The 55,478-nt window shown below is 72.5% G+C and carries 50 protein-coding genes, 1 pseudogene and 1 riboswitch (1 of these 52 cut by a window edge); of the genes and pseudogenes, 24 read left to right on the top strand and 27 right to left on the bottom strand.

Features of this window, described 5'->3' with window-relative positions; genetic code table 11:
* Together P1V51_00285 and P1V51_00280 are read right to left on the bottom strand one after the other, a co-directional pair.
* Positions 1-813 carry the 5' portion of a permease gene (locus P1V51_00285; GenBank protein MDF1561447.1) on the bottom strand. Its footprint begins 333 nt before the window's first position, so only the first 813 of its 1,146 coding nucleotides appear in the window; the start codon lies at positions 811-813; the stop codon falls past the left edge of the window.
* Positions 814-916: 103 nt separating this feature from the next.
* Positions 917-1,213, bottom strand: a complete 297-nt coding sequence (locus P1V51_00280) for a metalloregulator ArsR/SmtB family transcription factor (GenBank protein MDF1561446.1) — start codon at positions 1,211-1,213, stop codon at positions 917-919.
* A gap of 116 nt (positions 1,214-1,329) precedes the next feature.
* Between P1V51_00280 and P1V51_00275 the strand changes: the two genes are divergently transcribed.
* The 6 genes from P1V51_00275 to P1V51_00250 all read left to right on the top strand — a co-directional run bounded on the left by P1V51_00275 (position 1,330) and on the right by P1V51_00250 (position 7,060).
* The gene (locus P1V51_00275; protein MDF1561445.1) at positions 1,330-1,623 is read left to right on the top strand and encodes a hypothetical protein; all 294 of its coding nucleotides are present in this window, start codon (positions 1,330-1,332) and stop codon (positions 1,621-1,623) included.
* A 78-nt stretch (positions 1,624-1,701) separates the two neighbouring features.
* Positions 1,702-2,202, top strand: a complete 501-nt coding sequence (locus P1V51_00270; protein ID MDF1561444.1) for a TIGR04222 domain-containing membrane protein — start codon at positions 1,702-1,704, stop codon at positions 2,200-2,202.
* Positions 2,202-3,281 (top strand): radical SAM protein, encoded by a 1,080-nt coding sequence (locus P1V51_00265; protein ID MDF1561443.1) that lies wholly within the window; start codon positions 2,202-2,204, stop codon positions 3,279-3,281. Before P1V51_00270 ends, P1V51_00265 begins: the two co-directional genes overlap by 1 nt.
* Before the next feature lie 69 nt (positions 3,282-3,350).
* Positions 3,351-3,929: an ECF-type sigma factor gene (locus P1V51_00260; GenBank protein MDF1561442.1), complete on the top strand. Its 579-nt coding sequence runs from the start codon at positions 3,351-3,353 to the stop codon at positions 3,927-3,929.
* Between the two features lie 795 nt (positions 3,930-4,724).
* The gene (locus P1V51_00255) at positions 4,725-6,014 is read left to right on the top strand and encodes a hypothetical protein (GenBank protein ID MDF1561441.1); all 1,290 of its coding nucleotides are present in this window, start codon (positions 4,725-4,727) and stop codon (positions 6,012-6,014) included.
* Between the two features lie 68 nt (positions 6,015-6,082).
* Complete coding sequence (locus P1V51_00250) at positions 6,083-7,060, top strand: Nramp family divalent metal transporter (GenBank protein ID MDF1561440.1); 978 nt, start codon at positions 6,083-6,085, stop codon at positions 7,058-7,060.
* Here P1V51_00250 and P1V51_00245 read toward each other — a convergent pair.
* Complete coding sequence (locus P1V51_00245; protein MDF1561439.1) at positions 7,003-7,908, bottom strand: diguanylate cyclase; 906 nt, start codon at positions 7,906-7,908, stop codon at positions 7,003-7,005. The two genes, P1V51_00250 and P1V51_00245, sit on opposite strands and share 58 nt — an antisense overlap.
* A 112-nt stretch (positions 7,909-8,020) precedes the next feature.
* On the opposite strand from P1V51_00245, the gene P1V51_00240 reads away from it, so the two are divergent.
* Positions 8,021-8,566: a DUF4395 domain-containing protein gene (locus P1V51_00240; protein MDF1561438.1), complete on the top strand. Its 546-nt coding sequence runs from the start codon at positions 8,021-8,023 to the stop codon at positions 8,564-8,566.
* Between the two features lie 7 nt (positions 8,567-8,573).
* Here the strand turns inward: P1V51_00240 and P1V51_00235 are convergent, their stop codons facing one another.
* Together P1V51_00235 and P1V51_00230 are read right to left on the bottom strand one after the other, a co-directional pair.
* On the bottom strand, positions 8,574-9,425 hold the full coding sequence (locus P1V51_00235) for a PilZ domain-containing protein (protein ID MDF1561437.1): 852 nt from the start codon (positions 9,423-9,425) through the stop codon (positions 8,574-8,576).
* Complete coding sequence (locus P1V51_00230; protein ID MDF1561436.1) at positions 9,422-9,826, bottom strand: response regulator; 405 nt, start codon at positions 9,824-9,826, stop codon at positions 9,422-9,424. The genes P1V51_00235 and P1V51_00230 overlap by 4 nt, the downstream gene beginning before the upstream one ends.
* Before the next feature lie 117 nt (positions 9,827-9,943).
* Here P1V51_00230 and P1V51_00225 point away from each other — a divergent pair, with 117 nt between their 5' ends.
* Entirely contained in the window at positions 9,944-10,594 is a 651-nt protein-coding gene (locus P1V51_00225) for a prepilin-type N-terminal cleavage/methylation domain-containing protein (GenBank protein MDF1561435.1), read from the top strand.
* 12 nt (positions 10,595-10,606) lie between these two features.
* Here the strand turns inward: P1V51_00225 and P1V51_00220 are convergent, their stop codons facing one another.
* Together P1V51_00220 and P1V51_00215 are read right to left on the bottom strand one after the other, a co-directional pair.
* On the bottom strand, positions 10,607-11,083 hold the full coding sequence (locus P1V51_00220) for a cyclic nucleotide-binding domain-containing protein (GenBank protein MDF1561434.1): 477 nt from the start codon (positions 11,081-11,083) through the stop codon (positions 10,607-10,609).
* Between the two features lie 12 nt (positions 11,084-11,095).
* Positions 11,096-12,832 carry a formate--tetrahydrofolate ligase gene (locus tag P1V51_00215; GenBank protein ID MDF1561433.1) on the bottom strand — a complete coding sequence of 579 codons (1,737 nt, stop codon included), beginning with the start codon at positions 12,830-12,832 and terminating at the stop codon, positions 11,096-11,098.
* 60 nt (positions 12,833-12,892) lie between these two features.
* Between P1V51_00215 and P1V51_00210 the strand changes: the two genes are divergently transcribed.
* Positions 12,893-14,956: an MYXO-CTERM sorting domain-containing protein gene (locus P1V51_00210; GenBank protein MDF1561432.1), complete on the top strand. Its 2,064-nt coding sequence runs from the start codon at positions 12,893-12,895 to the stop codon at positions 14,954-14,956.
* A 70-nt stretch (positions 14,957-15,026) separates the two neighbouring features.
* On the opposite strand, the gene P1V51_00205 is transcribed toward P1V51_00210, so the two are convergent.
* Positions 15,027-16,826: a hypothetical protein gene (locus tag P1V51_00205; protein ID MDF1561431.1), complete on the bottom strand. Its 1,800-nt coding sequence runs from the start codon at positions 16,824-16,826 to the stop codon at positions 15,027-15,029.
* Between the two features lie 180 nt (positions 16,827-17,006).
* Between P1V51_00205 and P1V51_00200 the strand changes: the two genes are divergently transcribed.
* The 3 genes from P1V51_00200 to P1V51_00190 are packed head-to-tail and all read left to right on the top strand — an operon-like array spanning position 17,007 to position 19,813.
* Positions 17,007-17,729: a ceramidase domain-containing protein gene (locus tag P1V51_00200; protein ID MDF1561430.1), complete on the top strand. Its 723-nt coding sequence runs from the start codon at positions 17,007-17,009 to the stop codon at positions 17,727-17,729.
* Positions 17,726-19,165, top strand: a complete 1,440-nt coding sequence (locus P1V51_00195) for a hypothetical protein (protein MDF1561429.1) — start codon at positions 17,726-17,728, stop codon at positions 19,163-19,165. Before P1V51_00200 ends, P1V51_00195 begins: the two co-directional genes overlap by 4 nt.
* A gap of 3 nt (positions 19,166-19,168) precedes the next feature.
* Entirely contained in the window at positions 19,169-19,813 is a 645-nt protein-coding gene (locus P1V51_00190) for an L-2-amino-thiazoline-4-carboxylic acid hydrolase (GenBank protein MDF1561428.1), read from the top strand.
* On the opposite strand, the gene P1V51_00185 is transcribed toward P1V51_00190, so the two are convergent.
* Both P1V51_00185 and P1V51_00180 read right to left on the bottom strand, forming a co-directional pair.
* Complete coding sequence (locus P1V51_00185) at positions 19,765-20,136, bottom strand: hypothetical protein (protein MDF1561427.1); 372 nt, start codon at positions 20,134-20,136, stop codon at positions 19,765-19,767. The two genes, P1V51_00190 and P1V51_00185, sit on opposite strands and share 49 nt — an antisense overlap.
* Entirely contained in the window at positions 20,133-20,801 is a 669-nt protein-coding gene (locus P1V51_00180; protein ID MDF1561426.1) for an O-methyltransferase, read from the bottom strand. Before P1V51_00180 ends, P1V51_00185 begins: the two co-directional genes overlap by 4 nt.
* 62 nt (positions 20,802-20,863) lie before the next feature.
* On the opposite strand from P1V51_00180, the gene P1V51_00175 reads away from it, so the two are divergent.
* From P1V51_00175 to P1V51_00165, 3 genes are all read left to right on the top strand, one after another.
* Positions 20,864-21,625: a class I SAM-dependent methyltransferase gene (locus P1V51_00175; protein ID MDF1561425.1), complete on the top strand. Its 762-nt coding sequence runs from the start codon at positions 20,864-20,866 to the stop codon at positions 21,623-21,625.
* Positions 21,626-21,835: 210 nt separating this feature from the next.
* Positions 21,836-22,420, top strand: coding sequence for a peptide deformylase (locus P1V51_00170; protein ID MDF1561424.1), 585 nt, complete (start codon positions 21,836-21,838; stop codon positions 22,418-22,420).
* Positions 22,417-23,274, top strand: a complete 858-nt coding sequence (locus tag P1V51_00165) for a DUF4846 domain-containing protein (protein MDF1561423.1) — start codon at positions 22,417-22,419, stop codon at positions 23,272-23,274. The genes P1V51_00170 and P1V51_00165 overlap by 4 nt, the downstream gene beginning before the upstream one ends.
* A 126-nt stretch (positions 23,275-23,400) precedes the next feature.
* Here P1V51_00165 and P1V51_00160 read toward each other — a convergent pair whose 3' ends face one another.
* The 9 genes from P1V51_00160 to P1V51_00120 form a co-directional block, all read right to left on the bottom strand.
* Positions 23,401-24,678 (bottom strand): hypothetical protein, encoded by a 1,278-nt coding sequence (locus tag P1V51_00160; GenBank protein ID MDF1561422.1) that lies wholly within the window; start codon positions 24,676-24,678, stop codon positions 23,401-23,403.
* A 23-nt stretch (positions 24,679-24,701) separates the two neighbouring features.
* Positions 24,702-25,574 (bottom strand): ABC transporter ATP-binding protein, encoded by an 873-nt coding sequence (locus P1V51_00155; GenBank protein ID MDF1561421.1) that lies wholly within the window; start codon positions 25,572-25,574, stop codon positions 24,702-24,704.
* A complete protein-coding gene (locus tag P1V51_00150) occupies positions 25,531-26,739 on the bottom strand; it encodes an amidohydrolase family protein (GenBank protein MDF1561420.1) in 1,209 nt (402 codons plus the stop codon). The genes P1V51_00155 and P1V51_00150 overlap by 44 nt, the downstream gene beginning before the upstream one ends.
* Complete coding sequence (locus P1V51_00145) at positions 26,736-27,803, bottom strand: iron ABC transporter permease (protein ID MDF1561419.1); 1,068 nt, start codon at positions 27,801-27,803, stop codon at positions 26,736-26,738. Before P1V51_00145 ends, P1V51_00150 begins: the two co-directional genes overlap by 4 nt.
* Positions 27,800-28,561: a helical backbone metal receptor gene (locus P1V51_00140; GenBank protein MDF1561418.1), complete on the bottom strand. Its 762-nt coding sequence runs from the start codon at positions 28,559-28,561 to the stop codon at positions 27,800-27,802. The genes P1V51_00145 and P1V51_00140 overlap by 4 nt, the downstream gene beginning before the upstream one ends.
* Before the next feature lie 149 nt (positions 28,562-28,710).
* The gene (locus P1V51_00135; GenBank protein ID MDF1561417.1) at positions 28,711-29,883 is read right to left on the bottom strand and encodes a hypothetical protein; all 1,173 of its coding nucleotides are present in this window, start codon (positions 29,881-29,883) and stop codon (positions 28,711-28,713) included.
* A complete protein-coding gene (locus P1V51_00130; protein ID MDF1561416.1) occupies positions 29,880-31,877 on the bottom strand; it encodes a TonB-dependent receptor in 1,998 nt (665 codons plus the stop codon). The genes P1V51_00135 and P1V51_00130 overlap by 4 nt, the downstream gene beginning before the upstream one ends.
* A gap of 50 nt (positions 31,878-31,927) precedes the next feature.
* Positions 31,928-32,060, bottom strand: a riboswitch (cobalamin riboswitch).
* Between the two features lie 163 nt (positions 32,061-32,223).
* Positions 32,224-32,583 carry a helix-hairpin-helix domain-containing protein gene (locus P1V51_00125; GenBank protein MDF1561415.1) on the bottom strand — a complete coding sequence of 120 codons (360 nt, stop codon included), beginning with the start codon at positions 32,581-32,583 and terminating at the stop codon, positions 32,224-32,226.
* Positions 32,584-32,623: 40 nt separating this feature from the next.
* Positions 32,624-32,809, bottom strand: a complete 186-nt coding sequence (locus tag P1V51_00120) for a hypothetical protein (GenBank protein MDF1561414.1) — start codon at positions 32,807-32,809, stop codon at positions 32,624-32,626.
* A 203-nt stretch (positions 32,810-33,012) separates the two neighbouring features.
* Between P1V51_00120 and P1V51_00115 the strand changes: the two genes are divergently transcribed.
* Entirely contained in the window at positions 33,013-33,588 is a 576-nt protein-coding gene (locus P1V51_00115; protein ID MDF1561413.1) for a hypothetical protein, read from the top strand.
* On the top strand, positions 33,588-35,651 hold the full coding sequence (locus P1V51_00110) for a matrixin family metalloprotease (GenBank protein ID MDF1561412.1): 2,064 nt from the start codon (positions 33,588-33,590) through the stop codon (positions 35,649-35,651). Before P1V51_00115 ends, P1V51_00110 begins: the two co-directional genes overlap by 1 nt.
* A 66-nt stretch (positions 35,652-35,717) precedes the next feature.
* On the opposite strand, the gene P1V51_00105 is transcribed toward P1V51_00110, so the two are convergent.
* The 4 genes from P1V51_00105 to radA all read right to left on the bottom strand — a co-directional run bounded on the left by P1V51_00105 (position 35,718) and on the right by radA (position 39,461).
* Complete coding sequence (locus tag P1V51_00105) at positions 35,718-36,029, bottom strand: DUF3467 domain-containing protein (GenBank protein ID MDF1561411.1); 312 nt, start codon at positions 36,027-36,029, stop codon at positions 35,718-35,720.
* Positions 36,026-37,507, bottom strand: a complete 1,482-nt coding sequence (gene glpK, locus P1V51_00100; protein ID MDF1561410.1) for a glycerol kinase GlpK — start codon at positions 37,505-37,507, stop codon at positions 36,026-36,028. Before glpK ends, P1V51_00105 begins: the two co-directional genes overlap by 4 nt.
* 64 nt (positions 37,508-37,571) lie before the next feature.
* Positions 37,572-38,060 carry a TIGR02266 family protein gene (locus tag P1V51_00095; protein ID MDF1561409.1) on the bottom strand — a complete coding sequence of 163 codons (489 nt, stop codon included), beginning with the start codon at positions 38,058-38,060 and terminating at the stop codon, positions 37,572-37,574.
* 27 nt (positions 38,061-38,087) lie between these two features.
* Positions 38,088-39,461 (bottom strand): DNA repair protein RadA, encoded by a 1,374-nt coding sequence (gene radA, locus P1V51_00090; protein ID MDF1561408.1) that lies wholly within the window; start codon positions 39,459-39,461, stop codon positions 38,088-38,090.
* A 60-nt stretch (positions 39,462-39,521) separates the two neighbouring features.
* Between radA and P1V51_00085 the strand changes: the two genes are divergently transcribed.
* Positions 39,522-39,842 carry a hypothetical protein gene (locus tag P1V51_00085; protein MDF1561407.1) on the top strand — a complete coding sequence of 107 codons (321 nt, stop codon included), beginning with the start codon at positions 39,522-39,524 and terminating at the stop codon, positions 39,840-39,842.
* 135 nt (positions 39,843-39,977) lie between these two features.
* Here P1V51_00085 and P1V51_00080 read toward each other — a convergent pair whose 3' ends face one another.
* Positions 39,978-43,211 (bottom strand): choice-of-anchor D domain-containing protein, encoded by a 3,234-nt coding sequence (locus tag P1V51_00080; protein ID MDF1561406.1) that lies wholly within the window; start codon positions 43,209-43,211, stop codon positions 39,978-39,980.
* A 394-nt stretch (positions 43,212-43,605) separates the two neighbouring features.
* Between P1V51_00080 and P1V51_00075 the strand changes: the two genes are divergently transcribed.
* From P1V51_00075 to P1V51_00060, 4 genes are read left to right on the top strand one after another with little or no spacing between them, the layout of a single operon-like run.
* Entirely contained in the window at positions 43,606-44,664 is a 1,059-nt protein-coding gene (locus P1V51_00075; protein ID MDF1561405.1) for a peptidoglycan DD-metalloendopeptidase family protein, read from the top strand.
* Positions 44,665-44,674: 10 nt separating this feature from the next.
* The gene (locus P1V51_00070; GenBank protein ID MDF1561404.1) at positions 44,675-45,127 is read left to right on the top strand and encodes an STAUR_1299 family protein; all 453 of its coding nucleotides are present in this window, start codon (positions 44,675-44,677) and stop codon (positions 45,125-45,127) included.
* Positions 45,124-46,347 (top strand): right-handed parallel beta-helix repeat-containing protein, encoded by a 1,224-nt coding sequence (locus P1V51_00065; GenBank protein MDF1561403.1) that lies wholly within the window; start codon positions 45,124-45,126, stop codon positions 46,345-46,347. The genes P1V51_00070 and P1V51_00065 overlap by 4 nt, the downstream gene beginning before the upstream one ends.
* 6 nt (positions 46,348-46,353) lie before the next feature.
* A complete protein-coding gene (locus P1V51_00060) occupies positions 46,354-47,805 on the top strand; it encodes a patatin-like phospholipase family protein (GenBank protein MDF1561402.1) in 1,452 nt (483 codons plus the stop codon).
* Here P1V51_00060 and P1V51_00055 read toward each other — a convergent pair.
* Positions 47,802-50,402: a hypothetical protein gene (locus P1V51_00055; GenBank protein ID MDF1561401.1), complete on the bottom strand. Its 2,601-nt coding sequence runs from the start codon at positions 50,400-50,402 to the stop codon at positions 47,802-47,804. The two genes, P1V51_00060 and P1V51_00055, sit on opposite strands and share 4 nt — an antisense overlap.
* 54 nt (positions 50,403-50,456) lie before the next feature.
* The gene (locus P1V51_00050) at positions 50,457-52,010 is read right to left on the bottom strand and encodes a carboxypeptidase regulatory-like domain-containing protein (GenBank protein ID MDF1561400.1); all 1,554 of its coding nucleotides are present in this window, start codon (positions 52,008-52,010) and stop codon (positions 50,457-50,459) included.
* A gap of 232 nt (positions 52,011-52,242) precedes the next feature.
* Between P1V51_00050 and P1V51_00045 the strand changes: the two genes are divergently transcribed.
* Positions 52,243-52,578, top strand: a complete 336-nt coding sequence (locus tag P1V51_00045) for a hypothetical protein (protein ID MDF1561399.1) — start codon at positions 52,243-52,245, stop codon at positions 52,576-52,578.
* A 48-nt stretch (positions 52,579-52,626) separates the two neighbouring features.
* Positions 52,627-55,197 carry a carboxypeptidase-like regulatory domain-containing protein gene (locus P1V51_00040; protein ID MDF1561398.1) on the top strand — a complete coding sequence of 857 codons (2,571 nt, stop codon included), beginning with the start codon at positions 52,627-52,629 and terminating at the stop codon, positions 55,195-55,197.
* Here the strand turns inward: P1V51_00040 and moaC are convergent.
* Positions 55,191-55,289: pseudogene (moaC, locus tag P1V51_00035) on the bottom strand (cyclic pyranopterin monophosphate synthase MoaC). The gene P1V51_00040 and the pseudogene moaC overlap by 7 nt on opposite strands.
* Positions 55,290-55,478 lie beyond the last annotated feature (189 nt).

The raw sequence follows: 55,478 nt of genomic DNA, 5'->3' as shown, positions 1-55,478 counted from the left end.
GAGCAGGAAGCCCGCGACGAGCACGCCAGCCAGGAGCAGCGGCATGATCTGCTTGGCGAAGGTCCAGCTCGACTCGGTCCAGTCGCCAAGCTCGTCCCGCTCGAACCAACGCCAGAGGGAGAAGACGAGGACGAGGGCGAACCCGCCGGTGACGATCCACTTCACCGAGTGGACGCTGGTCCAGACGCCCGTGTCCTTCTCGGCCGGAGCGCCCCAGTTGGCGAAGACCAGGATGCCGACCAGGGCGGCGAAGTAGACGCCCTCCTGCCAGAGCGTCCGGCCCCGCTCCTCGACCGGCATCAGGACCATGCCCTCGGCCTGACGGGCGGCCTCCTCCTTGCGGAAGAAGAGGTGCATGAGCAGGCCGATGATCACCGAGAAGGTGATCGCCCCGACCGCGCGGGCGATGCCCAGCTCGAGGCCCAGCACTCGCGCCGTGAGGATGATCGCCAGCACGTTGATGGCCGGCCCGGAGTAGAGGAAGGCGGTGGCCGGGCCGAGGCCGGCGCCGCGCTGGTGGATGCTCGCGAAGAGGGGCAGCACCGTGCAGGAGCAGACCGCCAGGATGGTGCCGGAGACCGCGGCCACCGGGTAGGCGACGAGCTTCCTCGCGGCCGGGCCGAGGTACCTCATCACCGAGCCCTGGCTGACGAAGACGCTGATGGCGCCGGCGATGAAGAAGGCCGGCACCAGGCAGAGCAGCACGTGCTCCCGGGCGTACCACCGGGTGAGCTTCAGGCCCTCGCCGACCGCCGACAGGAAGCGCTCGCTGTCCACCGGCAGGAACCAGCAGGCGGCGAAGACCGCCAGCATGAGCAGCAGCTTGCTTCGCTCCTTCACCGGGAGGCCCTCGCCGGAAGTGCATGGCAATATGGCCAAGTTGGCAATATTGGCTCAAAAAAAACCGCGGGGACCATCAGCTGCGCTCCTCGAGGACCTGGGTGGCACAGGAGAAGAAGTTCATCACGCAGGGCGTCAGGAGCGAGTAGTAGACGACGTTGCCCTCCCGGCGGTCCTCGACGATCCCGTGACTGCGCAGCACCGCGAGGTGCTTGGAGACGGTGGAGCGGTCCGAGCCGACCAGCTCGGTGAGCTCTCCGACCGAGCACTCCCCCCGGGAGAGCCGGTCGACGATCTTCAGGCGCGAGGCGTTGGCGAGGGCCTTGAGCACCCGCGCTTGCTGCTTGAAGACCTTGTCGTCGGAACAGGGCATGGCTTCTCCGGAGTGAGACGCACGATTCATGTGGCAACATGGCCAAGTTGTCAACCGCTTCTTCCTACGGATTTCCGGGAGAGCTCGCGCAGGTCTCTTCGAAAGGAGAGACCACGATGCTGGAGCTCATTCGTTCGATACCGGGACCGACCTTCCTCCTCGTCTACCTGGGCCTGGTGGCCCTCGCGCTGGGGATCAACCGGATCCTCCACTGGTGGGACGGCACCGAGGACCTGCCGCTGCCCCCGGCCGAGGGGCTGAGCGCCGAGGCGATCGCCTACCTGGGGGGTGGGTGGCAGGCGGTGGTCCGCGCCGTCTTCTACCGGATGGTCGAGCGGGGTCAGCTCGAGATCAGCGAGGACGGCGAGCAGACCCGGGTGATCCCCGGCGGGCCGCGCCCCTCCCCCTAGATCGAGCAGGACCTGGTCGACCTCATCGAGGACGGGATCGAGGGGCCCGGCGCCCTGCTCTCGAGCGCCCACCTCGAGCTGCGGGTGGAGGACACCCTCTCGAGGGTCCGCGAGGACCTCGTGGAGCGCCGGCTGCTGCAGAGCGCGGCGGACGAGCAGCGGGCGGCCTGGATCACCTACCTGCCGATGACGGTCTGCCTGCTCCTCGGGTCGATCAAGGCGCTCCTCGGCCTGACGCTCGACCGGCCGATGGGCATCCTCCCCTTCCTCCTGGCGGGGACCGCCTACCTCTTCGCCGGGATCCTGCGGCCCACCTCCGGGAAGGCGACCACCCTGGGCCGCCGGCTGCTGAAGCACCTGAGGGAGGAGCTACGCTGGATGAGCGCCAGCTCCTCCATCGACTGGGCGAGCGCGGGCGTCGATCCGGCGCTGGCGGTGGCGGTCCACGGGGTCGGCCTCCTCGCGGTGGGCGCCTCGGTGCAGGCGGCCTTCGCCGTCAGCGTGAACGGGGGTGGGGGCTGCGGAGGTGGCTGCGGCGGGGGCTGCGGCGGCTGCGGCGGCTGTGGGGGGTGCGGCTGATGTGCAACCACGACTACAAGTCCGGCCTCCTCCTCCAGTGGCACCTCACCGAGCGCTGCAACCTGCGCTGCCACCACTGCTACCAGGAGGGCTACCGCGGCGAGGAGCTCCCCTACCGGGACCTGCTGCGGATCCTGGAGCAGTACCACGAGCTGCTCACCCGCTACGGAGAGGAGCGCGGGCAGCCGGAGCTGCGAGGCCACGTCACCCTCACCGGCGGCGAGCCCTTCGCCCGCAAGGATCTCCTCGAGCTCTGCGAGGAGCTGGCCCGTCACCGCCACCGGCACTCCTGGGCTCTCCTCACCAACGACACCCTCATCGACGAGGAGCGGGCAGCGCGCCTCCGGGCCCTCCGGCCGAGCTTCGTGCAGGTGAGCATCGAGGGGAGCCGGAAGGTCCACGACGAGATCCGGGGCAAGGGGAGTCACGCGCAGAGCGTCGGGGGCATCCGCCACCTGCTCGGACACGGGATCCGGGTCTTCCTCTCCTTCACCGCCCACTCGGGGAACCTGGGGGAGTTCCGGAAGGTCGCGCGGCTGGGGCAGCGGCTGGGGGTCGATCGGGTCTGGGCCGACCGGCTCATCCCCGAGGGGCAGGGAAGCGTCGGCGGGCTCCGCAGCCCCGCCCCCGAGGAGACCCGCCGCTTCCTCCGATCGATGCGGCGAACGCAGGAGCTCATGCGAAAGAGCTGGCTGATCTTCCCGCCCGAGATCGCCATGCACCGCACGCTGCAGTTCCTGGAGGGCGGCGAGCGTCCCTACCGCTGCACGGCGGGCAAGAGCCTGCTGACCGTGCTGCCCGACGGCACCCTCGTCCCCTGCCGCCGGATGCCCCTGCCGGTGGGGAACCTGCGCTCCCGGAGCATGACGGAGCTCTACTACCAGAGCCCGCTCCTGCGGGAGCTGCGGGAGCCGGAGCGCAACGCCGAGGGCTGCGAGGGCTGCCTCCACGCCAGGGTCTGCGGCGGCGGCCTGCGCTGCCTCTCCCAGGCCGCCCACGGCAGCCCCTACCACGCCGACCCCGGCTGCTGGCGGGCGCGACCGAGCCGCGCCGGGAGGCCCCTGCGTGTCGTCGCCTGATCCGGCGCGCCGGCGCCGAGGCCGGGCTACCGCTCCCGCCCCCGACGGGGTAATCGGGGGGGGCGGGCGATGGGGGAGAGCAGCAGACGAGGCGAGATCGAGCGCTTGCTGGCGGCCATCCGCGGCGGCGACCAGAAGGCGAAGGGCGAGCTCTTCGCGCTGGTCTCGGACGAGCTGAAGCGGATGGCGGGCAACCTCATGCGCCGGGAGCGGGAGGGGCACACCCTCCAGCCCACGGCCCTGGTGCACGAGGCCTACCTGCGGGTCTTCGTGAAGGCGCCCCTGCCGGTGATCGATCGCGCCTACTTCTTCGCCACCCAGGCCCGGGCCATGCGGCAGATCCTCATCGATCACGCCCGCAAGCGAGCGGCGGGCAAGCGCCCCGACGCCCGGGATCGGGTCCCCTTCGACGGAGTGCTGCAGGCCCTGGAGAGCAGCCTGCGCTTCTCGGTCTTCGATCTGGCTGAGGCGATGGACACCCTGAAGGCCCTGAGCCCGCGTCAGCACGAGGTGGTCACCCTGCGCTTCTTCGGCGGTCTGAAGTGGAGCGAGATCGCCGAGGCCCTCGAGGTCTCGGTCTCCTCCTGCGAGGAGGACTGGCAGGTCGCCCGGGCCTGGCTCCACCGCCAGCTCAAGGGGACGCCATGAGCCCCGAGCGCTGGCAGGAGGTCTGCGATCGCTTCGCCGGGCTGCTCGAGCTCGAGCCGCCCGAGCGGGCCGAGGCCCTCGCGGCCCTGCGCCGGGACGAGGGCGAGCTCGCCGCCGAGGTCGAGGCCCTCCTCGTCAGCCACGGGGAGGCGACGGCCGAGGCCTTCCTCGAGCTGCCGGCCTGGGTACCCGAGGAGGTGCCCCTGACCCTCCCCGACTTCGGGGACTACGAGGGCATCGAGTACCTCGGCCACGGCGGGATGGGCGTGGTCTACCGGGCGCGACAGAAGAGCCTCGATCGCTTCGTGGCCCTGAAGATCAGCCTGCCCCACGTGCTCCGGGTCGCCGAGGAGCGCTTCTTCGCCGAGGCCGAGAACATGGCCCGGCTCCAGCACCCGAACATCATCCGGGTCCACGAGGTCGCCCTGCACGAGGACCGCCCCTACTTCACGATGGACCTCATCGACGGGGGGACGCTGGGCGACTGGCAGCAGCCCGAGGAGGGCGAGGTCCGTGAGCGGGTGGCCGTCGTCCGGGACGTCGCGCGGGCGGTCCACCACGCGCACCAGCGCGGCCTCCTCCACCGCGACCTGAAGCCGGACAACATCCTCCTGGGGCCCGCCGGCCGGCCCTACGTCACCGACTTCGGCCTGGCCAAGCGGGTGAGCGGCGAGGAGCAGCCCCTGGAGTCGCGCGCCACGAGCGGAGGGGTGGTGGGCACGGCGGCCTGGATGTCCCCCGAGCAGGCGGACCCCGAGCGGGAGGAGACCAGCCTCTCGGACGTCCACGGGCTCGGTGCGGTCCTCTACCACGCGCTCTGCGGCCGCCCGCCCCACCTGGGCGAGAGCCGCCGGGAGACCCTGGAGAAGGTTCGCGCAGAGCGGGCCCGCCTCGCCCTGCGAGGCGCACCCCGGGGTCGACGCCGACCTCGAGGCCATCTGCCTGAAGGCCCTCGCCCACGCGCCCGAGGATCGCTACCCCACGGCCGAGGACCTCGCCGACGATCTCGAGCGCTGGCTCGAGGGCGCGCAGCCGCACGCTCGCCTCTGGTCCTCCCGCGAGCGCCTGGCGGCCTGGCGCCGCCGCAACCCCCTGCTGGCGACGGCGAGCGCGCTGGCCCTGGCCTTCCTCACCCTCGCGGCGGTGCTGGTGACGCTCCAGGTCCTCGAGCTCGCGAGGGAGCCGGCGCACATCCAGCTCGACCTCGCCCGCCACCAGGCGGACACCGTGCGGATCCGCCTGCTGCAGTTCGCCAGCGCCGCCGACGCCGCGGCCGGGACGCCCGGGCTGGGCGCGGCGCTCGCCGCGGGAGACCTCGAGGAGGTCCAGCGCCTGACGGTGATCGCCGGCGCTCGCCTCAACGACCTCGACGGAGAGTCCCCCTTCGAGAGCTGGTGGCTGGTGGACCGCAAGGGGGCCCTGGTCGCGCGCTGGCCCCACCGCCTCGAGGCCCACGAGGGCTGGGACTTCAGCCGGCGGGACTACGTCCTCGGCGCGCTGGCCTGCGCCTCGGCGCCCACCTCTCGCTGCCTCTGCCAGCCCCGGGGCGACGGGGCCTGCGCCTACGCCTCGAAGGTGCTCTATGGCCTGACCTCGCGTCAGTACAAGCTCGGGATCGCCCGGGCCGTCCTCCACGAGGGCGTGCCGGTCGGCGTCATCGTGGCCGGGGTCCTCGCCAGCCAGGGCCTGCGCCTGCCGCAGACCGAGCCGAGCGACTCGGCGACGGGCGTCATCGTCCGGGTCGACCCCACCCAGGTGGGCGACGAGCCGGCCGAGCCGCCGGACTGGGTGCTGCTCTTCCACCCGGCCTTCGGGCTGGACGATCAGCCCCTGGCCCACCCGGCGCGGTGGGAGGGCGCCCCCGGCCTCGGCGTCGACGAGCGCTACCGGGATCCCGCCGCCGACGCCGACCCCGCCTTCGGAGGCGCCTGGTTGGCGGCCTTCGTCCCGGTCGAGGGCACCGACGTCGTGGTCGTCGCTCAGCGCCGCCGCGCTCCCCGCAGCCGCCTGGGGATCTGGACCGGCGTGGGGGCCTCCTCCTTCCTCCTCCTCCTCCTCGTCCGTGGCCTGCGCCGCCGGCGCTGAAGAAAGCGCTACGGGTTTCCAGGGGGGCGCCCGCAGGTACCAGCGAAACCGGATCGCGGGAGGACGACATGAGAGAGAAGCTGGGAATCCTGACCCTCATCGGCCCCGGGCTGCTGGTCGCGGCGACCGGGGTGGGCGCCGGAGATCTCGCCACGGCGAGCTTCACCGGCAGCGAGCTGGGCACGGCCATCCTCTGGGCGGTGGTGGTGGGCGCCGCCCTGAAGTTCGTCCTCAACGAGGGCCTCGCCCGCTGGCAGCTCGCCACCGGAGAGACGGCCCTCGAGGGCGCCATCACCCGCTTCGGCCGCGGGGTGGGCTGGGTCTTCCTGGCCTACCTGCTGCTCTGGTCCTTCTTCGTCGGCTCGGCCCTGATGAGCGCCTGCGGGGTGACCCTCCACGCGCTCTTCCCGGTCTTCGAGAGCGCGGCCGCCGGCAAGGTGGTCTTCGGCGTCGCCTCCAGCCTCCTCGGCCTGCTGCTGGTGTGGCGAGGCGGCTTCGCCCTCTTCGAGAAGGTGATGGGCGTGACCATCGGGGTGATGTTCGTGATCGTCCTCTTCACCGCCGGGCGCCTCTGGCCGGGGACCGGCGAGGTGCTCGAGGGGCTCCTCCTGCCCTCGATCCCTCGCTTCGACGACGGGGGCCTCGCCTGGACGGTGGCGCTGCTGGGCGGGGTCGGGGGGACGGTGACCATCCTCTGCTACGGCTACTGGATCCGGGAGAAGGGCCGCACCGAGGCGGACCTGAAGCTCTGCCGCCTCGATCTCGCGGTGGGCTACGGCGCGACGGCCCTCTTCGGGATCGCGATGGTGATCATCGGCAGCACCCTCGAGCTCTCCGGGAGCGGCTCGGGCCTCCTGGTCGCCCTCTCCCAGAAGCTCGCCTGGCGGCTCTGCACCGGCCGCGGGAAGGGGACCATCGACGTCGAGGGGCGCCCCTATCGCCTCTACCTCCTGGCCCTCACGCTCCTGCCTATGCGGCGCCCCGGGCTTCAGTCCTCGGCGCGGCCGCCCACGACCTGGTTCCGCCCGGCGGCCTTGGCCCGGTAGAGGGCCTGATCGGCGGCGTCGACGAGGGTGGAGGGGTGCTTGTCCTCGAGGCTGGAGAGCGAGGCGACGCCGGCGCTCCAGGTGAGGGGCAGCTCCTTGCCCCCACAGATGCAGGGCGCCTCGACCAGGGCCTGGCGCATACGGTCGACGGCGTGGACGGCGTCCTCCAGGCCGGTCTCGGGGAGGACGACGATGAACTCCTCGCCACCCCAGCGGGCGACGGTGTCGGCCCGCCGCAGGCCCTGAGTGAGCAGGGAGCCCACGTGGACGAGGGCGCGGTCGCCGACCGAGTGAGAGTGGGTGTCGTTGACCTGCTTGAAGTGGTCGACGTCGATCAGGGCCACCGAGAGGTCGCGCTCGTAGCGGATCGCCCGGGAGATCTCGTCCTCGAGCCGGTAGTCGAGCGCCCGGCGGTTCAGCAGCCCGGTGAGCGAGTCGTGCATCGCCAGGGTCCGCAGCTCGTCGTGGAGCGCCTTGATCCGCAGGGCCGAGGAGAGGCGGGCGTGGAGCTCGAGGGTGTCCGGCGGCTTGTGGAGGAAGTCGACGGCGCCGGCGGAGAGGGCCTCCCGGATCCGGGCCGGGTCCTCGTCGGAGGTGATCATCAGCACCGGGATCCAACGGTAGCGGGGGTGGGCCATCCACTCCCGCAGGAGGTCGATGCCGCTGGTCCCCGGCAGGTGCCAGTCGAGGAGGACCGCGTCGATGTCGTCGTTGGCGGCCAGGGCCTCCCGGGCCGCCTCCACCTCGATGGCCTCGGTGACGAAGAAGCCCAGGGTCTCGAGCTCCAGACGGAGCACGGCCCGCACACTGGCCGAGTCGTCGACGAGGAGTACGTGTCTACCGGGCATCGCTTCTCTTGGGTGCCTCGGCTGAAACAAAAGGATTCACGGGCGACCTCGGGGCGGACAAGACCGCCGAAAGGAGGGCATGATGGAAACCGTACCCCAACCGGACCTTTCCATGCACGACCATCCCGAGTTCCATACCTTCCTGAGCCGGCCCTGGTGGCGACAGGGTCAGGAGCTGCCCGGATCAAGTGTGGCCCGGGTCAACGAGACCGCCACCCGGGCCCGGGCCGGGCTGCTCAACGCCCTCTCGGCCACGACCATCGGGCTGTTGATCTTCGCCCCCGAGCTCGACCCGGTGATCTACGTGGGCCCCTACGTGATCTTCGACATGTTCACGGCGGCCGCCTTCGGCCTGACGCCCTTCCCTCCCACGGGCATCGTCGGGACGGTGGCGACCTTCCGCTTCCGGCCGACCTGGAAGCCCGCGGCCCCCAAGCGCTTCGCCTGGATCCTCGGGGGCTCCCTCGGGGTGGTCTGCCTGACGATGCGCCTCCTCGACTTCGCCACCGTCTGGCTGATCTCGGTGGTGGCGATCTGCTTCGTGCTGACCTGGCTGGAGGCGACCCTCGGCTTCTGCGTCGGCTGCTGGATGCACTCCAAGCTCATCGGCTGCGAGGAGTGCGACGTGCCCTACCGGCGGGAGGCGATCCAGCCCTGAAGGGGCCTCACTCGCTCTCGGTGGCGGCCGCGCGGGCCCGCTCCAGCAGGCGCTGGAGCCGGAAGCGGTGCGCCGAGCTGGTCTCGATGAAGCGGACCCCGAGGTGCTGGCCTCCGGAGGCGGTGTCCCGGCTCCAGGCGACCCGGGCGCAGGCGGCGAGCTCTCCCCCCTCGCCGTCCTCGAAGCGGATCTCGAGGAGGTTGCCCCGCGGGAGCGTCACGGTGGTCTCGAGGGCCAGGCCCACCTCGCTCAGGTTCACGACCCTCGCCTCGACGGGGTCCCTGCCGAGGGGATGGACCATGGCGCCGAGGTCCACCGGGACCCGGCGGGCGCTCCGCCGGTCGTCCTGGTGGAGCCAGCTGCGGTTACCCCCGCTCTCCCGCGCCGCGTCGAGGGCCTCGACGGCGCTCTCCCACAGGGCCCCCGCCTCTTTGGCGTCTCCGGGGTAGGCGGCCAGGCCGAAGCTCACGGTCCAGTCGGCGGCCTCGCCGGGGAGATCGGTGAAGAGCTCCGGCACGCGGGGCCGCAGGCGCTCGGCGACCCTGAGGGCCTCGTCCTTGGGCGTGCCCGGGAGGACCAGCCCGAAGCGCCCGGAGTGGCCGCCGAAGGCCTGATCGCTGGCCCGGATGCAGGTCTCGATCCGGCCGGCGAGGCGCCGGACCGCCTCGCCCCACACCTCGACGGGGAGCTCTTGCGGGCGCGAGGGGCAGCCGTCGAACTCGAGGACCACCAGGGTCAACACGTCCAGGGTCCGCTCGGTGCGGACGAGATCTCGCTCGAGGGTGCGCATGAGCTGGCTCAGGGGGACCAGGCTGCTCTCGGGATCCAGGAAGCTCGGGGCTCCGTCGTCGTGGTTCATGCATCGCCTCGCTGATTGAGCATCCGGGAGATCGTGTGGAGGAGGGTGCTGTCGTCCGCCGACTTCTGGACGTAGCCCGCCGCCCCGGTCGACTCGACCAGGTGCTTCAGGTGCTCCTCGGGCTCGGAGGAGTAGAAGAGGATCCGCGCGGCGCCGCTGCGGTTCTTGTCCGCGACGGTCTCGGCCACCCACTCCCCGGTGAGTCCGGGCATCCTCACGTCGAGGAGCACCAGATCGATCTTCTCCCGGAAGATGAGCGCCGGGACCAGGATCGGGTTCTCGCAGGTGGTGACCTCGTAGCCCGCGTCCTTGAGGAGGTGAGAGACCAGCGCGAGGATCGTCCGGCAGTCGTCGACCACCAGGCTCCGCGGCTTGGCCCGAGTCTGGTTGAGAGTCGTCAAGCTCTTCCCCCTTGGCTCCCCGAGCGTGCCGTCAAAAGGGGCCATCGCGCAAGCCAGAACCTGCCTAAGTTGCGAATCCTCGGCCTCATCCGTTAGCCTGGGGAAGTGCAAGGGAAGATGGGTCGGAAGTTCCCGGGGAGTGGATTCACCCTCATCGAGCTCATGATCGTGGTGGCCATCATCGGCCTCCTCGCCGCCATCGCGATCCCGAACTTCGTTCGGTTCCAGGCCAAGGCCCGACAGTCCGAGGCCAAGAGCAACCTCAAGGCGCTCTTCTCGGCCGAGAAGGCCTATTACACCGAGTTCGACGAGTACACCTCCAAGATCCTGATCGTGGGCTTCAGCCCCGAGCGGCCGAACCGCTTCGCCTTCTACTCGGGGACCGCCGCGAACTCGGTCGATCGCACCGATCCCGTGGGCTCCGAGGTCGCGGCCAGCAACGCCGAGTACGTCTCGGTGGACACCTTCAAGTTCGCCACGGCCAACCCGAACCCCGGCTGGGGCAGCATGCCCTCGGTGACCTGGCAGTCGCCGGTGGGGACCATGACGACCCTGCCGGGCGTCCAGGACGAGGGGCTCTGCCCCGTCTGCGGCTTCACCGCCGTGGCCGCGGGGAACCTCGACGACGACTCGAACGTGGACACCTGGTTCATCTCCACCGAGGACGGCACGACCGGCGGCACCTGCCCCACCGGCCGGATCGGGGAGGAGGCGTCCGCCCCCGGCGGCGAGCCCTTCAACACCTACAACGACGTGAACTGCCCCTAGGGGCCGTCCACCTCAGCCGTGGGAGATCAGGCCCTCGCGGGTCTGGCTTCCGAGCTGCGCCCGCGCCGCCGCCAGCCGCTCGGCCAGCAGGAGGGTGAGGCGCCGCAGGATGCGCAGGCCCACCGCGGGCTCGGCCTCCAGGGCCTTCATCAGGTCGGGGACGTCGAGCTCGATGAACTCGGTCGCCTCCAGGCAGACGCCGCTGACCGAGTGGACGCCCTCGCCCTCCAGCATCGCCGAGACGCCGATGACCTCGCCGGGCCTCCCCGCGGCCATGGTGGTCTCCGCCTTGCCGACCCGGGCCTTCTGCCGGAGGGAGACCAGGCCGTCGATCACGACGTAGAGGGTCCGGCTCCGCTCGCCGGCCTTGAAGATCGCCTCCCCCGCCGCCGCGCTGCCGCGGCGGGCGACGCCCGCGAGCAGGGCTTGCTCCTGCTCGTCGAGGGCGCCGAAGAAGGGGGCGCTCGCCAGCTCTTCCCTGGTGATCATGGAATCGTCCTCCTAGAAGAGACCCTGGATCTTTCCGGTCTCGAGATCGATGTCGACGCCCTCGAAGGCGGGGCGTGAGGGCAGCCCGGGCATGGTCCGCATCGTGCCGCACAAGGGGTAGAGGAAGCCGGCGCCGACGCTGGCCCGGATGTCGCGGACCGGCAGCCGGAAGTCCTTCGGCACGCCCTTCCAGGTGGGCTCGTGGCTGATGGAGAGGTGGGTCTTGGCCATGCAGATCGGCAGGTTGTCGTAGCCCAGCCGGGTGTAGAGCTTCAGCTTCTTGTTGGCCTCGTCCATGAAGTCCACGCCGCTGGCGCCGTAGATCTTGGTGGCGATCACCTCGATCTTGTCGCGGATGGGGATGTCGAGGGGGTAGAGGAACTCGAAGTTCTTGGGCTCCTCGCAGGCGGCCACCACGGCCTCGGCCAGCTCGACGGCGCCGGCGCCGCCCTTGGCCCAGTGATCGGTCATCACCGCGGCCCGGGCGCCCGCCTCGGTGGCCATCCTCGAGAGCAACGCGATCTCGGCGTCGGTGTCCGCGCCGAAGCGGTTCACCGCGACCACCACCGGCACCCCGAAGCGGCGGGCGATCTTGATGTGGGCCACCAGGTTGGCGCAGCCCGCCTCGAGGCCCGGGAGGTTCTCCTCGACGAGCTCGGGGGGCAGGGCCTTGCCGGCGATCACCTTGCCGACGCCGCCGTGCATCTTCAGGGCGCGGATCGTGGCCACGATCACCACGCAGTCCGGGGTCAGCCCGCTCGCCCGGCACTTGATGTCCATGAACTTCTCCATGCCGATGTCGGCGCCGAAGCCCGACTCGGTGACGACGTAGTCGCCGAGCCGCAGGGCGATCTGGTCGGCGACCACGCTGGAGTTGCCGTGGGCGATGTTGGCGAAGGGGCCGGCGTGGACCAGGGCGGGGGTGTGCTCCAGGGTCTGGAGCAGGGTGGGCATCAGGGCGTCCTTGAGGAGGACCGCCATCGCGCCGGCGACCTTCAGGTCCTCGGCCGTCACCGGCTCCCGCTTGAAGGTGGTCCCGACCACGATCCGCCCGAGGCGCTCGCGCAGGTCCTTGAGGCTGGTGGCGAGGGCCAGGATGGCCATCACCTCCGAGGCCACCGCGATGTCGAACATCGCCTCCCGGGGGCTGCCGTTCTCCTTGCCGCCGAGGCCGACGATCACCCTGCGCAGGGCGCGATCGTTGAGATCGACCACCCGGGGCCAGGTGACAGAGTAGGGGTCGAGGCCCAGCTTGTTGCCATGGGTCAGGTGGTTGTCGATCGCCGCTGCCAGCAGGTTGTGGGCTGCGCTGACGGCGTGGATGTCACCGGTGAGGTGGAGGTTGAAGTCCTCCATCGGGATGACCTGACTGTAGCCGCCGCCGGCGGCGCCCCCCTTGATGCCGAAGGTCGGCCCCATGCTGGGCTGCCGGATCGTGGTGAAGACCTTGTGGCCCAGCCGGCCGAGGCCCTGGGAGAGGCCGATGGCGGTGGTGGTCTTCCCCTCGCCCAGCGGCGTGGGGGTGATGGCCGTGACGTCGATGTACTTGCCCAGGGGGCGATCGGCGAAGCGCTCGCGCACGTCGAGGTGCACCTTGGCCTTGTGGCGGCCGTAGAGCTCGAGGTCGTCCGCCTCGAGGCCGACCGCCTCGGCCACCTGCTGGATGGGGAGGAGGGGGGCCTCCTGGGCGATCTCGAGATCGCTGGGGACCGGGTCACGGGGCTCTCGATAGCTTCCTGGCGTGCTCATCGCCGGGGACTCTACGAGAGCAGGTGCTGGATGATCTAGACTCCCTGGAGGAGGGGAACCATGAACGCGAAGTCGCTCTGGAAGGTCTCTGCCCTGATCGCGATCGCCTTGTTCCTATCGTTCGGGCCCGGTGAGGCGCGCGCCTACGACCGGTACAGCCAGAACAAGGACGCCACCAACTGCCGTGCCTGCCATGGTGACTTCCGCTCCAACAGCTACACCTCCAGCACCGACGGGCAGAGCTGGGGCAACAATCATGTGATCCACCGCGCGGACATGCTCGGTGGTGACTGCGACACCTGCCACGGGCCGAGTCGCTTCCCGGTGCTGCTGAACAGCTCGAACGGCGGCGCGGGGCTGCTGGCCATCGCCTGCGTGGGCTGCCACGGGCGGGAGGAGGACAACACCTCCTCCAACCCGGACTTCCCCTCCTACGGGGGCCGCGGAGCCGGGCTGCGTCAGCACCACTACCGCAAGGGGACCACCGTCTGCGCCAGCTGCCACCAGGACGCCAACCCGGTCAACTACACCCCCGTGGGGGAGGAGATCTCACCGCCCTACTACGCCAGCCCCGGCACCGGTCACCCCTCGATCCCCACCGATCCCTGCAACCTCGACGGGAGCGAGGACTTCGCTGGCCTCACCGAGGGCCTCGACAACGACGGGGACGACGTCTACGACGGCGCCGATCCGGACTGCTCCACGGCGGTCTGCGGCAACGGCAGCGTCGAGGGGACGGAGGCCTGCGACGACGGGGGCGAGTCGGCCACCTGCGACGCCGACTGCACCGCCGTGGTCTGCGACGACGGCACCCTGAACACCACGGCCGGGGAGACCTGCGATCCCATCTCGAGCTGCCCGGGCACCTGCGACGACGGCAACGTCTGCACCAGCGACAGCCAGACCGGCAGCGCGGCCACCTGTGACCTGGCCTGCACCAACGCCCCGATCACGACCTGCACCGGCGGCGACGGCTGCTGCGCCCCGGGCTGCAACCCGGGCAACGACTCCGACTGCGCCAGTGGGGGCTGCGGCAACGGCTTCGTCGACGCCGGCGAGGACTGCGACGAGGGCGGCCAGACCGCCACCTGTGACGCCGACTGCACCTTCGTGGCCTGCGACGACGGCACCCTGAACACCGCGGCCGGGGAGACCTGCGATCCGCTCGCCATCTGCCCTTCGACCTGCGACGACGGCGACGCCTGCACCACCGACCAGCAGGCGGGCGATCCCTCCACCTGTGACATGGCCTGCACCCACGCCTCGATCACGGCGTGCACCAACGGCGACGGCTGCTGTGCGCCCGGCTGCACCTGGCAGAACGACGACGACTGCGGCAGCGCGCCGGTCTGCGGCAACGGGGTCGTCGAGGGGAGCGAGATCTGCGACGGGAACTGCCCCACGACCTGCGACGACGCGGACGCCTGCACCATCGACAGCCAGACCGGTGAGTTCTCCACCTGTGACCTGGTCTGCGTCAACGCCCGGATCAGCGCCTGCATCGGAGGCGACGGCTGCTGCCCCGGCGGCTGCGCGGCAGCGGGCGACTCGGACTGCGCCTCGCCCGCCACCTGCGGCAACGGGGTGGTCGAGGCCGGCGAGACCTGCGACGGGGACTGCCCGGCGACCTGCGACGACGGCGACGTCTGCACCACCGACGCCATGACCGGCTCCTCCGAGACCTGCGATCTCGCCTGCCGGAACGACGCCATCGGCGCCTGCACCTCGGGGGACGGCTGCTGCGCGCCGGGGTGCACCTCAGCCAACGACAGCGACTGCGCGGCGCAGACCTGCGGCAACGGGATCGTCGAGGGCGGCGAGACCTGCGACGGGGACTGCCCGGCGTCCTGTGACGACGGCGACGCCTGCACCGCCGACGCGGCCTTCGGCTCGGCCGCGAGCTGCGATCTGCTCTGCACGCGCAGCGCCATCACCGCCTGCGTCCCGGACGACGGCTGCTGCCCCGCGGGCTGCGAGGAGCATGACAGCGACTGCGGCGCCGAGCCGCCCGAGGAGGGCGAGGGCTGCGACTGCGGCAGCACCGGCGAGGGCCGGCCCGGCCTCCTCGGCCTCGCGCTGATCGGTGGCCTGCTGGCCCTGCGCACCCGCCGCCGGCGGGGCTGAGGTCGCCGCGCGCCGCGGACCCCCGCTCACCCCTCGGGGTCGGCGGGGGGCGCCGCAGGCCGACTCCGGATCAGGGGCAGGCGCGGTTGCAGGCGAAGAGCGTGCCGTCGCCGTAGCAGTCCACCGGAGTGAAGTTGTTGCCCTGGCTGTCCCGGCAGCGGTCGAAGCTGCAGTTGGTGGTCGGCACGCTCCCGCAGTTGAGCAGGCAGCCGCCGTCGCTCTCGCAGCGGACGCCGGTGCAGCTGCCGGTGGTGATGTTCGCGCAGTCGTAGTCGCAGGTGGCCTGATCGTGGCAGTGCGCATCGCAGCTGGTCGGGCCGGTGCAGGTGGAGCTGCAGGTGGCGCTGTCCCGGCACTCGAGGTTGCAGGTGTTGCCGGAGTTCTCGCAGAGGACGGCGCAGGTGGAGCTGCCGAAGCACTCGGGGGAGCAGTTGCCCGCGGTGCCCGAGCAGTTCATCGTGCAGTCGGCGCCGTCGAGGCAGAAGGGGCTGCAGTTGTTCTGGCTGGTGCAGTCGTAGTCGCAGGTGCAGCCGCTCGAGCAGGAGGGGTTGCAGCTCGCGGCGCAGGTCTCGGAGCATGTCCCCCCGGCGCAGCTGGTGCAGACCGCGCAGTCGGCGGCGCAGTTGGTGGCGTCCTCGCCGGCGTCGCAGGTGCCGTCCGCGTTGCAGACGCAGTCGGTCGGGCAGGAGAGGGAGGTCTCGGTGGGGTCGCAGGCGCCGTCGGTGTTGCAGGTGGCGCAGTCGGCCGGGCACGAGGCGAAGGTCTCGGTGGGGTCGCAGGTGCCGTCGGCGTCGCAGGTCGAGCAGTCGGCGGGGCAGGAGGCGAAGGTCTCGGTGGGGTCGCAGGCGCCGTCGGTGTTGCAGGTCGAGCAGTCGGCGGGGCAGGAGGCGAAGGTCTCGGTGGGGTCGCAGGTGCCGTCGGTGTTGCAGGTGGCGCAGTCGGCCGGGCACGAGGCGAAGTCCTCGGTGGGGTCGCAGGTGCCGTCGGCGTCGCAGGTCGAGCAGTCGGCGGGGCAGGAGGCGAAGGTCTCGGTGGGGTCGCAGGCGCCGTCGGTGTTGCAGGTCGAGCAGTCGGCGGGGCAGGAGGCGAAGGTCTCGGTGGGGTCGCAGGTGCCGTCGCCGCAGTTCGCCCCGCCGCAGTCGGCGGGGCAGGAGGTGGCGTCCTCGCTGCCGGTGCAGGAGCCGTCGCCGCAGACCGAGCAGTCGGCGGGGCAGCTCGCGAGGGTCTCGGCCCCCGAGCAGCAGCCGTCGCTGCAGGAGTCGATGATGCAGTCGCCCGGGCAGGAGCAGGGGTCCTCGCCCACGCCACAGATGCTGTCCCCGCAGGAGGGGGGGGCGCAGTCGGCGGGGCAGGTGGTGGCGGTCTCGCCCTCACCGGCGCAGCAGAGGTCGTCGCCGCAGGTCCCGGGGCCGCCGCAGTCGGCGGGGCAGGAGCAGGTGTCCTCGCTGGCCGCGTCGCAGGTGCCGTCGCCGCAGCTGGCCGTCGCCGTGAGGCTGACGCTGGCCTCGCGGATCACGGACTGGACCAGGGGGACCGTGGTCGAGGCGCTCGCGACGACCGAGCCGCCGGAGAGCCCCTCGACCGTGATGATGAGGTTCTCGCCGGCGAGGGCCTCGTCTACCAGGATCACGACGCTGTCGCTGCCCGCCTCGAGGGGCGTGGGATCCTCGGGGAAGACGCCGGAGGGGAAGGCCGCGACGCCGGGGCTACTCTCGAGCTCACCGAGGAAGCGCAGCTGATCGAGGCCCAGGGCCTGCTCGTAGTCGACGGTCACCCGGACGCCGGTGACCGTGTCATCCACCTTGGTGCCGCAGGTGCAGCCACCCAGGACCATCAGCAGCAGGGTGACGAGGCCGATCTTCGCTCGCATGGTGCGCTCCTCCTCTCCCTCCGGAAGAGCCTCTCGCGAGGTGGGGCGAGGCTGCCGGAGGGAACACCCGGAATCATAGCGGATCGATGGGGGCGCGCGCGAAGACCCCCCGTGCGTCGCGAAGAAGGTAGGATGCCGCGGGCAGGCGAATGCGCCGCCGACCGCACGAGGAGCTCCACCATGATGACCGTCCCCCCCCTGCCCGAAGGCTGCCCCTGGGCCGACTGGACGCCGCCGAACATCGACTGGTGCGAGGAGAACCTCTGCGCGTGGGTGGTGAACCCGGCGGGTACCTGGTCGAACCTCGCCTACGTCCTCTTCGGCCTCTGGATGACCTACAGCCTGCGGCGGCACCCGGATCCCCTGCTGCGGGCCTTCGGGCCGGTGGCGATCGTCGTGGGGCTCCTCTCGGGGATCTTCCACGCCTCCTACACCTTCTTCTTCCAGTTCTTCGACTTCGTCGCGATGTTCCTCTTCGCCTTCCTCCCCCTCGTGCTCAACCTGCGCCGCCTCGGCGCGGTGAGCAGCCAGCGGGGGATGCGCTGGTACCTCGGGGGCGTGATCGGGATGAGCGCGCTCGTGCCCGTGGGCTTCGCCCTCGAGCTGCCGATCCAGATGCTGGTCTTCGTCCTGATCCTCGTGATCGTCGGGCAGGAGGTCTACCTGCGGGTGAAGAAGCTGCCGGCCACCGCGCTGGGCCTCTTCGTCGTCGGCCTGATCCTCCTGGGCGCCGGCGCGACCTTCTCGGCCCTCGACCTCTCGCGGGTCTACTGCGACCCCACCGATCACGTCTTCCAGGGCCACGCCTACTGGCACATCCTCACGGCCACCTCCCTCTGGGTGATGAGCATCTTCTACGGGCGGCAGCCCGTGGGCGGGGGCCCGGGGGAAGCCGTGGGGTGAGGACCCCCGCTGCCAGGGTCCTCCTCGCGCTCTTCGCGGGAGCGCTGCTCGGCGGGGTGGCCTGCGGCTCCCGTCAGGCGCCCCTGGCCGCGCCGCCGCCGCCGCCGGAGATCCCCTCCCCCCGGGACGAGGTCCTCGCCTACGAGGACGTGGCGCCGAAGCGGGAGCCCTCCCTGCCGCGCTCGGTGCGCCTCCCCGCGCCCGAGCAAGTGCCCCTCGGCGAGGTGATCCACCCCCGCCACCTGCAAGAGGGCGATCGCGCCGGGCCCGACGCGCGGGCCGCCGCCGAGCTGTGGGACCTGGCCCAAGCGGCGCCGCAGCCCGGGGGGCCGCTGGAGGGGGCGCTGGTGGCCTGCCGGGCGGTGGGCCTCGACCCCAAGCACCGCTTCGACTGGTTCGGCAACCCCGAGATCCTGGTGGAGCTCCGCCTCGGCACCACGCCCCGGGCGATCCGCAGCAGCAAGACGGCGACCCGGATCTTCACCATCCCCGGCGTCCGCCTGAAGAAAGGGGAGAGCCTCCACCTGGAGATCTGGGATCGGGACCTCACCGACCGGGAGCTGATGGTGCGGCGGGAGCCGGTCTTCGACGGCGCCCTCCCCCTGAAGGTCCACGCCCCCCACGGCCGGCTGGAGTGCGCGGTGGTCCCCGCGGCCGAGGTCGAGCGCCGGGCGCAGGCCGCGGCGAGCCAGGTCGACACGGCCCTGGGCTGGCTGGAGGGGCGGGATCGCACCGAGGGGCCCGACGTGGACTTCGGGCTGCCCCGGGAGGCCCTCGGCGAGGTGCACCGGCCCCTCTGGTCGCTGGCGGCCTACCGGGGCTGGGATCACCCCGAGGTGCGGCCCCGCACCCGGCGCCTCGAGCACTGGCTCACCCGCTGGGACCTCGCGGCCAGCGCGCACGTCGTCGAGCTGCTGCGCCGCCTGCCCGCCACCGGCGAGTGGGTGGCGCCCGACCCGGCCTTCGCCCTGCGGGTGGAGCGCTGGCGCTGCGAGGTCCCCGATCGAGGCCGCTGCCCCTCGGGGATCGACTGCGACCGGGACTGCACGATCACCCTCGAGGTGGAGAACCGGGGTGAGGCGGCCTGGGTGCCCGACGGCTCCTACGACGGCCTCGGGAAGCTGGGGCTGCCCTGGGTCGCGCTCGAGGACGGCAGGACCCGCTCGGCCAGCCTCCGGCCCCTGCCTCGCCCGCTGCCCGAGCCGGAAGCAGGGGCCGCCGCCGAGGCCGCCGCCGCGCCTGCCGCCGCGCCCGCCCCGGGCGAGCGCCCGGCGAAGAAGCCGGGACCGCCCACGACCACCCGCCTGTCGCCGGGGGAGAAGGGTGAGGTCGAGGTGCGCTTCTCCCTGCAGCGCGGGCGGCGCCCGATGCCGCGCCTGCTCTGGTTCACCACCAGCGATCTCCTCCTGGCCCTCGTGCCGCTGCCCCAGCCCTAGCCCATGGACCTCGCCACCGATCTCGCCGTGAAGCGCGCGGCCATCCGGGGCCTGGCCCGGGAGGTGGGCCGGGGACGGGCGCTCCTCTGGCTGGGACGATCGCAGCTGACGCGCGATCCCCTGCGGGGCCTGCCGCCGGCCGACACGGCGGCCGAGCGCGACACCCGGGCCCAGCTCGGCCCGGCCCTGCGGGTCTACCGCTTCCTGCGGGGGCGGGTCGGCGAGGAGGAGGCCCTGCGGCTGACCCGCGCGATCGTGGTCGCCGCCGGAGAGGCCTTCCTCGAGCGCCGCACCGCGGGCCTGGAGCCCGGGCGCTGGCGAGCATTGAATGAGCAGGAGCGGCGCGCGCTCCTCGAGCAGGTCGGCGCGGGCTTCCCCAACGCGAGGCTGGAGGTGGAGCGGGTCGAGGCCGACCGGATCGCCTTCGGGATCACCGCCTGCCGCTTCGTCGAGCTCTGCGCCGAGCTCGGCGTGCCCGAGCTCTCGCCGGTCTTCTGCGCCGCGGACGACGCCTTCTTCGGCCGGGGGCCGGTGCGCCTCGAGCGGCCCACCCTGCTCTCCACCGGAGGGGCGCGCTGCGCCTTCGAGCTCTCCCTGCCTCAGGCGGAGGAGGGCGAGGCGGGCTCCCCGGGCGAGGGGTGGAAGTAGCCGCGCATCCGCTCCCCGAAGAGGAGGGCGGCGGCGACGAGGTGGAAGAGGGCGACCGCGCCGAGGATGATCGCCAGCCGCACGAAGGGCGCCTCGGTCTGCATCCGGACCATCACCAGCTGGAGGGTGGTGAGGATCCAGGAGACGAAGCCCAGGGTGAGGGCGGCCACCACGGCCCAGCGCACCGCCGGGTGCCGCAGGAAGAGCACGAAGGGGAAGACGCAGCAGGCGATCACCGCCCAGAGCATGCCCAGGCGCAGGAAGTGAGCGCCCATCAGCAGGCAGCAGAGGAAGGCGGGCAGGAGGCGGAGGACGGTCTTCACCGGGGGGCCTCCTCTCCCTCGCGCACGCCGACCCAGAGGCCGTCGCCGATGGGGACGATCACGCCGTGGAAGTCGGGGTCGGCGGCGAGCAGATCGTTGAAGGCGCGGATGGCCGCCACCCCCTCCGAGACCTCCCCCTCGCTGAAGAGGTCGCCGAAGGCGAAGGCGTTGTCGCAGAGGAGCAGGCCCCCGGGCTTCAGCAGGCGCCGCGCCTCCTCGAGGTAGCCGGCGTAGCCGGCCTTGTCGGCGTCGAGGAAGATCGCGTCCACGGTGCCGCTCGCGAAGGTGGGCAGGAGCTCGGCGCCACCGCCCTCGAGCACCTCGATGCGGTCGGCCACGTCCGAGCGGGAGACCCACTCCCGGGCGAAGGCCGCGTGGGCGGGCATCAGCTCCAGGGTGCGCAGGCGGCCGTCCGGCGGCAGCGCCCGGGCCATCGTGATGGCGGAGTAGCCGGCGAGGGTGCCGACCTCCACCACCTCCCGGGCGCGCGCCGAGCGCAGGAGGATCTGCATGAAGCTCGCCTGCTCCGGCGAGATCCAGATGGCGGGCAGGCCGGCCTCGCGGGCGGCCGCCTTGAGCGCGACGAGGAAGTCGTCGTCGCGCGTGGTGCGGGCGGCGAGGTAGTCGAAGTGGCGCTGGTCCACGTGGGTGCTGATCTCGGACATGGTCGAGGCATAACGTAGGCCCCGCTTGCCGGGGAGCCCCGCCGGGCGTTATCTCCCCCGCCATGAAGATCAGCGCGACCCTCTCCGCTCTCCTCCTCCTCCTATTCGGCGCGGCGTGCGCCCACGCTCAGGAGGCCGGGCACGGCGGGCACGCCGCCCACGCCAGCCACGCCGAGGTCGACGGCGACGCCGACCACAAGCCGCACGGCAGCGGTCACCATCGCTTCGACGACGCCGACGCCTGGGCGAAGACCTTCGAGAACCCCGAGCGCGACGCCTGGCAGCGGCCGGACGAGGTCCTCGCCGCCCTGGCGATCTCCGAGACGGCCGTGGCCGCCGACATCGGCTCCGCCACCGGCTACTTCCCGGTGCGCATGGCCCGCCTCGCCTCCGGCGGCCGGGTCTGGGGAGTGGACGTCGAGCCCGACATGGTGCGCTTCCTCAACGAGCGCGCCCGCAAGGAGGGCCTCGCCAACCTCTTCTCGATCCTCGGCACCTTCGAGAGCCCCCTGCTCCCCGAGCCGGTGGACCTGATCCTGATGGTGGACACCTACCACCACATCGAGGCGCGTCCGGCCTACTTCCGCCGCCTCCAGTCCAGCCTCAAGCCCGGCGGCCGGATCGCGATCGTCGACTTCAAGATGGGGGAGATCCCGGTGGGACCGCCCGAGAGCCGCCGCCTGGCCCCGGAGGTGATCGACGGGGAGATGCGCGAGGCCGGCTACACCCGGCTGACGCTGGACCAGGAGCTGCTGCCCTACCAGTACCTGGCGGTCTACGGCCTCGACGAGGGGCCGACCGAAAAGGCCCAGCCCGAGGAATAGGTGCCCGGGGTCGGAGGTTGACCGGTCAAACAGGGGCGGCGGGTCGGAACGGTTCCTCCCCCCCATGCCGGTTCCCCGGTTTCTCCCGACCCGCCCGCCCCACCTCTCCTCTCCTCGAGGCCCCCAGCCAGGGGGCCCAGCGGTGGCCCAGGACCGGATGGCGCTCTATAGTCTCGCTCCACCTTTTTTCCTGTCGGAGCACCGCCGCCCATGGCCCTGCGCGAGATCGTCATCTGGCCCGACCCGGTCCTCACCCGGGAAGCCGAAGCCGTGGACCCCTCCGAGTTCGGCGAGGACTTCGACGCCCTGCTCGAGGACATGATCGAGACCATGTACGACGCCGACGGCCTCGGCCTGGCCGCGCCGCAGATCGGGATCTCCAAGCAGATCTTCGTGGTCGACGTGCCGCAAGTGCCCCTCGACGACTACGAGGGGGAGGGCGAGGAGGAGCTCGAGGAGGAGCCGGAGGGTGAGGGCGCGCCGCGCACCGGGCCCCTGGTCTTCGTGAACCCCGAGTTCGTGGAGATGGAGGGCGAGGTCACCTTCGAGGAGGGCTGCCTCTCCCTGCCCGACCTGACGGTCGAGATGAAGCGGGCCGCCCGGGTGAAGGTGCGGGCCCTCGACGCCCACGGCGAGCCCTTCGAGGTGGACGCCGAGGGGCTCTACGCGATCGCCCTGCAGCACGAGCACGATCACCTCACCGGCAACCTGCTGGTCGAGCGGATCTCGCCGCTCAAGCGCAAGCTCTACAAGAAGAAGATGCTCAAGCTCAAAGCGGAGCAGGACGAGGAATGATCCTCCCGCGCCGTCTCGCCCCGGGGGCGGTGCTCCTGCTCCTGCTCCTGCCGGCGGGCAGCCTCGCCGCCGACGAGCGGCCCTTCGTCAGCGGTGCGGTCGAGGGCACCCTCGCCGAGGCGTTGCCGCTGCCCGCGGGCTTCACGCGGGTGCCGGTCGCGCCCGGTAGCTTCGGCGCCTTCCTCCGGGGGCTGCCGACCCGCCCCGCCGGGGCGAAGGTGATGCTCCACGACGGAAGCCCCAAGGGGCGGCAGGACGTGCAGTGGCGGGTGCTGGCGGTGGACGTCGGGAGCCGCGACCTGCAGCAGTGCGCCGACGCCGTGATGCGCCTGCGCGCCGAGTACCTGCGGCAGACCGGCCGGGCCGATCAGATCTGCTTCCGCTTCACCAGCGGCGACGCCGCGCGCTGGTCGGAGTGGCGGGCCGGGATGCGCCCCGAGGTGAAGGGCTCGCAGGTGAAGTGGAAGCGCACGGCGAAGCCCGACGCGGGCGAGGCCACCTTCCGCGGCTACCTGCAGCGGGTCTTCCTCTACGCCGGCTCGGCCTCCTTCGAGAAGGAGCTCCAGCCGGTCGCGGGCGACGCCATCGCGCCGGGCGACGTCCTCATCCGCGGCGGCCACCCGGGCCACGCCATGGTGGTGGTGGACCTGATCGAGGGGCCCGGCGGCGAGCGCCGCTTCGCCCTGGCCCAGTCCTACATGCCGGCCCAGGAGATCCACGTGGTCCGCGGCCCCTCCGGCGACTCCCCCTGGTTCCCGGTGCAGAAGAGCGGCGAGCTGAAGACCCCCGAGTGGGCCTTCACCCACGGCGACTTCCGCCGCTTCGGCGAGAGCTGCCCCGGGCGCGAGCCCTAGAGGGCGGCCAACGCAAGCTCGGGCAGAAGCGCGCGGAGGCGGCGCGCAGCCGGCGCAGCGCAGCGGCCCTTTGGTACCCCCGTCTCGAGCTGGGGGGTCCGGGGGGAGTGGAACTCCCCCCGATAGTCAGTAGACCGCAACGAGCTCGAGGTGCGGGAAGGCCTGGCGGGAGAGGGGCGCGAAGCAGCGCTCGACGCCGCCGTTGGCGTTCAGGTCGCAGCCCTGCACCCCGCCGATCCCGCCGATGCCCGCCATCGGGGCGACGGTCCAGGCCGGCGGCGTGACGGTGAAGCGGGTGCGGAACGCCCAGAGGCTCTCGATGGACTCGCCGGTGAGCCCGAGGCCCTCGCCCATCCGCGGCGGGCGCAGCGGCTCGGCCAGCGCCGTCTTCACCGAGGAGAGGGCCAGGCGATCGTAGGCCGGCCGGCCCGAGGGGGTCTCGATCTCCACCCGCAGCAGCGCGCCGTCCGGGGCCTGGCTCACCCGCACCAGCGCCAGCAGCTCGACGCCGCCGGCGCGGCCGTGGACCACGTCGCTCCAGAGATCGCGCAGGGCCGCCATGTCGCCCATCCCCCCCAGCGGGCGGGCGCCAGAGAGGGTCGTGTCGGGCGGCGCGCCGGGGCCGCCGCGCATCAGGGCGCTGTCCCGCTCGCCCTCACGGTAGGGGGAGCCGGAGAGGGCGTAGCGATCCGCGGTCTCGCGGTAGTCCTGCAGCCAGGCGCGCAGGGCGCCGCCCAGCCCCTTCTCGCCGGAGCGGCGATCGTAGACCGACCAGTCCGGCTCGAAGCTCGCCCGGAAGGTCTCACCCAGGGTGCGGAAGTAGGGGTCGATGAGGCCGATCTGCACCCGGTCGCGGGCCTGCAGCTCCCGCACGTAGGTGTGGACCCGCTTCTTGATCCGGGCGGCCTCCCCCGGCGGGGCGGGCTCCTCGACCCGGCCGGCGAGGCGAGCGAGGAGGGGGCCGGGGAGCAGGTCGATCGGGCCGTCGCCGCGCGCGGGGCCCAGTCGCTCCACCACGGGCGGGGCGGGCTCGGGGGCCACGGCGAGCTCGTCCGGGGCCGCGCTCTCGGCGGGCTCGGGGGCCAGGGTGACCCCCGCCGCGGCCGGCCGTGCGCGGGCAGGGCGGGGGGAGCGGGGCGCGGGCGCCGCCACCTCGGGGGCTGCCGGGGCCGGCGGGAGCATGGGCTCGGCCGGCGCGGTGAGCTCCGGGAGGGGCTCGGGGGGCTCGGGGGCCCGCAGCTCGATCTGCACCCGGCGGGGCGGGGCGCGCCGGTCGAGGCCGGCGTCGAGGGGGATCAGGAGGAGCAGGAGGTGGAGCAGGGCGGCGACGAGCAGAGGTCGCCCGAGCCGGGTCCGGCCTCGTCCTCGCTCGACTCCCTCACGGGCTGTGCCTCGCTCTCTCATCGCCTCTACTCAAGGAGCCTATTTCATCGATCCCCCACCCGGCCACCTCCAACCGGCGGCGGCGCCCGATCATGCCCGGCGACCGGGGCCAGGGTCAGGGCGCCGGTGAGCTCGTTCACGCCCACCCAGATCTCGGTGCGGTAGACCTCCTTGAGCAGGGCGTAGGAGAGCACCTCCTCGGTGGGGCCGAGGGCGGCCTGCCTCCCCTCGGCGTCGAGGAGGAGGATGCGGTCGCAGTAGGCCGCCGCGAGGTTGAGGTCGTGCAGGACGCAGAGGGCGCCCCGCGCCGGATCGCGGGTCAGGCGATGGAAGAGGTCGTAGGTCTTCACCTGGTGGTGGATGTCCAGGTGCGAGGTGGGCTCGTCGCAGGCGAGCAGGGGGGTGTCCTGGCAGAGCGCCCGCGCGATCAGCACCCGCTGCCGCTCGCCCCCCGAGAGGGCGTCGATGGGGCGGTCGCGCAGCGCCGAGAGGCCGGTCTCCTCGAGGACCGCCTCGGCCCGCTCGAGGTCCTCGGCTCGCTCGATGCCCAGGGGACCGAGGTGGGGGGTGCGCCCGAGGAGGACCGTCTGGAGGACGGTGAAGGGGAAGGCCGCGCCCACGTCCTGGGGGACCAGGGCGATCCGGCGAGCCAGCTCCCGGCGCGAGAGCCCCTCGAGGGGATCCCCGCCGAGGAAGAGGCGGCCGGCCGCCGGCCGCGCCAGGCCACAGAGGAGCGAGAGGAGGGTGCTCTTGCCCGCGCCGTTGGGGCCGAGGACGCCGAGGAGCTCGCCGCCCCGGACCTCGAGCGTGAGGTCCGCGAAGAGGGTGCGCCCGCCGGGGTAGGCGAAGGCGAGCCCCTCGATCCGCGCCAGCTCAGGGGGTGGCGAGCTGGGGGAAGAGGCGCTCGGCGGTGCCATGGTAGAAGGGCTCGAGGTGGTTGCGCTTCAGCCCCAGGCTTCGCAGGGGCCACTTGCCCTGGATCGGGGAGGGCGAGGGGACGTCGAAGTCGGAGGTCTGGAAGAGGCGCCAGTGGGTGCGGAAGAAGACCGCGGCGTCGGTGCGGTGCATCTTGCGGGCGCCGGGCGCGCCCAGGATCAGCTCGCCCCCCATCTGCATCGAGTCGCTGCCGAAGAGCACCCGCTCGGTGTGGCGATCGAAGACCCGCCGGGTCTCGCGCCAGCGCACGGGGTCCTCCTGCCGCAGCACCTCGGGCAGGCGGGCGGCGGTGTCGATGTAGAGGTTGGGGAACTGGTCCATCACGTCGGCCACCCAGCGCGGGTCCTCCGGGGAGTTGCCGAAGTGCACGCCGATGAAGGTGGTCTTCGGGTGGCGGCCGATGCGGGCGAGGAAGGCCTCGCGCAGCGCCCGCCACTCCGGGAAGTCCTTGCCGTGGAAGGACCAGCCCGGGTTCTTCTGCAGCTCGAGGTAGCGCTCGTTCTCGGGGGTGGGGGCGTCGAAGAAGGCGCGGGGGTCTCCGGTGTGGATCGCCACCGGGAGGCCCAGCCGGCCGCAGGCCTCGAAGATCGGATCGAGGAGGGGATCGTCGACCGCGAGCAGCTTGCCGTCGGGGTGCCGCACGCCCAGACCCAGGGCCTTGCTGATCTTCAGGCCGGCGGCGCCCAGGGCCTTGCCCTGCTCCAGGGCCGCGACCTGGGCCTCGACCCAGCCGGGCCGGCCGAAGCTGCGCCAGTCGAGGTTCATCATCACCGCGACCCGGTGGGGGTAGCGCGCCGCGGCCTCGAGCTGCTGCTCCAGCCCGCCGCCCGGGAAGCCGCCCGAGAAGTTCACGATCCCGTCGATGCCCGCGGCCTCCATGATCTTCATGAACGCATCGAGATCGCCGGGCGCCACGTGGGTGTGGGCGTCGATCCGCCGGGGCGGGTTGTTGCGCAGGCTCTGGAGGGACTCGCGGGAGGGGTCCACCACCGCCTGTGGTGAGGCCTCGGCGCCGGCGTCGGTCCGGGTCTGCCCGTCGTCACCGGCCGGGGTGGGCGGCGCCTCGCCGGAGAGGCGCGCGAGGGCGGCCAGGCCTCCCAGGGCGAGGAGCAAGAGGGCCATCCAGAGGGCGTTTCGCTTCGTCATGTGAGGGTGCTCCCACCGCGTCGGCGCATGAGCCAGAGGAAGAAGGGCCCCCCGAGGAAGGCGGTGACCACCCCCACCGGGGGCTCGGTGCCCAGGAAGCGAAATAGCAGGCGAGCGGAGAGATCGGCCAGCACCAGGAAGGCGCCGCCGCCCAGGAGGCTCGCCGGGAGGAGCAGGCGGTGGTCGGGGCCGGTCAGCAGGCGCAGGAAGTGGGGCACCATCAGGCCCACGAAGCCCACCAGGCCGGCGAGCGAGACGGTGGTGCCGACGATCACCGAGGTCAGGACGATCACCAGCAGGCGCATCCGCTCGGCGTCGATGCCCAGCACCGCCGCCCCGCGATCCTGGAGGGCGAGCACGTTCAGGGTGCCGCCGAGGAGGGAGAGGAGGACGCCGCCGCAGATCACCAGCACGGCCACCGAGGCGAGCTCGAGGGGGGTCGGGTAGCCCAGGCTGCCGATGAGCCAGTAGAGCAGCTCCTGCGCCTTGTCCTGGGCTACCGCCGCCCGCAGGAAGAGGATCAGGGCCGAGGCGAAGGCGTTGAGGACGACCCCGGCCAGCAGCAGGGCGTAGGGGCGGGCGCCGCCGGCGCCGCGGGCGATGCCGAAGGTGAGGGCCACCGCCCCGAGGGCGCCGGCGGTGGCGGCCAGGTGGGAGCCCAGGCCCAGCCAGAGGGTGCCCCCGGCCACCCCGAAGAGGCCGGTGGCCAGCGCCCGGGCCACGGTGCCGCCGAGCGCCGCGCCGCCGCTCACGCCGAGGATGAAGGGGTCGGCCAGGGGGTTTCGCAGGATGGCCTGGAGGGCCGCGCCCGAGGCGCCCAGCCCCGCGCCCACCAGCGCGCCGAGGAGCACCCTGGGCAGGCGCACCTCGAGGAGCACCACCCGGGCCGGGCCCGCCCCCTCCAGGGCCGCGCCCAGGGAGAGCTCGGTGCTGCCCAGGAGGAGCGCCAGGATCATCGCCCCGAGGAGGAGCGCGAGGAGCAGGATCATCCAGCCCAGGAAGCGGCCGGCCGTGAGGCGGGCGCCGGGGGCCGAGGGTCCGGCGGCCGTGTCGTGGGTGCTCAAGGCTGCTCGCCCTCCGGGGCGCGCGGCCGGGGGAAGCGGCCGGGGTGGAGGCGGCGGGCCATCACCTCGACCGCGTGCATCACCTCCGGCCCGGGCCGCAGGAGCGAGGTGTCGGCCAGCTGCACCCAGCGCCCGGCCTTCACCGCGCCGAGGGTGGCGAGGGAGGCGGGGCGCTCGGAGAGGGGGCGGCCCGAGAAGTCGAGGACCACCTCCGGCTCGGCGGCGATGGCGGCCTCGAGGGCGTAGACCGGATAGGGCGAGGCGCTCGGGGGGACGACGTTCGTCGCGCCCGAGAGCTCGAGGAGCTCGTGGGCCAGCGAGCCGGGGGCGGCCACCACCAGGGGCTCGTGCCCCACCACCAGCAGCGCGCGGCGGGGCGCGGCGCCGGCCAGGGCCAGCTGAACCCGCAGCCGGCGCTCCTCCAGGGTCTCGAGGAGGCGGACGCCCGCCTCGGGGCGGCCCAGGTCCCGGGCCAGGGCCTCGACCTGCAGCCGCAGCTCGGCCAGCGAGGCCCCGTGGACCACCCGGACCGGGATCCCCAGGGAGGCGAGCTTGCGCACCACCCGCTCGTTGCCCGGGCTCGGCTCGGCGACCACCAGATCGGGCCGCAGCCCGAGGATGGTCTCGAGGTCCGGGTCCACGTAGCCGCCGATGCGGGTGACCTTCGCCACCTCGGGGAACTCGTCGTAGCGGCTCACCCCCACGATGCGATCGGCCGCGCCCAGGGCGATGAGCACCTCGGTGAGGCTCGGGGCGATGGTGACGATCCGGTGCGGGACCTCGGGGGGGGGCGGCCCCAGGCGGGAGGGCTCCCGCGGCGCGGCCCCGGCCGCGGGCGCGAGGCCCGCGGCGAGGGTCAGGATCAGCAGGGCCCGCAGGGGCCCTCGCCGGCTGGCGCGTCGATCCTTCAGGGGGTGCTCTCCACCAGCTCGACCAGCATCCCGGGCGCGGCGATGGCGAAGTTCGCGTCGAAGTTGGTCAGCGAGACCACCAGGCGATCGGCGCCGGTGACCGCGATGCCCTGCGGGTGGGCCAGGGGCGTCATGCCGGTGAAGGGCTCGAGCGCGGCGCCGGAGGGCATCGCCACGGTCTGCTGCACCGCCTCGCTCGCCGGGGTCGCGGGGTCGGTGTCGACGATGGCGACCTCGTCGGTGCCCTGGAGGGTGACCGCGGTGCGGCCGTCGGCGAGGAGGGCCAGGGACCAGGGGCTGGCGCCGTCGCCCAGGTGCACCTCGGCGGTGGTGGAGACGGCGGAGAGGTCGATCACCTGGAGGGTGTTCGAGCCGGAGTTCACCACGTGGGCCAGGCCGTCCTCGATCCTCAGATCGTTGGGGACATCGCCGCAGGTCCAGTAGTTGGTGGAGGCGCCGAGGGGATCGGTGCCGATGTGGGAGGCCGCGCCGGAGAGGTTCTCGAGGCCGACCAGGTCGTTGGCGTGCCAGGGCTCGAGGGCCGAGATGCCGTCGCCGGCCGTCACCCGGCCGAGGATCGTCGCGTTGAGGGTTCCGTCGCCGGGATCCGCACCGGCAGAGGGCTGGAAGGCGATCACCTCGTCGGTGGCGAAGCAGCTGGCGTAGAGCACGTCTCCGATCTTCACCACGTCGGGGACGAACTGGAAGACGTTGTTGACGAAGTCCGAGGGGCAGATCACCACGGCGTCGGCGGCGCCGTGGATGACGCTGCCGTCGGTGCCGGCCACCAGCACCCGGCCGTCGAGCATGTCACCGAGGTAGATCCGGTCACCGGAGACGGTGATCGAGCCGGGCGCGCCGCCCACGGCGATGTGCTGCTCGATGGTCCAGGTGGCGAGATCGACCACGGCCACCTCGCCGTTGCCGGTGAAGTCCCCGCCGCAGGCCACGTAGGCCTTGCCGCCCTCGACGGTCACCGCGCCCGCGTTGAGGCAGCTGCCCAGCGAGAGGGTGCGATCGACGGCGAAGGCCGGCGCGCCGCCGCCCCCGTCGGTGCCGCCGCCGTCGTCTCCGCCGTCGGTGGGCTCGCCGCAGGCGAGGGAGAGGAGGAGGGGGAGGAGGAGGGGGAGGAGGAGGAGCCCGGAGGTCCGGGAGAGCCTGAAGATCATCGATCGTTTCCTTTCGCGCCGAAGGCGCAACGCAGAGAGGTGAGGAGGGTGCGGCCGGGCAGGGGGTAGCCGTGGACGTCTTCCTGCCGGCGGTCGTCGAGGAGGTTGTCGAGCTGGAGGGCGAGGGAGCAGCCGGGACCCAGGCGGCCGCGCAGGCCGGCCGAGAGGAGCGCCCGCGCCGGGAGGGTCTTGGTGCCGGCCCGGTTGCGGCGCAGCTGGCTGCGGGCCTCGACCCCGAGGTGGCCGGTGAGGGGGCCGCGCTCGAGGGCGAGGCGCAGGTGGCCCCTCTGCGCCGGGCGGTAGGGCAGGGGCTTGCCGCGCTCGTTGGGATCGTCGCCCAGCACCCGGGAGTGGGTGAGGGCGTGGGAGAGCTCGGCCGAGAAGCCGCCCCCCGGGGCGAGCACCAGGCGGCTCTCCACGCCGGCGACGAGGGCGGCGCGCAGGTTGGTCGCGCGCATCTTGAGCGGCGGGTAGAGCTCGTAGGTGATCAGGTCGGCGTAGCGGGAGAGGAAGCCCGAGAGCCCGAGCTCCACTCGCCGGCGGAAGAGCGAGAGCCGCAGGCCCAGGTCCCCGGCGACGGCCGACTCGGGCACGAGCCCGGGGTTGGCGGCGGTCAGCGGGCCCTCGCGGTGCAGCTCGGTCAGGGTCGGGAGCCGCACGCTGCGCCCGAGGTTGGCCTGGAGCTCGAGGGACTCGTGGAGCGTCCAGGTGACCCCCAGGGCTGCGGAGGGCTGGAGGGGCTGATCGCCGGGGAGGTCCAGCCGCGCCGCGCCCGAGAGGAGGAGGCGGCCCTCGAGGAGGTAGACGCGATCGCGCAGGTGGAGCGCGCCGACCACCCGCCCGGCCCGCAGCTCACCGGCGAGCTGGCTGCCCTCGAGGGCGCCCCCCAGGGTGAGGAGGTGCGCGCCGAGGAGCAGCTCGGCCTCGGTGAGCGCGCCGCCCTCGCGCAGCTCGGAGCGCTGGGGGGCGGCGGCGCCCGGCAGGGGCGTCGAGCCCGGCCAGAGCTCGAGGTGCTCCTGGCGAACGTGGAGCCGCACCCTCGGCCGCAGGCTCCCCGCGCCCCGCGAGCGCCCCTCGAAGAAGGCGCCCAGGAGCGCCCGGCGGCTCTCGGCCCCCGCGCCCGGGGTGGGGAAGCCCACCGGCCCGGGCAGCTCGAGCCGGCGCTGCGTCCCCAGGGCGATGAGCTGGGCCTTGCCGCCCGCCAGCCGCCGCCGCGCGGTGAGCAGCACGCTCCCCTCCCGGCGGGCGTTGTTGACGCGGCGCTCGGTGATCCAGGGATCGTCCGGGAGGTTGGGCGTGAGATCGCGCTCGAAGAGGAAGTCGCCCCCCTCGTGCCCGGCGGTGAGCGCAAGGCGCCCGCCCTCGCCGAGGGCCTGGCGCAGGGCGAGGGAGGCGCGGTGGTGGTTGCCGGTCTTCAGCTCGAGCTCGGTGCGGGGCCCGCCCCGGGCCTCGGGCCAGGGCGAGAGGGAGAGCACGCCGCCGAGGGCGCCGGTGCCGAAGGCGGCGCCCTGGGGGCCGGCGATCACCTCGGCCCGGGAGAAGAGGGCGGGGTCGAGGCCCGAGAGATCCACCGAGCCGCCGCCGAGGGGGGTGAGGGGGACGCCCCCGATCTCGACCCGGGTCTGGTGCGAGGCGCTGCCGCGCAGGGAGAAGGTGGTCAGCCCCCCGCCGTAGCGGTGCAGCCCCACCGGCGGCAGCCCCTCGAGGGCCGCGCCGAGATCGGCGTCGACCTCGCTGCGCTCGCGCAGGGAGACCGCGTAGTGCGCCGCGGTGGGGGCCTTCGCCTCGGCCTCGCCCGGCGCGCGGGCGCGCACCACGGTCTCGGGCACCTCGTCCACCACCGGCGCGTCGTCCTCCTGGGCCCGCAGCCCGGCCGGCAGGAGGCCGAGCAGGGCGAGCGCGACGCCGAGCGCGCCGGCGTGGGGCCGGGCTCGGGAGGGCGAACAAAAAGACCTGCGTCCGGGAAGGAGCGCAGGTTGGCGGGGTACAGACAAGGGAGCCAACCTCTTTCCGTCGAAGAGTGCTGCGTGGCTGACCGAGGATCAGGTCTCCTGGCTCCCCTCCGGATGAAGCGCCCGCTCCGCCTTCCCCGCGTGCAAGGACACGAGTGGCTCGAATGGAGCGGGTATCAGAGGGCTACAGTGGCGGGACCGCGCCGGCGTTCGACCGGCTTCCCTCACCAGGCCCCAGCATCGAGCCTGGCGGCGTCCCCCTCCTCGTCTCGGGAGGAGCGGGTACGCGACCATCGGTTCTATTCGGTTGGGCGCTACCTACAGCAAGGACCGGAGCGGGGCAACGGGGGGAGAGCACCCCGCTCCGGTCCAGGGGTTCAGGACCTGCCTAGTCGCGCTTCAGGGTGCTCGGGCCGCTGACGGCGAGGTAGGGCATCAGCTTCTGCACCGTCTTCGGGCCGATCCCCTTCACCTTCACCAGATCGGCCGGCCGGCCGTAGGGCTTCACGGTGCGGACCCCGACGATGCGCTTGGCCTTCGCCGGCCCGATGCCGGGCAGCAGCTGCAGCTCGGCCTCGGAGGCGGTGTTGAGGTTGATCTTGCCGGTGAGGACCGGCTTGGCCTTGGTGGTCTGCACGGCGCTCTGGCCGGCGGACGGCGCCGCGGTGGCGGGCAGGGTGAGGGCCAGGCCGACGCCGAGGACGAGGGCGAGGAGGGAGGCGTGGAGGAGGCGGATGCTTCGGATCATGGATCGTTCCTTTCGTTCGGGGGTTCGAGGGGGCGGACTCCTAGTCCGCCTTCTCGGGGTTCTTGGCCTCGCGGATCTGGAGCTTCGCTCCGAGAGGCAGGGCGTCGAGCAGCACGTTGATGCTGCCGTCACGGTTCAGGAAGGCGCGGCCGACGTGCTTCCAGTAGGCCTTGCGCTCGCCCTCCGCGTCCCGGATGGACCAGACCTCGAGCTGCGGCTGGGACATGAGCTTCTCCTTTCGTCTTGGGGTGGGTGGTCATCGCCGCGAGCCGTCGCGGCGGACGTGGGCCAGAGCAAGGCGGGTGCCAGATCGCCAGGACCCTGAAAAACCGGGCTCAGGGTGAAGATCCGGGGCGCCGGAAGGTAAGGCCCGGCCCGCCCGCCGGACCCCTGGACCCGGAGCCGGTCCGCACGCGATACAATCCCCGGATGACTTCCCGACGCCTGTTCCTCGCTCTCCTCGGGACCGCGCTCTGTGGTCTCGCCTCCCTCGCAACGCCCGCCCGGGCCACCGTGGCGCTCCACCTCGATGACGCCGCCCAGGCCGAGAAGAGCGACCTGGTCGTGCTGGCCAAGGTGCAGTCGCAGGAGGTCGTTCGGGGCGAGGGCGGCCGGCCCTACACCCACACCACCCTGGTGGTGGAGCGGGCCCTGAAGGGGGCGAAGAAGAAGGGGGAGCGGGTCGTCATCCGCCAGATGGGCGGCACCTTGGACGGCAAGACCCTGAAGATCCCCGGCGACGCCGCCTTCGAGGACGGCGAGCGGGTGGTGGTCTTCCTGGCCGACCGCGAGCCCGGCAAGGGCGTTGTCTTCCTGACGGCCCTCGCCCAGTCGAAGCTCGCCGTGGTCGGCACCGCCGCCGACGGTGACCTCCTCCTGCACCGCAGCCAGGAGGGGCTGCTGCTCCTCGACGGCGCCCACCGCGCCGTGCGCCCCGAGCCCACCACGACCCTCGGCGCGCTCGAGGCGGCCGTGCAGGGCAAGGTGCAGGCCGAGGTCGAGTGATGAAGCGGCTGACCACGCTCCTCGTCCTCGCCGCGGCCCTCGGACTCGCCCGCCCGGCGCTCGCCTACAACACGATGTTCAACAGCTGCGGTGGCGCCCGCTGGACCGCCAGCCAGCGGCCGGTGCCCTGGCACCTCAACAGCAGCGGCTACTCACAGCTGAGCCAGAGCACGGTGCTCAGCGTCTTCCAGTCCTCCTGGCAGGTCTGGTCGTCGCCCTGCTGCTCCGACTTCGCCGTGACCTACCAGGGCACGACGACGGCCCGCCCCGAGAACAGCAGCGACTCGACCTGGACCCTGGGCTTCATCGAGTCCGGCTGGCCCTCCTCCCTGGGGGACGTGAACTCGACGATCGGCGTCACGCCCATCGCCGCCTACACCAACAACTGCACCATCAGCAGCGCTGACATCGTCTTCAACGGGGTGGGCTTCACCTTCGTGAACGGCGCGCCCTCCAACTGGGGGCAGGCCGACCTGATGAGCATCGCGGTCCACGAGATGGGGCACTTCCTGGGCCTCGATCACTCGATGATCAACGGCGTGACGATGTACCCCTCCTACAGCGGCGGGATCGTCGAGCGGGACCTGCACCAGGACGACGAGGCGGGGGTCTGCTACCTCTACCCGGGTAGCTGCAACTGCTCGACGGCCGCCGACTGCGCACCGGACGAGGTCTGCCAGAACAGCCAGTGCGTGCCCGCGCCCTGCCTCGACAACACCGACTGCGAGGCGCCCCTCATCTGCAACACCACCACCGGTGACTGCGTCCCGCCGCCCTGCAGCAGCGACGCCGACTGCACCGCGGGCTACACCTGCGTGGGGAACATCTGCCAGCGCTCGGCCACCTGCCTGATCTGCGAGACCTGCACCGAGAACATCGACTGCGGCGCCTCCGGGATGTGCGTGAGCTTCGGCGCCGGCGGCGTCTGCACCCAGACCTGCGGCCAGACCTCCTGCCCCGGCAACAGCACCTGCTTCGAGGTGCCCGACACCCAGGGCCAGACCTTCTACCTCTGCCTCAACGACGACGCGGGCACCAACGGCCCCTGCCCGGCCTCCTACGTCTGCGACGATCCCTGCGCGGGCGTGGTCTGCAACCCGGGCGAGTCCTGCAACCCCGCCACCTCCCAGTGCGAGGCGGCGAGCTGCGACGGCCTGGGCAACGACTGCGCGAACAACGGCGCCCTCTGCACCGTCGACAACGACCTCTGCCTGGACACCGGCACCTCGGTCTACTGCTCCTGCCGCTGCGCCGACGACCTCGTCTGCGGCGCCAACGGGAGCTGCCTCGATCTGAACACCGGGGCCGCCTGCGCCGGCGGAGGCAACTGCGCCTGCGTCACCAACACCACCCAGCCCGGCCCCTGCGACAACGTGACCTGCCCGGCCGGCCAGAGCTGCAACCCGCAGAGCGGCCTCTGCGAGGCCGCGACCTGCAACGGCCTGGGCAACGACTGCTCCAACAACGGCGCGGCCTGCACGGCCGACAACGACGTCTGCATCAACGACGGCACCTCCGTCTGGTGCTCCTGCTCCTGCCTGACCTCGGCGGAGTGCAGCGGCGCGGCCTGCCTGGACCTGGGCACCGGCAACGCCTGCACCGGCGGCACCAACTGCGCCTGCGTCCCGGGCGTGGATCCCTGCGCTGGCGTCACCTGCGCGGCGGCCGCCAGCTGTGACAGCAGCAAGGGCTGCTGCGTGGACGCCCGGGGCATCTGCTGGGTGGACACCGACTCCGACGGCGTCTCCGACGGCATGGACAACTGCCCGCTGGTCGCGAACCCCTCCCAGGCCGACTCGAACCTGAACGGCGTCGGCGACGCCTGCGACGGCGGCGCGACCGACGGCGGGGTCACCGACGGTGGTGGCCTGCCCGACGGCGGCGGCGGCTTCGACGGCGGCGTGAGCGACGGCGGCACCACCTCCGACGGTGGCGGCGGCGGCAGCGGCGAGGAGGACGGCACCTTCGGTTGCTTCTGCGGGCAGAGCGGGCGCGGTGGCGCTCCGGCCGAGCTCGCGCTGCTGGCGATCGTCGGCCTGCTCTTCCGGCGGCGACGCCGCTAGTAGCTGTCAGCTATGAGCTGTGAGCAATGAGCAACCTGGCTCACAGCTCACAGCTCGCAGCTCGACTCAGTGCTTGAAGGGGCTCGCCACCGGCGGTGGCGCGGCCGCCATGTCCACCTCGCCGAACTTCGCCTCGTACTTGTTGAGGTTGTCCTGCAGCGCCGAGATCAGCCGCTTGAGGTGCCTCGGAGAGGTCACCACCCGGCTGCGCACCTTGGCCTGGGGGGCCTGGGGCTGCACGTAGACGAAGTCGATGGTGAACTCGGCGTCGGTGTGGTGCACCATCGCCATGTTGGCGTAGATGCCCTGCGCGACGTCCTCGTCGACCTTGATCTGGAGCTGCACGCCCTTGGGGCTTTTTTGCTTCGCGTCGCTCATGCTCTCTCCACCGCCGAGCGCCACCGGGCGAGGTGAGCCTCGCGCACGGACGCCCGCATGGCGGGCTTGAAGGTGCGGTCGCTCTTCCAGGCGCGCTTGATGGCAGCGGTGCTGCCCCACACGCCGGTCGAGAGGCCGGCCAGGAAGGCGGCGCCGAGCGCCGTGGTCTCGATCATCTCCGGGCGCACCACCGGCACGTTCAACAGATCGGCCTGGAACTGCATCAGGAGGTCGTTCTGGCAGGCGCCGCCGTCGACCTTGAAGCGGGGCATCTTGCCCCCCGCGTCCTTCTGCATGGCGGCGGCGAGGTCGTGGACCGAGAGGGCGATGCCCTCGAGGGCCGCCCGGGCCAGGTGAGCGCGGGTGGTGCTGCGCTCGAGGCCGCAGAGGAGCCCCCGCGCCTCGGGGCGCCAGTGGGGGGCGCCGAGGCCGGCGAGCGCCGGGACGAAGACCACGCCGTTCGCGTCGGGGACGCTGCGGGCCAGGGCCTCGATCTCGGGGGCCGACTTGAAGAACTTCAGGCCGTCCCGCAGCCACTGCACCGCCGCGCCGGCGATGAAGACCGAGCCCTCGAGGGCGTAGGCGGCCTTGCCGTCCACCTCCCAGGCGACCGTGGAGAGCAGGCCGTTCTTCGAGTAGACCGCCTTCTCGCCGACGTTCATCAGGAGGAAGGCGCCGGTGCCGTAGGTGCACTTCGCCTCGCCCTCGCCGAAGCAGGCCTGGCCGAAGAGGGCGGCCTGCTGGTCGCCGGCCATGCCCGCCACCGGGATGCCGTCGGGCAGCACCTTCAGGCCGGAGGTCGTCCCGTAGATCTGGGCCGAGGGGCGGATCTCGGGGAGCACGGCCTCGGGCACGCCGAGGAGCTCGAGCATGCCCGGGTCCCACTTGCGGCGCTTGAGGTTCATCAGCAGGGTGCGCGAGGCGTTGGTGACGTCCGTGACGTGCGCCGCGCCGCCGGTGAGCTTCCAGACGAGGAAGGTGTCGATCGTGCCGAAGGCCAGGTCACCCTTGCGGGCCGCGGCCTTCGCGCCCTTCACGTTCTTCAGCAGCCACTCGAGCTTGGTGCCGCTGAAGTAGGGGTCGAGGACCAGCCCGGTGGTCTTCTGCACCTTCTTCGAGAGGCCCTCCTTGCGCAGCTGCCCGCAGCGCTCGGCGGTGCGGCGGTCCTGCCAGACGATGGCCCGGTGCAGCGGCTCGCCGGTGCCGCGGTGCCAGAGGCAGGTGGTCTCCCGCTGGTTGGTGATGCCGATGGCCGCGATGTCGCTGCCCTTCACGCCGGCCTGGCCGAGGGCCTTCTTCAGGGCCTGCTGCACGCTCTTCCAGATCTCGCCGAGGTCGTGCTCGACCTGGCCGGGGCCCGGGAAGTGCTGGGGGAACTCGTAGTTCGCCCGGCCCCGGACCTCGAGCTTCTTGTCGAGGACCAGCACCGTGCTGCCGGTGGTGCCCTGATCGATGGCGACGACGTGGGGTGATGCCATGAGAGTCTCCTCTCTCGTGGGGTGGAAACGAGGGAGGGCAGGCTAACCGGAAAGCGGTCGCCCGTCAGCGGCCAGCGCCGTCCCCGTCCCCGTCCCCGTCCCCGTCACCGATCTCAGGCTCGCCCCCGTCCAAGAGGTGCCCCTCGACGATCCCCTCGATGAGCTCTCGCGAGGCCTCGTCGAAGTTCACGAACTCGATCCCCATCCCGGCCGGCCGCTCCCCGCCGGGCTCGGTCACGTGGCAGACCCGGCCGAGCCCCTCGATGAGGGTGCTGCCGTCCTTGAGCGAGAACTGCAGGTAGATCATCGAGCCCGAGGGCCTCGGCTCGTCGGTGCGGATGAACATCCCGCCCAGGGAGAGGTCGGAGGCGTACTCGCCGAGGAACTCGTCGAAGCTGGCGAAGCGGTACTGCACCAGCAGCGAGAGCCTGGCCCGGGGGTGCTGGCGCTTGTCCGCGCCCGAGGGGGAGCGTCCCTCCTCGGCCTCGGGGGAGGCCTCGCTCGCCTCGGGGTCGTGGTCTCCGGGTGGGGTCTTCTCGGGGGCGTCGGCCATGGGTGGCCTACAATGTACCCGATCTTCCTAGAGCGCCGCGTCCAGGGCCTCGTCGAGGCTGCGGACCCCCAGCACCGCCAGGGGGGGATCCTCGGTGAGGCGCGCGAGGGTATCGGCCGGGAGGATCGCGGTCTTGAAGCCGAGCTTGGCGGCCTCGGAGAGGCGCAGCTCGGTCTGGGCCACCGCCCGCACCTCGCCGGTGAGGCCGACCTCCCCGAAGAGGATGGTGCGCGGATCGAGGGGCACGCCGCGCAGGCTGGAGACGATGGCGCAGGCCACCGGCAGGTCGGCGGCGGGCTCGTCGAGGGAGAGGCCGCCGGCGACGTTCACGAAGATGTCGTGATCGTAGAGGGTCAGGCCCAACCTCCGCTCGAGGACCGCGGCGAGCAGGGCCAGGCGGGTGTTCTCGACGCCGATGGCCGTGCGCCTCGCCGAGCCGCCGGTGGGGCTCTGGGAGCAGAGGGCCTGCACCTCGACCAGCACCGGCCGCGAGCCCGAGAGGGCGGCGGTGACCACCGAGCCCGGGGCGTCCTCAGGGCGGCCGGCGAGGAAGACCGCGGAAGGATCGGGGACCTCGACCAGGCCCGAGCGCTGCATCTCGAAGACGCCGATCTCGGCGGCCGAGCCGAAGCGGTTCTTGTGGGCGCGCAGGATCCGGTAGGCGTGTCCCCGGTCGCCTTCGAAATAGAGGACCGTGTCGACCATGTGCTCGAGGACCCGCGGCCCGGCGATGGCGCCGTCCTTGGTGACGTGGCCGACCAGGAAGGTGGGCACCCCGCGGCGCTTCGACCAGCCGAGGAAGAGGCCGGTGAGCTCGCGCACCTGGCTCACCGAGCCGGGGGCCGAGGAGATCTCGGGCAGGTGCAGGGTCTGGATCGAGTCGAGGACCAGCGCGCAGAGGCCCTCCATGGCGGAGGCCTGCGCCAGGACCTTCTCGCCGTCGGTCTCGGCCAGCAGGTGGAGGGTGGGCGCCTCGAGGCCGAGGCGGTCGGCCCGCAGGCGGATCTGCGCGACGCTCTCCTCGCCGGAGACGTAGAGCACCGGCCCGTGCTCGTTCGCCAGGCGCGCGGCCGCCATCAGCATGAGGGTGGACTTGCCGATGCCCGGATCGCCGCCGATGAGGGAGAGGGCGCCGGGGACCACGCCCCCGCCGAGCACCCGGTCCAGCTCGGTGATGCCCGTCGAGCGGCGCTGGAAGTCCTCGGCCCCCGCCTCGGGCAGGGGCACCGGCCGGCCTCCCTGGCCCGGGGAGCGGGCGGCGGCCTTCTCGCTGCTGCTGCTGACGGCGATCTCCTCGACCAGGGCGCCCCAGGCGCCGCACTCGGGGCAGCGGCCCAGCCACTTGGGCTCCTGGTGACCGCAGGTGGTGCAGGAGAAGATCGCGCGAGCCTTTTTCGCCATGCGCGGGAAGCTAGCACGAGGGTCCGACACCCGGCAGGAGCGCAGGGGTAGGATGGTCGGGTGAAGAGGCTCGAGGGCGCGACCCGGGTCGAGCGGACCCGGGCCATCCGGCTGGTCGAGGAGGCGCTGCAGGACTGCGGCGCCTACATCGAGGACTTCCAGCTCTTCTCGAACATCGCGCTGGCGCTGCGCTTCGACGAGCTACCGCTCGAGCGGCTCGGCGAGCTGATCGCCCGCCTGGGCGAGGAGGGGATCCGGATCCACGAGCTTCCGGGCAGCGCGCCAGCCCCCGCGGAAGGAAGGACCCGCGGCTCCCTCCATCTGACCTTCGTGCACGACGAGCCGGACCTGAAGCACGAGGTCCCCAAGGTCCCCGGGTAGGGTCGCTCCCGGGAGAGTCCGTGTACGTGGACGTGTACGGAGGGCGCCCGGAATCAGCGACGTGATTCCCGGGACGAAGGGTCGTGCACGTACACGTCCACGTGCACGTACACGGTTGTTCCTCTGGCTCGACTGCTACCGGCAGATCGTATCGTAGTCGACGACGATCGTGGCACCCTGCGCCGGCACCGCGGCCGGATCGAAGACGACCGAGTTGGTGCTGCCGTCGTAGCTCCAGTTGCCCGCCGACTGCACGGTCACGCCGTTGACCTTCACCACGATGGTGGAGGGGATCGGCTCGCGGGTGAGGAAGAACTCGGTGCGGGCGCCGAAGGCGTCGAGGCCGAGGTCGTCGGCGATCTGGCCCCAGTTGCTGGAGCAGATCGAGCGCTTCAGGCCGCCGGTGCGGGTCGCCACCTCGACGTAGCGCGGCCCGGAGGCGGCGTCGCCGTTGGCGGAGGTGCACTGGCTGGGCTGGTTGGTCTGCTCGTCGTAGCCGACGATGGCCGAGAAGCTCATCAGGTCCGTGTTCCGGTAGCCTTTGATGTTCTTCAGGAAGTCCACGTAGAAGTCGACCGGCGGCGTGCTCTGGTCGGCCTCGTCGCTGACCGCGATGACCACCAGCTTGGCGTCGTCGCGCAGGAAGCCCCCGTTCGCGGCGGGGTCGGTGATGAGCGGATCGGTCAGCGCGCTGTGGGTGGCGTCCAGGCCCTTCTCGGTGGCCGAGCCGCCGGTGCCCAGGTCCACGTTGTTCCCGAAGGCGCTCACGGCGTTCGGGGTGGTCCGGGTGATGATCTTCGGGTTGCCGAGCAGGTGGCCGGCGTGGTTCGGATCCTCCATGTCGGTGGAGGTCACGCCGATCTGGAAGTCGGTGGAGAGCGAGAGCGCGTGGCTGAGGAAGAAGTTGCCGTTGTTGGCGATGGCGCTCTGCTCCTCGCTCATGGAGCAGGAGTTGTCGATCACCCAGAGGACGTCGACCATCGGCTCGGAGAGCTGCTGGAAGGTGTCGGTCTGGTGGGGATCGTTGGTGCCCTTACCCTCGAGGGGGACGGTGAAGTAGTTGCCGTTCTGGGCGTCGGACTCGAGCACCAGCAGGCCGGTGTGGGTGTTGGTGTCGGGCGGCTGGTACTTCATCCGGATGGTGATGCTGCCGCCGCCGGGCACGGTGTGGGGCGTGGGCGGCGCGGAGACGATGCTGAAGGGCGCGGTGGCCGGGTCGACGTAGATGTTGTTCAGCACCATCGGCGCCTGGCCGATGTTGTAGACGGTGACGTTGGTGTCGCGGGAGGCGCAGCCGACGGTGATCACGCCGAAGTCCACGTCGCCGGGGATCACCTCGATGGCCGAGCGCACGCCCTGGCCCATCATCGAGATGTTGTAGCAGCCGTCACCGGCCGGGGTGATGCCGAGGCACTCGCTGGGCTGCCCGACGTTGTCGGTCTGGACCCAGAGGGCGCCGCAGTTGGCGGCCTCGGAGACCGGCGTGTAGAGCACGTCGATGGTGCCGACCTGCCCCGGGGCGATGTTCGCGCTCGGGACGCCGTTCACCCTCGGGACGCCGCCGTTGGGCAGCGTGAAGGTGGGGTCCGGCGGGAAGAAGGGGATGGCCGCCTGGAAGGTGGCCGAGGCGACGGTGCACATCCGGGTGCCGATGTTCTCCAGCGAGACCGGGAGGGTCTTGTCCGAGCCCATCTTCACGGCGCCGAACTGGGCGACGCGCGGAGTGAAGGAGAGCAGGGCGCACTCGTTGAAGGAGAAGTTGCCGGTGGCCGGCGTCACGGCCAGGTCGCAGCTCGGCGCGCTGACCGGCGTGCCGGTGAGGTTCACGTCGAGGGGGGCGGCCAGCTCGTTGGCGCCGAAGCTGACGGTGCCGAGGTCCGGGCCGGTGGTGTCGGCCGGATCGTAGGCGAGGGTGAAGATCACCACGGTGCCCGGGGTGAGGGTCCAGGGCGGGCCGCCCGCGGGCAGCCCGACGATGGAGAAGGTCGCGGCGGCGCCGGCGGTGATGTTGGCGGTGACGCCGGTGCAGTCGAGCTCGCCGGGGTTGGAGAGGGCGAGGGTCTTCTCGACGGGGGTGCCGCCCAGCCCCGAGGGCGCGGCGGTGCCGAAGGAGACGGTGGAGGTGGAGGCCTGCAGCTCGCAGGAGGGCGGGACCACGCCCTCACCGACGATGTTCACCCAGCCCGAGGGGACCACCGGGTCGGTGGACTCGAGGTAGAGGCGGCCGGTGAAGTAGCCCTCGATGGGCGGGGTGAACTCCACCGGCACGGCGGCGGAGGTGCCCGCGGCCAGGTCGATGGGCACGCCCGGCGCGCCGGCGCCCAGGGCGAACTCGGTGGAGGGGCCGGTGCCGTTCTGGTTCTGTACCTCCATCGCCGTGATCGAGAGCTGCATGGTGCCGCAGTTCTCCAGGGTCACGTCGATGCTGTCGGTGGTGCCGACGATGACCTGGCCGAAGTCGATGGCCGGGAAGGGATCCGGGCAGACCTTGGGGCCGTCGCCCATGCCGTCGAGGTGGATGGTGACCGCGGCCTCGTCGGGGTCGGTGGAGGTGATCTCGACCACCGCGTCCTTCGGGCCGCCGGAGCGGGGAGAGAACTCGATGTTGACGATGATGCCCGCGCCCGGCTCGAGGTCGCCGCCGGAGCCCAGGTCGGTGGGGTCGAGGCTGTAGTCGCCGCGCCGGTTGCCGCTCTTGAAGGACCAGTCGAGGTTGGCCAGGGGCAGCTCGCCGCGGTTGTTGATGCTCACCGGGCAGGTCGCGGTGTCGTTGATCTGCAGCAGGCCGAAGTCCATGGTGAGCGGGCCGGAGCCGGGCTCGTAGCAGACGCTCTCGGCCGAGCAGGCCGAGGGCAGCACGCAGACCTCGATGTCGGGGGCGGCGCCGACGGCGTCGATCGGGACCACCAGGGTGGGGGTGTCCGGATCGTTGCTCTGCACGGTGATGGTGCCGGTGTCGGGGCCGAGGTTGGCGGGGATGTAGACGACGTCCACCGAGACGCACTCGCCGGGATCGACGGTGTTCGGCGTATCGTCGACCCGCTCGGCGCCGGTGCCGCAGTCGACGGGCAGCATGATCCGCCGCAGGATCAGCTCGGTCTCGCCGTCCTCGGCGTTCTCGGCGAGCACCGGCTCGCCGGTGATCTCGAGGACGGCGTTGCCGTCGTTCTTGAGCATGAGCTGCACCGAGGCCTCGATGTTCACCGAGATGCGATCGAAGACCACCGGGTTGGGCAGGGCGAGGATCTCGGGCTTCACGTCGCCGAGGCCGCCGTCACCGTCGCAGGAGCAGCCGTTGGTGCCGAGGAAGGAGGCCAGCACGGCCCCCAGGATGAGCGGCGTGGTCCAGCTGCGAAGCGTCCGTGGCATCGTCACGTTCATGGTGTTCGTCTCCTGCCCTCTACGACGGGTCACCGATCGAAAAGGCGACAGCTGCCCTCGCAGCCACCCCTCCCGAAGGGCTCCCTTGATGGTTCCACCCAACGCGGCCGAAAAGAGCTCCGGCCGGTCGGCGCAGTATGGCTTAAAGAAACGCCCTTCGTGGAGTTCCGTGGCGAAGTAAGGGCCCTCCGGGCCCCCTCCGGGCAGGCGCGCCGGGGGGTGCCCGAAAAAGCGACAGTGCATCCCACCTCGACCTACATGTAGGTGGGGGGAGGTTTCTTGCCGGGCCTCGCTCCCGGTTGCTACTAGATCAGGAAGTTCTAGGAAGGACCCCACCCTGGCCCCTCTCCTCTCTCCAGGCCGCCCCTCGCTGGCGACGCTCGTGCCCACCCTCGCCCTGGGGCTGATGGCCTGCGCGAGCACGCCGTCGTCGAAGCCGATCGCGCGGCCCATCGCCTCCACCGGCACCGAGGTGAAGGTGGCGAAGAGGGCCCCCGAGGCGCGGAAGATCGACGGGCTCACCGTGCCGCCGGTGAAGGTGAAGATCCGCCCGCTGCAGGGGCGCGTGCTCCCCGAGCGCGCCGCCGACACCCAGCGCTGGCGGGCCGGGCCGGTGCCGGTGATCCCGCTGGATCACCTGGCCCCCGATCGCAGCCAGGGCGAGGCCACGATCGACGACTCGATGGCCTCGGCCGCGCGCGTGCTCGGCTCCCTGCGGGCGGCGAAGACCCGGGGGAAGAAGACCGCGCCCCCCCAGGCGATGCACCAGGCCTGGTCCACCCTCCTCGAGGCGGTGGACGTCTACCTCGACCAGCCGCCGGCCCGGACGCCGGCGGTGCAGCTGGTGCGGACCAAGGTCGCGATCGAGACCGAGCTCGACGCCGACGATCGCGCCTGGCTCGTCAGCTCGGATCTCGCCACCCGGGTGCGCTCGCGCCTGGCCTACCTCGAGCACCGCATCGAGCGGGCCCGGGCGAAGGTGCAGCCCATGCGGCAGGGCCGCGACGTGGAGCGCCTCGTCTGGCCGGTGGATCCGGTGATCGTCAACTCCGAGTTCGGCTTGCGGGTGCACCCGATGAGCGGGCTCTCGCGGATGCACTACGGGATCGACCTCGACGGCTACGACGGCCAGGTGATCGTCTCGTCCGGGGCCGGGGTGGTGGTCTGGGCCGGCTGGATGGGCGGCCACGGCAAGCACATCGAGGTGATGCACCCCGGCGGCTGGGTCACCCGCTACTCGCACCTCGCCCACATCATGGTGCGGGAGGGTGAGCGCCTCGAGGCCGGCGACTCCATCGGCTTCGTCGGCAGCACCGGCCGCTCCACCGGCCCCCACCTGCACTTCGAGATCTGGCGGGACGGTGAGGCCCTCGATCCGGCGGTCACCCTCGGCGCGCCGCCCTTCACCATCGACGTTCCGGGCTCGGGCTGGGGCGGATAGGGAGACGGCCGTGCCCCTCGACCTCTCACCTCTCTGGGAGCAGGCCTTCCTGGAGGGGGAGGCCCGTGACGCCAACCGGCTGCTCGGCGAGGCGCGGGAGGCCTTCGCGAGGCTCACGGCCGACCAGCGGGGGGAGCCCTTCTCCTACGAGGTGATCGTCCCGGAGGCGCCCGGCGCCGACTGGCTGCTCGAGGTGCTCCTGCCGAAGCTCGTCTACCACTGCGAGACCCGCCGGGCGCCCCTGCCGGAGTGCGGCGCGGTCTTCGTCTCGGCCTTCGTCGGCGAGCGCCTCTTGTGCGTGCCGGCCGCGGCCTTCGTCGCACTGGGCCGCGAGCTCCTCGGCTGCAGCGTCGAGGAGCTGGTCGAGCGCTTCGGCACCGGCGAGGTGCGCCACGCGCTGGGCCGGGACGAGGACCCGCCGGCGGCCCGGGCGCCGAAGCTCCTGCCCGGAGGTGAGTCGTGAACGCCTGGCGAGCGACCGGCGGCGGCCTGCTGGCGGCCCTCGTCCTGGCGAGCTGCGCCGGAGGCGGCTCGGGCTGCGCGAGCAAGCCCTCGGAGCCCGACGCGGACCCTCCGATCGTCGAGGCCAACCTCCCGGCGGGCACGGTGCAGGGGCCGCTGGTCGTCGAGGGGGACACCCTCTTCCAGGGGGCGGGCGTCGCCCTGACCACCGTGGTGGCGCCGGCGGACGGCCCCGTGCTCGTCGTGCCCGCGGGGGTGCAGGTGATCCTGCGCGACCTGAAGCTGCAGGGGGCCGACCGGCAGCACACGGTCGTCTCCCTCGGCTCGCTCATCGTCGAGCGGGTCGAGGTGAGCGGCGGGCGGGCGGCCTTCCGGATCGAGGCCGGCGACGCCACCTTCTCCCAGCTCTTCGTGCACGACGCGGAGGCCGCGCTGCGCCTCATCGCCGGCGAGGCCACGGTCACCGACGCGATGGCCGAGCGGGTCTCCTCGGCGGCCTACTTCGTCGCCGGCGGTACGCTCACGGGCCTGCGGCTTCGGGCGCGCGAGGCCGAGTACGGGCTGCTCACCCGCCCCGACGGACGGGTGGAGCTCGACGACCTCGACGTGCGCAACGTGACCCAGGCCGGGGTGGGCCTGGTGGGCGGGGCGGGCACCCTGAAGAACGTCGTCCTCGAGGGGCCGATGCCCGCCGGCGGGGTCGTGGCCAACGACCTGCTGGTGCCGGCCCTGATCGAGGACCTGCGGGTCAGCAACGTCGCCGGCGTGGGCGTGCAGGTGCTCCGGGGCGAGACCACCCTGCGGCGGGTCACGATCCAGACGGTAGCCGGCGACTCGGTGGGGGATCTCGGGATGGGCCTCTTCTTCCACGGCGCCGGCGTGACCCTGGAGGACGTGGCGGTGCGGCAGGCCCACGGCGGAGGCCTGCAGATGATCGGCACCTCGGGCAGCGCGGACGGCCTCGCCCTGGAGGACAACGGCTCCCACGGCATCGAGGCCTGGGGCGCCTCCACCCTCGGCGTCGCCGGCGCCAGCCTGCAGCGCAACGCGGGCCTCGGCATCCTCGCCCGCGAGGGCTCGAGCCTGACCGTCTCGGACGGGGATCTGCGCACCAACACCGCCGGCGCGGCGATGGCCGAGTGCGCCACCAGCGCCGAGGTGCGCCTCTCCTCCGGCGTGCTCGCCGAGGACCCCCTGGGCACCTGCGTCTCGCGCTATTGAGCAGCGATGTTCTCGGAACGAAAGCAGCGGCGGGCGGCGCGGCGGGCGATGGAGTCCGCGCTCACCTACGAGGACTGGCTCGCCGCCGCGGAGACCCTCGACGCCCTCGAGCACAACGACGCGTGGCTCGAGGACGAGCGCTCGAACTACTACGACCACGAGGTGATCCGGGAGGACGTCGCGCGCTTCGAGTCCTGCCTCGCGCGGGAGGACGCGCCGGCGCTGGTCGAGCTCCTCGAGGAGGCGCTGACCCAGCACCACCACGACCTCTTGAACCCGCGCCTCTACTGCGAGACCTACAGCGGTGAGACCAAGCACCTGCCCCGGCGCTTCCTCGAGCTGGCCGTCCGGGCGCTGAACTGGCTGGCCGACGAGAAGAGGACCGGCCTGCCCGACGAGGCCAAGCTCGAGCGCCTCTTCCAGGCCCAGCACAAGTTCGGCCGCTCGGCCCTGATGCTCTCTGGCGGCGCGACCCTGGGCATCTACCACCTGGGGGTGGTGAAGGCCCTCTTCCTGCGGGGGCTCCTGCCCTCGATCATCTCGGGCTCGAGCATGGGGGCGATCGTCGCCGCCGGGGTCTGCACCCGGACCGACGAGGAGAACGCGCGGATGTTCGCCCACCCGGAGGAGGTCCACCGGGTGGCGGTCCGCTTCAAGGGCCTGCGCCAGATCGCCCGGGACAAGTCGCTCTTCGGGCACGAGCAGCTCCTCGAACACATCCGCACGAACATGGGCGGCGACTACACCTTCGCGGAGGCCTTCGCGAAGACCGGCCGGGTCCTGAACATCTCGGTCGCGCCGACCCGCAGCCGGCAGAAGCCGCGGATCCTCAACCACCTGACGGCGCCCGACCTGCTGGTCACCTACTCGGCGGCCGTCTCCTGCGCCATGCCCTTCCTCTTCGAGCCCGCCATGCTGATGACGCGGGGTCCCGAGGGCGAGCCCGTGCCCTACCTGCCCCGGGAGCGGTGGATCGACGGCAGCGTGGGCGGCGACGTGCCCATGGCTCGCGTCGGGCGGCTGCACAACGTGAACCACTTCATCGTCAGCCAGACCAACGCCCACGTGTACCTCTTCGCCGGCAAGAGCGAGCAGGAGAGCCTGGCCCAGGCCGGGCTGGCGCTCGCCAGCGAGCTGACCACCTCCCACCTGGCCTCGATCCTCGGCGCCTCCAGCCGCTACATCGAGAACGAGCGCGTCCGCCGGCGGCTGGGCCGGCTGCACGACCTGATGGCCCAGCCCTACGTGGGGGACATCAACATCCACCCCCGGGTGGATCCGGCGATGCTGCGGAAGATCGTCGCCAACCCCAGCCTGGCCGACTTCGAGAAGTTCATCCTGGAGGGGGAGCGGGTGACCTGGCCGAAGGTGGCGATGATCCGCGACCAGACCCGGATCAGCCGGGCCTTCGAGGCGGTCATCGCCCGGGTCGAGGCGCGGGCCGCGTCGATTGTCTAGGGAACGAAGGCGGCGCCGACGGAGAGGACGGCGTAGCCCTGGTGGAAGGGCTGGTTGCCGGTGAGCGCCTCGGCGGCGAGGGCGACGTAGGCGCGCAGGAAGCGGTGGAGATCGACGTCGACGTGGACGCCGGCGCGGGCCAGCAGCGCGTCGGTGGGGAACATGGTGGTGCCCAGGACCAGGTTGGGGTGGACCGGCCCGGCCTTGAAGAGGCGCAGGCGCACCTCGGCGCGCAGGCCCACCGGCACCGTGAAGGCCTCGATGGGGCTCACCCCCATGCGCGGCATCACCGAGAGGCCGAAGCCGAAGACGCGGCTGCGGTAGCCGACGTGGAGGCCCAGCAGCGTGCCGCCGCCGTTCGCGACGTCGATGTCGACGCCCGCGCCGAGAGACCAGCGGTGCTCGGGGACGTAGCCCCGGGAGCCGCGCTTCTTGCCGAGCCGGCTGCGGGCCTTCACCCGCTTGCCCTCGAAGCGCTCGTCGGCCTGGAAGACCTCGTCGAGGATCTCGGGCAGCACGTCGAGGACCGGCTCGGCGTCCTCGGCCTCCTCCAGGCGCATCCCCGAGGCCCGGATCTGGGTGGCCTCCCGGCCGTCGAGGAGGGTCAGCTGGATCATCATCGACGAGCCGATGCGCGAGACCGAGGCCCGCAGGAGGCGGTCGACGTCGAGGGCGCCGGCGATGTCGGCCAGGCAGCCGCTCTCGTCGCAGCCCAGGAGCTGCTTCTGCGCCTCGAAGCCGAGCATCTCCTTCACCTCGGTGAGGCGGATGACGTCGTAGCCCTGGGTCTCGGCGGTGAGGGTCTGGATGTAGTCGCTGATGGCCTCGGCGGTGAGGGCGTCGACGCCCGCGCCGGGGGTCACCCCGAGGAAGGCGAGGCGGGGCCGCCCCTCCCGGGCCTCCTCGGCCCGGGCCGGGAGCGAGGCCGAGAGGAGGAGCCCGGCCAGCAGCAGGGCCGGCGCCTGGCGGCGGCGCGCGCCGGCGAGGAGCAGGGCGAGCAGGACGAGCGCGAGCCCGCCGCTGCCCCCGCCGCTCTGGCAGCCGAAGCCCCGGTAGACGCTCTCCCGCTCCCGCACCGTCGTCAGCAGGTCGAGATCGAGGACCGGGTACTTGTTGCCGCCGTCGAGCACGATGAGGGTGAAGTAGGACTCCTCGGGATCGTAGCCCTCGAGGGAGAGGACGAAGAGGCCGTCATCCCGCGTCTGGGAGTCCATCTTTCCGAACTCCAGGGTGGAGTTCACGCCGTCGTCCCGCGAGCGGTAGTCGATCCCCCAGCGCCCCGTGGGCTCGCCGTCGAGGGTGAGCAGGAAGGTGAACTCGGTGCCGTACTGCCGGGGCCAGATCACGAAGTGCTCGGTCTGGCCGAAGAGCGCGAGGGTCCCCTCGCGCAGGGTGACGTAGTCGCTCTGGGTCCCGGAGGCGCCGTCGACGTCGTGGCCACCGGCCTGGGCGCTGGCCGGGCTGGTGTGGGCGTAGAGGACGAGGGTCCCGTCGGAGGGCTCCCGGGCCAGGCGCCACATGCCGGCATCGAAGCCATCGGCGTAGACGCCGGCCGGGGGCTGGCCGCCGACCCCGACCGGCGCGGCCCGGGGGGTCAGCTCGTAGCGCCCGCTCGTCTGGTCGTAGCGGGCCTCGACGAGGCCGGGGACGTCCTCCCTCTGGGTGGGATCCTCGTCGACGAGGAGGAGGACGCCGCTGCCGTCGGCGAGGGGGATCATCGCCTCGGGAGACTGGTTCGAGCCCGAGCCGATGAGCTCCTCGGCCACGCCCTGGAGATCGTAGGCCACGGCGGTGGTGTTCCTGGACTGGCTGACCCCCTGGCCGCCGGCGAAGAGGAGGGCGCCCTCGCCCTGCCGGGCGGTCGGATCGAAGAGCACCGAGGCGAAGACCCGGTCCTCGGGGATCGAGATCCGATCGAGGATCCGCTGGAAGCAGATGGTGTCGGGCGCGCCGGTGGCGATCTTGGGCTGCGCGACGCTGTAGAAGCGGCCCTCGGCGGACTCGAAGTCCGGATCCACCAGGTAGAGGAAGACGGCCAGGGTGTCCGGGGTGCCCAGGGCCCCGGCCGGCTTGGTGAAGAAGTGGGAGCTGCCCAGCCGCAGGGGGGTGCCGGCGGCGGAGGTCTCGGCGGCGAGGTCGCTGCAGCTACCGGTGGTGTCGAAGGAGAGCTCCCGGTCGTCGAGGAAGGCGGCCGGCCTCGGGTCGACCCGGAGGTTCGAGGTGCCCAGGGAGAGGAAGCTCCCCGCGCTGTGGTCGATCCAGGTGACGCTCACCGGCGACCGGGGGACCAGCTCTCCCGGGAGATAGAGGCCCGTCGCCGCCCAGCGCCGCTCCGCCGGCTCCCAGACGCGGATGGCGCGCTCCCCGACTCCCCCCGGCTCGACGCCGCCCGCCAGGAAGAGGCGGGTCGCGCCGCCGAGCGTACCCTCGAAGAGCGACGCGCCCAGGGGGAGGTCCTCCAGGGTCTCGGAGCGCTCGATGAGGGGGAGCGTCACCTCGCCCAGGAGAATGTCCGGCTGCTCGTGCACCTCGCTGCCCTGCGCCAGCGCGAGCGCAGGCAGCAGAAGGCAGACGATCCCTCCCAGAATCCGCTTCATGGGCGCAATCTACGTCCGCGATCCCGTCTCAGGCAAAGGCGGCGTGGGGAGGAGTCACCTCCGGCGCCGCAGCGCGAGGCCGAAGAGCGCGAGGGCGAGCAGCAGGTTCCCGGCCGGGGCGGGCGCCTGGCTGGCGCAGCCGCAGCCGCCCTGCGGGGCGTCGCCGCCGCCTCCCCCCGCGTCGGAGGTGCCCCCGTCGCTCCCGCCACCGTCGGTGGGATCGGTGCCGCCGTCGTGGCCCTCGGGCAGGAGGGCCAGCGAGCCCCAGAAGTCACCGGGCCCGTCGAGGACCTTCTCCCGGCTGCCGCTCTGGTAGCCGGTCGCGCTGGCGGTGATCTGGTAGGTGCCGAGCGGCAGGCCGACGATCCGGTAGAAGCCGGTGACGTCGGTGATCGTGCTCTCGCCCGAGTCGAGGCTCACCGCGGCGTCGGCGATGTCGGGGCCCGTGTAGACGTCGAGCTCCCGGACGAAGCCCACCAGGTTCGCGGTGGGATCGCCGCCGAGGGTGACCAGCGTCAGGTTCGGCTCGTAGTGGCCCAGGATCCAGCCGTAGTCCCGCCCGACGAAGGACCACTCCAGCGAGCCCCACTGGCAGGTGCCGCGCACCAGGCAGCGGTTGCCCGCGGGCAGGGAGGGGTTGTCCTCGTGGGCCGCGCAGTTGTCGTGGCCGCACCAGCCGCCGTTGGTGCAGCCCACCGTGCCGGTCTGATCGGGCACCAGCTCGGTCTGGTACTCGGGGCGGGTGCCGTGCCGGCCGCAGGAGGCCGCGTACTCGTACTTGTCGATCACGGTGGGATCGGCGGCGCTCACCAGGACCTTCCCGGCGGTGGAGTCGACCACCGAGGTGATCCAGGCGTCGCGGTAGTCCTCGTAGCGCTGGTTACAGGCGGTGTCGTCGAGGTGGTACTGGGCGCTGGCGCCGCCGCTCTGCAACCACCACCAGAGCGCGTAGGTGCGGGCGAGGACCGCGAAGGTCTCGAAGCTGGCCCGGGCCGACTCGGGGCCGCCGGGGGTGCTCTTGAAGACGCCGATCTCGGCGGGCACCACCCCGGCGACGTAGTCTTCGAAGGCGACCTCGTCGATCTGCACGATGGGGTTGCCCGAGCAGGAGGAGGCGAAGCGGCGGGCGACCTTCACCGTGGCGGGCAGCTCGGGCGGCGCGGTGAGGCCGTTCGGGAGGACCACTGCGACCGGCAGCCGCTGCGGCAGGCCCGGGACGGCCGCGGCCTCGGGCCGGTGGGTGGGCACGCCGAAGCAGCGGCCGAGGTCGGCGGTGCAGGCGCGCAGGGCGGCCTCGTCGATCCGGCGCGGCAGGAGGCGCAGGGTGGCCTCCCGCTCGACCCGCTGATCGACGAAGCGCGCCGGCCAGTAGCCGCTCGCCGCCAGCGAGAGGGTCCGCGCGAGGGACTCGCGGGCGTCGAGGCGGTAGCGCCCGTCGGTGGCGGTGAGGGCCCGGGCCCCCGTGTCCTCGAGGGTCACCTCGACGCCCGAGAGCGCCCGGCCCGAGAGCGCGTCGACCACCCTCCCTGAGAGCGCCCCCTCGGCCAGCACCGGCCCGGCGAGGAGGAGGGAGACGGAGAGAGCGCCGACACGAACGAAGACCTTCATGAGGCGCCTCCATATCAACTGCCAACCAGGCTGCGAAGCGCCACTCGGCCCGACAGCTCGTAGCTCACAGCTCACAGCTCGCGGCTCACCGTGATCCCCATCACGCCAAAAACTGGCGCGCCCTCCGCGAGGGAGGATGATCGCCGCCATGATCGGGGGATGGCTGAAAAAGCGATGGCCGGGTGACCGCAGTCACAGGCATCCACGGGGGCCGGGCGTATTCCACCCAACCATGGACGCCATCACGAAGCCGGGGAAGAAGCAGGCCGAGCGCATCTCGCTGACCCTCGCCGGAGAGAGCGAGACCCTCGAGCGCGAGGTCGAGGCGATCGACCTCGACACCCTGAAGATCTGGGACCTGCAGCTCGCGCCCGCCCAGCGCCTGGTGGGGATCCTGCGCTTCCCCGACGGCACCTCCGAGTGGATCCGCGGCGAGGTCGTCTTCGCCGGCAAGAGCAGCGGCCGCGAGTTCAGCACCCTGACCATGCGCCCCGAGACCTGGGAGGGCTTCATCGCCCTCGTGCGGCACCGCGCCGCCGGCGTGGTCGAGCTCGCCCCGGCGGCCTGACGCTCCGGCCATTCGCCAGGCGCCGGTGAAACCCGCTACCCTCGGGCGGTGGCGTGGCGCACTACGGTCCTGATCGCGGTCGTCCTCGGGGTCGGGATCTTCCTGGCCGGCGCCGGCCTGGTGATCTCCTTCCTGCCGGAGTCGATGACCAGCCCGAACGCGGCGACGCTCCGCCTGAAGCGGGCCCGCGCCGAGCGGCGGGCCGCGGTGCTGGGCGAAAGGGTCCCGGTGGCGAGCGCCGACGCGCCCGAGGCGCCGGACTTCCGGCCCACGCTCACGGTGAGGGTTCGCCACCCGAGCGGCGAGCCGGCCGGGGGAGCGACCCTCCTCCTGGACGGCGAGCCGGTGGGGGTGAGTGAGGCCGACGGGCGACTCTCCCTCCCGATCGACGTCTCGCTTCCCCACCGGCTCCAGGCCGAGTGGGGGGACCTGGCCTCGGCGGCGACCCCCCTCGACGAGCGCAGCCAGCCCAGGGTCGAGCCGGGCGAGCCCTGGACCGAGGAGCTGTACCTCTGGCCGAGGGGTCGGCTGAGGGGCCGGGTGATCGACGCCGGGCAGCGGCCGGCCGCCGAGGTGCCGGTGTGGATCACGCCGCGCTTGGAGGGGCTCGAGACGGTCTCGGCGGCCGACGGCTCCTTCACCTTCGAGGGGCTGCCGGTGGGCGAGGTGGAGGTGATGGCCCGCCGCGACGAGGGGTCGGCTGCCGCCACCCGGGCCGCGATCCCTCCCGCCCCGGAGGGAGCTCCGGTCGAGGCCTCGGTGCTGCTGGTGCTCGAGCCGCGTCCGCGGACCGAGGTCCGGGTGAGGGACGCCGGGGGAGAGCCCATCGCCGGAGCCCGGGTGATGTTGCGCGGCGGCTGGCGGGTGGACGAGGACCACCACACCGACGCCGAGGGCGTCTGCTGGCTCTCGGGGGCCAGCCGGAGCGGAGAGCTGACCGTGCGCCACGCCGGCCACGGCAGCTTCGAAGGCCGGTGGGAGCCCCTGCCGCCCCTCCTCGAGATCACCCTGGAGCGGGCGGGTGAGCTCGTGGTGTCGGCGCGCTTCGAGGACGGGTCGCCGATCCCCGGGGGGAGGGTGTCCCTCCAGCCGGAGGTCCCCGGCGCCCCGCTGCGCAGCGTGGCCCTCGACGCCGAGGGGGCGGCGCGGATCGACGACCTCGCTCCCGGCGTGGTGGAGCTTCGCCTGACGGCGCCCGGCCTCGCGGCGGGGGAGCCCCGCCGGGTCGAGATCGTCTCCGGCGAGCGCTCGGTGGTCGAGCTGATCCGGGCACGCCCCACCGGGCGCCTCGAGGGGGTGGCCCTGGCCTCGGACGATCGCCGGCCCGTCGCCGGCGCCGAGGTCACGGTCCACGGCCAGACCCTGCGGGGGGAGACCGGGGTCGAGAGCAACGAATTCGCCGAGGTGCGAGCGATCACCGACGAGGAGGGCCGCTTCGTCTTCACCGCCCTGCCGCCCGGGCCGGCCATCGCCTCGGTCACGGCCTTCGGGTACGGGTCGGGGTTCAGCTCGCTGAGCGTGCCCTCCGACGGAGTGGAGATCGAGCTGGAGACCCTCTGCGTGATCGAGGGGAGGCTCGTCTCGACGGCCGGGCTCCCGCTCGGCGGGGTCGAGCTCGTGGAGGGGACCCTGGAGAAGCGGGCCGACGGTCGCTTCCGGGCCGAGCTCCTCTTCGAGAGGAGGGAGGTGCGCTTCCAGGGCCCGGGCCACGCGACCCTCACCCGCTCGCTGGAGGGCGGCTGCCCGGGGCCGGTGGAGCTCGGAGAGGTGCGCCTCGGTCCGGGCCCCGAGGTCACCGTCGAGGTGGTCGACCCCGAGGGGGAGGGCGTGGAGGGGGCGCTCGTGATCGCGGGGGGGTGGCACACCACCGACGCGGCCGGCGAGGTCCGGATCCGCCCGGGCGAGGGCTCACGCTGCGTGTGGGCCGAGCACCCGGGCTACGTGGCGAGCTCCCAGGACGACTGCCCCGCCATCGGGCCGGAGACGGACCGGATCCGGCTGACCCTGCAGGCCGGCGGCGTCATCGAGGGGCGAGCCTTCGGGAGGCCGCACGCCATCCTCCAGCTCGAGCGCTTCGGGGAGGCCTCGGTGTGGGGGTCGGCCCGCTCGACGGTGCCGGCCGACGCCTGGGGCCGCTACCGGAGCCAGGTCCTGCCGCCGGGGCGCTACCAGGCCTTCGTCACGGCCGACCGCCCCGGAGAGAAGATGCTCGGGGTCTCCCGGGTCGGAGAGCTGCGGGCGGGGGAGACCCTCGAGCTCGACGTGGGCACGCCGGCGGACGCCCGGATCGAGGGCGGCGTCCTCACCGATCCCGGGCAGCGGAGCTTCATCGTCCTCGTCGTCGGCGCGCAGCTCGCCAACACCGCGCGGGAGGAGGGCTGGGAGGGGCTGGTCCGCTTCTTCGAGAGCGGGGTCGAGGCGACCCGGCCCTACCTGCGAGGGGCCCGGCTGGTCGAGGTGGACCTGGCCGGGGGAGAGGGCCGCTACGCGCTGGAGGGCCTCGCTCCCGGGCCCGCCCTGCTCCTCGCCGGGCCGACCCACCTGGAGGGCGGGCTGCCCTACCTGCAGCTGATCTCGCTGGACGCGGGCGAGCGCCGCACCATCGACCTGGTTTACTGACCGGCGTGCCAGGGGCCGCTGCGGCCGCCCTCCTTCTCGAGGAGGCGGACCGAGTAGCTCATGCCGCGATCGACGGCCTTGAGCATGTCGTACTAGCGGGGGGGAGCTCCACTCCCCCCCGCGGACCCCCCCAGCTCGAGCCTGGGGCACACGGGACCGCACGCTGCGCCGGCTGGGCGCCGCCTTCGCGCGCTTCCGCCGAGGGAGGCCGGGGTGTCAACCGTCCGCGTGCCAGGGGCCGCTGCGGCCGCCCTCCTTCTCGAGGAGGCGGACCGAGTAGC

Source organism: Deltaproteobacteria bacterium, assembly GCA_029210625.1.
In the GTDB taxonomy this organism is placed as follows: Bacteria; Myxococcota; Myxococcia; order SLRQ01; family SLRQ01; genus JARGFU01.
Note: the sequence above shows the minus strand (reverse complement) of the source record. Positions and strands in the feature narration are given on the sequence as shown.

Bases quoted from the DNA above. Each gene is read 5' to 3' on its own strand.
- P1V51_00280 (MDF1561446.1), bottom strand. From the start codon at position 1,213: ATGCCCTGTTCCGACGACAAGGTCTTCAAGCAGCAAGCGCGGGTGCTC.
- P1V51_00275 (MDF1561445.1), top strand. From the start codon at position 1,330: ATGCTGGAGCTCATTCGTTCGATACCGGGACCGACCTTCCTCCTCGTC.
- P1V51_00265 (MDF1561443.1), top strand. From the start codon at position 2,202: ATGTGCAACCACGACTACAAGTCCGGCCTCCTCCTCCAGTGGCACCTC.
- P1V51_00260 (MDF1561442.1), top strand. From the start codon at position 3,351: ATGGGGGAGAGCAGCAGACGAGGCGAGATCGAGCGCTTGCTGGCGGCC.
- P1V51_00250 (MDF1561440.1), top strand. From the start codon at position 6,083: ATGAGAGAGAAGCTGGGAATCCTGACCCTCATCGGCCCCGGGCTGCTG.
- P1V51_00245 (MDF1561439.1), bottom strand. From the start codon at position 7,908: ATGCCCGGTAGACACGTACTCCTCGTCGACGACTCGGCCAGTGTGCGG.
- P1V51_00240 (MDF1561438.1), top strand. From the start codon at position 8,021: ATGCACGACCATCCCGAGTTCCATACCTTCCTGAGCCGGCCCTGGTGG.
- P1V51_00235 (MDF1561437.1), bottom strand. From the start codon at position 9,425: ATGAACCACGACGACGGAGCCCCGAGCTTCCTGGATCCCGAGAGCAGC.
- P1V51_00225 (MDF1561435.1), top strand. From the start codon at position 9,944: ATGGGTCGGAAGTTCCCGGGGAGTGGATTCACCCTCATCGAGCTCATG.
- P1V51_00220 (MDF1561434.1), bottom strand. From the start codon at position 11,083: ATGATCACCAGGGAAGAGCTGGCGAGCGCCCCCTTCTTCGGCGCCCTC.
- P1V51_00215 (MDF1561433.1), bottom strand. From the start codon at position 12,832: ATGAGCACGCCAGGAAGCTATCGAGAGCCCCGTGACCCGGTCCCCAGC.
- P1V51_00210 (MDF1561432.1), top strand. From the start codon at position 12,893: ATGAACGCGAAGTCGCTCTGGAAGGTCTCTGCCCTGATCGCGATCGCC.
- P1V51_00205 (MDF1561431.1), bottom strand. From the start codon at position 16,826: ATGCGAGCGAAGATCGGCCTCGTCACCCTGCTGCTGATGGTCCTGGGT.
- P1V51_00200 (MDF1561430.1), top strand. From the start codon at position 17,007: ATGATGACCGTCCCCCCCCTGCCCGAAGGCTGCCCCTGGGCCGACTGG.
- P1V51_00190 (MDF1561428.1), top strand. From the start codon at position 19,169: ATGGACCTCGCCACCGATCTCGCCGTGAAGCGCGCGGCCATCCGGGGC.
- P1V51_00180 (MDF1561426.1), bottom strand. From the start codon at position 20,801: ATGTCCGAGATCAGCACCCACGTGGACCAGCGCCACTTCGACTACCTC.
- P1V51_00175 (MDF1561425.1), top strand. From the start codon at position 20,864: ATGAAGATCAGCGCGACCCTCTCCGCTCTCCTCCTCCTCCTATTCGGC.
- P1V51_00170 (MDF1561424.1), top strand. From the start codon at position 21,836: ATGGCCCTGCGCGAGATCGTCATCTGGCCCGACCCGGTCCTCACCCGG.
- P1V51_00165 (MDF1561423.1), top strand. From the start codon at position 22,417: ATGATCCTCCCGCGCCGTCTCGCCCCGGGGGCGGTGCTCCTGCTCCTG.
- P1V51_00160 (MDF1561422.1), bottom strand. From the start codon at position 24,678: ATGAGAGAGCGAGGCACAGCCCGTGAGGGAGTCGAGCGAGGACGAGGC.
- P1V51_00155 (MDF1561421.1), bottom strand. From the start codon at position 25,574: ATGGCACCGCCGAGCGCCTCTTCCCCCAGCTCGCCACCCCCTGAGCTG.
- P1V51_00150 (MDF1561420.1), bottom strand. From the start codon at position 26,739: ATGACGAAGCGAAACGCCCTCTGGATGGCCCTCTTGCTCCTCGCCCTG.
- P1V51_00135 (MDF1561417.1), bottom strand. From the start codon at position 29,883: ATGATCTTCAGGCTCTCCCGGACCTCCGGGCTCCTCCTCCTCCCCCTC.
- P1V51_00125 (MDF1561415.1), bottom strand. From the start codon at position 32,583: ATGATCCGAAGCATCCGCCTCCTCCACGCCTCCCTCCTCGCCCTCGTC.
- P1V51_00120 (MDF1561414.1), bottom strand. From the start codon at position 32,809: ATGTCCCAGCCGCAGCTCGAGGTCTGGTCCATCCGGGACGCGGAGGGC.
- P1V51_00115 (MDF1561413.1), top strand. From the start codon at position 33,013: ATGACTTCCCGACGCCTGTTCCTCGCTCTCCTCGGGACCGCGCTCTGT.
- P1V51_00110 (MDF1561412.1), top strand. From the start codon at position 33,588: ATGAAGCGGCTGACCACGCTCCTCGTCCTCGCCGCGGCCCTCGGACTC.
- P1V51_00105 (MDF1561411.1), bottom strand. From the start codon at position 36,029: ATGAGCGACGCGAAGCAAAAAAGCCCCAAGGGCGTGCAGCTCCAGATC.
- glpK (MDF1561410.1), bottom strand. From the start codon at position 37,507: ATGGCATCACCCCACGTCGTCGCCATCGATCAGGGCACCACCGGCAGC.
- P1V51_00095 (MDF1561409.1), bottom strand. From the start codon at position 38,060: ATGGCCGACGCCCCCGAGAAGACCCCACCCGGAGACCACGACCCCGAG.
- radA (MDF1561408.1), bottom strand. From the start codon at position 39,461: ATGGCGAAAAAGGCTCGCGCGATCTTCTCCTGCACCACCTGCGGTCAC.
- P1V51_00080 (MDF1561406.1), bottom strand. From the start codon at position 43,211: ATGCCACGGACGCTTCGCAGCTGGACCACGCCGCTCATCCTGGGGGCC.
- P1V51_00060 (MDF1561402.1), top strand. From the start codon at position 46,354: ATGTTCTCGGAACGAAAGCAGCGGCGGGCGGCGCGGCGGGCGATGGAG.
- P1V51_00055 (MDF1561401.1), bottom strand. From the start codon at position 50,402: ATGAAGCGGATTCTGGGAGGGATCGTCTGCCTTCTGCTGCCTGCGCTC.
- P1V51_00050 (MDF1561400.1), bottom strand. From the start codon at position 52,010: ATGAAGGTCTTCGTTCGTGTCGGCGCTCTCTCCGTCTCCCTCCTCCTC.
- P1V51_00045 (MDF1561399.1), top strand. From the start codon at position 52,243: ATGGACGCCATCACGAAGCCGGGGAAGAAGCAGGCCGAGCGCATCTCG.